Below are 57,288 nucleotides of genomic sequence, written 5' to 3'. Positions count from 1 at the left end.
TGCCTGGCGGTCAGTCGCCGGCTGTTGCTGAGTATCGGCATGGCCGCGCTGCTGTGTGTCATCGGCCTGGTGGGCTTGTGGGATCGCGGCATGCAAACCCTGGCGCTGATGATCATGGCCACCGGGCTGTCGGTGCTGGTGGGTATTCCCCTGGGCATCTTTATGGGCCGGGTGAACTGGGCCAGACGCCTGCTGACCCCGGCGTTGGATGTGATGCAAACCATGCCCAGCTTTGTGTACCTGATTCCGGTGGTGATGCTGTTCGGCCTGGGCAAGATTCCGGCGATTATTGCCACGGTGATCTACGCCGTGCCGCCGGTGATTCGCCTTACCGAGCTGGGTATCCGCATGGTCGATGAAGACGTGTTGGAGGCTTCTCGCGCCTTTGGTGCCAATCCGCGTCAGCAATTGTTCGGTGTGCAGCTGCCGCTGGCGCTGCCGAACATCATGGCCGGGATCAATCAGACCACCATGATGGCGCTGTCGATGGTGGTGGTCGCGTCGATGATCGGTGCCCGTGGTCTGGGGCAGGAAGTGCTGCTGGGGATCAACCAGCTGGAGGTCGGTCGCGGCTTGTTGGCGGGGATTTCCATCGTCGCCCTGGCGATTATTTTCGACCGCATCACCCAGGCTTACGGCCAGCGTCAGCAAGGAGTCCAGCAATGAGCAAGATTGAAATCCGTGGCATCTACAAGATTTTCGGCGCGCACGAAAAAGCCTGCCTGGAAGCGGTGCAGGGCGGCATGAGCAAGGATGAGCTGTTAGGCCGCAATGGCCACACCCTCGGCTTGCGCGATATCAGCCTGAGCATCGAGGCGGGCAGCATCTACGTGATCATGGGGCTGTCGGGGTCGGGCAAGTCCACCCTGATCCGCCACTTCAACCGCCTGATCGAACCCACGGCGGGGCAGATTCTGGTGGACGGCAAAGACGTCATGGCCCTTAACCCACGCGAGTTGCAGCAGTTCCGCCAGCGCACCATGAGCATGGTGTTCCAACGCTTCGGCCTGTTCCCCCACCGCAACGTGCTGGACAACGCCGCCTACGGTTTGCAGGTGCAGGGCATGCCCAAGGCCGAGCGCGAAGCCAAGGCGCGGCATTGGCTGGAGCAGGTGGGGTTGAGCGGTTTTGAAAAGCAGTTTCCGCGGCAACTGTCCGGCGGTATGCAGCAGCGCGTTGGCCTGGCCCGCGCCTTGGCTACCGATGCCGATATCCTGCTGATGGACGAAGCCTTCTCGGCGCTCGATCCGTTGATCCGCCGCGAGATGCAGGACCAATTGCTGGCGCTGCAAGCCAAGCTGAACAAGACCATCGTGTTTATCACCCACGACCTCGATGAGGCCCTGCGCCTGGGCAATCGCATCGCCATTCTGAAAGACGGCGAGCTGGTGCAGGAGGGCGCGCCGGAAGACATTCTGCTCAACCCGGCCAACGACTACGTGCAGGCGTTTCTGCAGGACGTGAATCGCGGCAAGGTGCTGACCGCCTCCCATGCCTTGAGCGAGCGCAAGGCATTGACCCTCACCACCCGTACCCAGCCTGCCCGGGCGCTGGAGCGTTTGCAGGAGCGCGCGTTTGATTACGCGCCGGTGCTGGATGGCCGCAACCTGCGTGGCGTGCTGACGCATGGCGCGGCACAGCGCGCGCTGGAAGCTGGAGCGCGGGATATTTCTGCTTACCTGGATGACGTGGCCTCGGTGCCGGCCAGCACCGGGCTCGACGAGGTGCTGGGGCAGCTGTTGCGTGAGCCGCAGCCAGTGGCGGTGACCGGTGATGACGGCGAGTTTGTTGGCTGGTTGTCGCGCAGGAAGGTGGTGCAGTTGGTTACGCCTGCGCTGGATTCGGCGGCCTGACTGCGTCCCCGTAGGAGCAGCTTCAGCCGCGATGCTCTTGGAATATCAAAAGTATCGCGGCTGAAGCCGCTCCTACAGGGGATATGCGTGCCCATAAAAAACCGCCCCGAAGGGCGGTTTTTTGGTGTCGCTGAAACGACCGCTTACGGCAGGGTGAACAGCACCTTCACCTTGTCGTTTACGGCTGCTTTGTCGACATAGCCAATCGCATCGGCTTCGGCACCGACCTTGGCGACCACGGCGGCGTCATCAGCCACGCTTGGCAGCGGTTGGCCCTTGCCGGTGAACACCAGGCCCGACCAGTAGGACTTCAGCTGCGACTCGTTTTTGCTCGCCACGGCGCTGTAGAACTTGTCCTTGGTGGGGTTCCAGTCTTTCTGGTCGACGCCCTTGAGGGACTTGTCCTTACCGAGAAAGATGTTGGCCACGTCGGATTGGGTCGGCGCGGCGCTGGCGCCGGCATTGACGATCACGGCCACTTCGGCCTGGGCGGTGGTGGCGATGGCCACCAGGGTGCAGGCACTGAGAGCGCTGATTACGAACTTCATGGGGGCTCTCCTTAGAATACGAAGTCAACACCGACGCTGATGATGTCACCGTCGTAGTTGCGCGAAGGAGTGCCAGCCAGGCCGTTAGTGGCCGAGTACACCGCGTGGTTGTAGCTTTCCTGGGCTTTTTCGACGAACACGCCGTTGTAGCCGTTGCCACTGGTGTCTACGCGTTTGTATTCGCTTTTGAGGATCACGGTCGGGGTCACGTTGTAGTTCAGGCCATAGGTCCAGGAGGTCTGGCGGCCGTCGTCTTCGTCCAGTTGGGCGTAGGTGACGTGGGCCAGGAAGTCGCCGAAGCGGCGGCCACCCATCAGGTAGAACGCGTCGGTGCTGCCCTGGTCATCGGCTTCGATGATGCGGCTGGTCCACTCGTTGGCGGTCAGCCAGGTACCGTTGTCGTACTGGTAGCCAATGGAGGTGAACTTGCCTTTCTGGTCATCCAGCTGGTTCAGCGGGATGGTGGTGGTGGTGCGGAACGGGGTGGTTACGCGAGCGGTGATATCGGTGTTGATATCAGCCTCGGTATAGCCCACGCGCACGGTACCGAAGTCATTGGTGGCGAGGCTGACGTTGGCGGCGAAAATCTTCTTGTAGTCGATGTCGTAGAGCTCATCGGCGGCGAAGATATTGCGGTTTACCGCTTGGCCACCAGCGACCTGGAAGGCCACCGAGCCAAAGGACAGCGGCAGGGTGTAGATGGCGTCAGCGCCTTCGTAGTTGCTTACCTGAACCTGGCTGTAAACCTCGTCCGGCAGACGCAGCCACGGGTAGGTGAAGCCCACGTCGAGGGTTTCCGAGTACATGTACACCGGGCTGCGCAGGCGGCCAGTACGCAGCATCAGGCCGTCGGTGGCCTGCCAGGACAGGTAGGCCCACTCCAGGTTGGCTTTCCAGTTGTCCTGCTCAGGCTTGGCAGTGGCCTGCACGGTAACGCCGACGGTGTCGGTGAGGCCGTACTGGAACTGGCCGCCGAGCTTGGACAGCTGGTCGCCGCGCCAGGAATCGTTGGTCTGGCCGTTCACGCCGTAGCTACGGCCGTCGTCTTCGCCGCCCAGGTGGGTGATGCCGGCGGTGCCGAAACCATTGAAGCGGTATTCGCCCTGGTCAAGGGCGAACGCCGACGAACTCGCTAGGCAGGCAGCGAGGGTGAGTACTCGAAGTTGGATCATTCTGGTGCTCTCGTGTTAAACGCGGAATTGGGCCGTAGCGGCGCGCAAATGGTCCCCGGTGCTGACCAGTTGTTCGCCAAGGCGTGCGGTCGCATCGGCCCCGTGTGTGGTTGCTTGCGTATCCTTCTGCAACACTTCTGTGTCTTTCTGAATCGAGTTGGACAGGCCGATCTGCTCCTGGGTGAACTGGGCGATCCCGGCATTCAACTCGTCAATCTGGCGAACGGCCTGGGCAATGGCTTCCAGGGTCTGGGTGGCGGTGACCGAGCGTTCGATGCTGGCTTGGGCCTTTTCCCCGTTCAGGGTCATTACGTTCAGCACGCCGTTGGCACTGCTTTGCAGGCGCTGAATGATGTTCTGGATTTCGGCGGTGGAGGCGGCGGTCTTTTGCGCCAGGTTGCGCACCTCATCGGCGACCACGGCAAAACCACGTCCTTGCTCGCCGGCCCGGGCGGCTTCGATGGCCGCGTTAAGGGCCAACAGATTGGTCTGTTCGGCAATGCTGCGGATCACGGTAAGCACCGAGCCGACTTGCTGGGTTTCTTCTTCCAGCTGCTCCATGGCCTGCACCGCTCCCATCACGCTGCTGCCCAGGTCGCTGATGCTGGAGGACAGGCTGCCTATGTTCTGCCGTGCGCTTTCGGCCTGCTTGGAGGCGGCACCGGCTTCCTGCGAAGCCTGTTGCGAGCGCTGCGCGACCTCCTGAATGCTACCGGTCATGGTGGCGATATCGCGGCTGATGGAGTCGGTGTGGCCCTGTTGCGAGCGGGCGTTTTCTTCGGCGCCCTGAGTCAGCCGGTACAGCTCCTTGGACATGCCCCCCAGCGGGCTGGCGGCATCGACAATCTGGCGGATGGTGCCCTGCAGTTTGTCGAGGAAGCCGTTGAACAGTTTGATCATCGCGCCGATTTCGTCGCTGGTTTCGACGTTTACCCGGCGGGTCAGGTCGCCGTCGCCGCTGGCGATGGCTTTCAACGAATCGATCACGCCGTGGATATTGCTCATCACGCTGCGGATCACCATCACCGAGCCGATGCTCACCAGCAGGATCAGGGCGATGCTCAGGCCATAACCGACGCGGGTGGTGGTGGCGTTGTCGGTGCGGGTTTGCGCCAGGCTGGTCTGGAAGTCGTCATAGGCGTGGCTGCGAAATTGTTCGCCGGCCTTTTGCGCCGCTTGCAGGTCGGTGGCCATGCGGTCGAGGTTGGGGCGCAGGTCTTCAAAGGCGGTGCCTTTGAGCAGTTGTTCGGTGGCCGAGAAGGCGTTGTCGGCGTAGCCCTTTACCGCGCTGGTCCAGGCGCGCAGTTCTTCGCCGCGTTGCGGCTGGTCCTTGGTCAGGGTTTGCAGGGCTTGCTGTTTGCTATTGATCTCATCGAGCACCTTGCGGGCATCGTTGAGGGTTTCCATTTCGCCAGCGGCAACGGCGCTGTTGAGCAGGCCGGGAATACGCGAGAACTGGAAGATCACCGCATCGGCGTTTTCCAGGGTCGGATAACTCTGTTTCTCCAGAGCCACCAGGCGGGTGTCGTTATTGCTCAGCTGCACCCCGGTGTAGATCACGAACAGCAATAGGCCGATGAGCGCCACGGCGGGCGGCAGCGAAAGCTTGAGGGTCAGCGACATATTTTTGAACATGGACAGATTTTTCCCGACTGCGCAGATGGCAAAAGTAAACGAATGATACGTTTTCTCTTTTATTGGTCACGAGTTGACCATTGTATCGACTGGTTCACAGTTTTTATCGGCCATTAATCGGGTAACTGTAATTTTCAACAGATCCGCTGGTCAGGTTGTCTGTAGGGCTTTTCAGTTTAATTTATAGGGGTGATGTCAAATGGCCGCCATCTCCTGTGAACGTCCATAAAAAAACGCCCCGAAGGGCGTTTTTTAAATTCCGCTAGCGCGGTGAATTACAGGCCGTTTTTGGCTTTGAATTCACGACGACGACGGTGCAGAACCGGCTCGGTGTAGCCGTTCGGTTGCTTGGCACCTTCGATCACCAGCTCCAGGGCAGCCTGGAATGCGATGTTGTTATCGAAGTCTGGAGCCAGTGGACGGTACAGCGGGTCGTTGGCGTTCTGACGGTCAACCACCGGGGCCATGCGTTTCAGGCTGGCCACGATCTGCTCTTCGCTGGCGATGCCATGACGCAGCCAGTTGGCCAGCAGCTGGCTGGAGATACGCAGGGTGGCGCGGTCTTCCATCAGGCCGACGTCGTTGATGTCCGGCACCTTCGAGCAGCCGACGCCCTGGTCGATCCAGCGCACTACATAACCCAGGATGCCCTGCGAGTTGTTGTCCAGTTCGTTCTGGATTTCGTCTGCAGACCAGTTGGTGTTGGCAGCCAGCGGGATGCTCAGAATGTCGTTGATCGAAGCACGGGCACGCTTGGCCAGTTCGGCCTGACGGGCGAACACGTCAACCTTGTGGTAGTGCAGGGCGTGCAGGGCTGCGGCGGTAGGCGACGGTACCCAGGCGGTGTTGGCCCCGGCCAGTGGGTGAGCGATTTTCTGCTCAAGCATGCCGGCCATCAGGTCGGGCATGGCCCACATGCCTTTACCGATCTGCGCGCGACCTTGCAGGCCGGTGGCCAGGCCGATATCGACGTTCCAGTTCTCGTAGGCAGCGATCCACTTCTCGGACTTCATGGCCGCTTTGCGCACAACGGCACCGGCTTCCATCGAGGTGTGAATTTCGTCGCCGGTACGGTCGAGGAAGCCGGTGTTGATAAACACCACGCGCTCGCTGGCGGCTTTGATGCACGCCTTGAGGTTGACGGTGGTGCGGCGCTCTTCGTCCATGATGCCGACTTTCAGGGTATTGCGCGGCAAGCCCAGAACGTCTTCAACGCGGCTGAAGATTTCGCTGGTGAAAGCGACTTCTTCCGGGCCGTGCATTTTCGGTTTAACGATATACACCGAGCCGGTACGGGTGTTCTTGCGGCTGGTGTTGCCGTTGAGGTTGTGCACCGCGATCAGGCTGGTGAACAACGCATCCTGAATGCCTTCGGGAATTTCGTTGCCTTGGGCATCGAGAATCGCCGGGTTGGTCATCAGGTGGCCAACGTTACGCACGAACAGCAGGCTGCGACCGTGCAGGGTCAACTCGCTGCCATCCACTTTGGTGTAGACGCGATCGGGGTTCATGGTACGGGTGAAGGTGGTGCCACCCTTGGCCACTTCTTCAGACAGGTCGCCCTTCATCAGGCCGAGCCAGTTGCGGTAGATCACGGTTTTGTCGTCCGCATCGACGGCAGCTACCGAGTCTTCGCAGTCCATGATGGTGGTCAGCGCTGCTTCCATCAGTACGTCTTTGACGCCGGCGGCATCGGTCTGGCCGATGGGGCTGGCGGCGTCGATCTGGATTTCGAAGTGCAGGCCGTTGTGCTTGAGCAGCACTGCAACCGGGGCGTTGGCCGGGCCCTGGAAGCCGATCAGTTGGGCGTCGTCGCGCAGGCCGGTGTTGCTGCCGCCTTTGAGGCCGACCACCAGTTTGCCGTCGATGATTTTGTACGCGGTGGAATCGACGTGGGAGCCAGCAGCCAGTGGCGCGGCTTCGTCGAGGAAGGCACGGGCGAAGGCGATAACCTTGTCACCACGAACCTTGTTGTAACCCTTGCCTTTCTCGGCACCGCCTTCCTCGCTGATCGCGTCGGTGCCATACAGGGCATCGTAGAGCGAACCCCAGCGGGCGTTGGAAGCGTTGAGGGCGAAACGGGCGTTCATCACCGGCACTACCAGCTGTGGGCCGGCCATGTGGGCGATTTCTTCGTCGACGTTTTGCGTAGTGGCTTGGAAATCTGCGACTTCTGGCAGCAGGTAACCAATTTCTTCCAGGAAGGCTTTGTAAGCCACGGCGTCATGCGCCTGGCCAGCACGTGCCTGGTGCCAGGCATCGATCTTGGCCTGGAAGTCGTCACGTTTGGCGAGTAGTGCTTGGTTCTTCGGTGCGAGGTCTTGGATGACGCTTTGCGCGCCTTCCCAGAACTGCTCGGCAGAAATCCCGGTACCGGGGATGGCTTCGTTGTTTACGAAGTCGAACAGGACTTTGGCGACCTGCAGGCCACCGACTTGAACGCGCTCAGTCATTACTTGCCTCTCTGCTCAGCTCTTAGCTGTACTCAATAGCTCACTGCGGATAGCCCTGTACGGACCCGGCGTTGGCCGTCTTGTAGTCCGTGGCGCGGCATACTACATCATGATCGGGTGAAAATCAGCGGGCGCGCGTCGAACCGCGACCGGGCTAGGGCCTGGCGGTCACAACGAGGGCGCGGATGTTCTCAAAAAATAGGGCTTTTGTTCCAGAAAAATCTGCGTTTCGTACACGATTTTGTAGTGTTACTACCTGCTTTTTGCCGCCTCGGTAGCGCCCCGCGGCTTTTGCCTATACTGCCGCAACCCCTGATGGAGTGCCGTACATGCCTGTAAATGCTGTTGTCGCCAGTGACCTGGAGGAGCTGGCGCAGTTGTTTGCCGGTTATCTGGATTTCTACCAGGTACCACGACCTGTTGAGGTGATTCGGGAATTTCTTGCCGCTCGTCTGCGCAATGGCGATTCGACCCTGTTATTGGCCCGCGACGCGTCTGGAACGGCCCAAGGCTTCATACAGCTGTACCCGTTTTTGTCCTCGTTGGCCCTGGCGCCAGCGTTTCTGCTCAGTGATTTGTATGTCAGCCCGAACGCGCGCCGCCAAGGCGTCGGTGAGCTGTTGATGAACGCTGCCCGTGCACATGCTGAAGCCACCGGTGCCTGTAGTTTGCAGCTGGAAACGGCGAAAACCAACGTGGCCGGCCAGGCCCTGTATGAAAGCCTGGGGTATGTGAAGGACGAGGTTTATCTGACGTATTGGTTGAGTCTGGCGTAGGGCGAATATCCGCCCGATCCCGCAACCCGCTAAATTTGAGGAGCCACCCCGATGAACCATTTGGTCCTTACCGTGATTGCCGAAGATCAACCTGGCCTGGTGGAAAAGATCGCCAGCTGCATTTCCAGCCACGGTGGCAACTGGCTGGAAAGCCGTATGTCCCGCATGGCCGGGCAGTTTGCCGGGATTCTCAAGGTTAGCGTGCCGGCCGAGGCCCATGCCGAACTGGTGGCGTCGCTGCAGGCGCTCAACGATCAGGGCATTCGCGTGCTGCTGGCGGAAAGCGGCATCGACCCGGTGTGCACCTGGAAGCCGATTCTGCTCGACCTGGTGGGCAATGACCGCCCCGGCATCGTGCGCGATATCACCCGGGTGCTCAGCGAGCTGGAGGTGAACGTGGAAAGCCTGATCACCGACGTGATGCCGGCGCCAATGAGCAGCGAACTGTTATTCCACGCCGAGGCGGTGCTGGCGGTGCCGCTCAGTCTGTCCCTCGACGTATTGCAGGCGCGCCTGGAAACCTTGGCCGACGACCTGATGGTAGAGCTGGCGTTGCGCGCCGACGATTAGGCCGGCGGCAGCTTGCTGCGCTGCAAACTGCGCCAGGCGTCCACGCTATAGATGAGCAGCGCCGCCCAGATAAAGGCGAAGGCGGTCAGGGTGCTGGTGCTCAGGTGTTCGCCAAATAGCAGGGTGGCCTGCAGCAGCACCAGTGTTGGTGCCACGTACTGCAGAAAGCCCAACGCGGCATAGGGCAGGTGCCGCGCGGCGGCGTTGAAACAGAGCAGCGGCACCAGCGTGACCGGCCCGGCGGCTGCCACCCAGAGCCATTGGCTGCTGTTCCAGAATTCCGGTTGCCGGCTCATCGAATCGGGGTTAAGCAGCAACCAGCCGATGGCAAACGGCACCAGCATCCAGGTTTCCACCACCAGCCCCGGTAACGCCGCCACCGGTGCCTGTTTGCGGATCAAGCCGTAGAAGGCGAACGACAACGCCAGCATCAGCGAAATCCACGGCACATGCCCGGCCAGCCACAGCTGCTGCGCCACGCCGATACTGGCCAGAATCACCGCCAGCCACTGCAGGCGGCGCAAGCGCTCGCCGAGCAGGAGCATGCCCAGCAGCACATTGATCAGCGGGTTGATGTAGTAGCCGAGGCTGGCATCGAGCATATGGCCGTTGTTTACCGCCCAGACATAGGTCAGCCAGTTGACCGCGATCAGCGCGCCGCTGGTCACCAACACGGCGAAGCGGCGCGGGTTGCTGCGCAGATCACTGAGCCAGCGCGGATGTTTCCAGACCAATAGCAGCAAGGCGCCGAACAGTGCCGACCAGAGTACGCGGTGAACGATGATTTCCAGCGCCGGCACGTTGGCGATGGCTTTGAAATACAGCGGGAACAGGCCCCAGATGGTGTACGCGGAAATACCGAGCAGATACCCGCGGCGCGGGTTGGCGGCTTGCATAGAAAACCTCGACTGACTGGTCGGCCATTCTAGGGCTGCCGGCCAGTGGGCTCCAGGCACACTTGCAGCTGATTTGGTCAGAACAGTCGCAGCGGTTCTTCCTGCAAGGCCGACAGTTGCTCGCGCAACACCAGAATCTGTTCGCCCCAGTAACGCTCGGTGCCGAACCAGGGAAAGCTCATGGGGAACGCCGGGTCATCCCAGCGCCGCGCCAGCCAGGCGCTGTAATGCATCAAGCGCAGGGTGCGCAGGGCTTCGATCAGGGGCAGCTGGCTGGGGTTGAAGTCGTGGAATTCCTGATAGCCGTCCACCAGTTCGGCCAGTTGCCCCAGGCGTTCCTGGCGGTCGCCGGCCAGCATCATCCACAGGTCCTGTACGGCCGGGCCCATGCGGCAGTCGTCGAGGTCGACGATATGGAACACCTCGTCGCGGCACATCATGTTGCCGGGGTGGCAATCGCCGTGCATGCGGATGGCTTTGTAGGGCGTGGTGGCGTACAGGTCTTCCACCCGTTTCAGCGCATCGCGGGCCACCGACTCGTAGGCAGGCAGCAGGCTTTTCGGGATAAAGCCGCCTTCCAACAGGGTGGCCAGCGACTCATGGCCGAAGCTCTGGATGGTCAGCTCGGCACGATGGGCAAAGGGTTTGCTGGCACCCACGGCATGCAGACGGCCGAGCAATTGGCCGAGGCGATAGAGCTGATCGAGATTGCCCGGCTCCGGCGCGCGGCCGCCACGGCGGGGAAACAGGGTGAAACGGAAGCCCTGGTGTTCAAACAGGGTTTTGTCGTTGTGCACCAGGGGGGCCACCACCGGCACTTCGCAGTCGGCGAGCTCGGCGGTAAAGGCGTGCTCTTCGAGAATCGCCGCATCGCTCCAGCGCGCCGGGCGGTAGAACTTGGCAATCAGCGGCTGGCTGTCTTCGATGCCCACCTGATACACGCGATTTTCGTAGCTGTTGAGCGCCATGACGCGGGCGTCGCTGAGAAACCCGATGCTTTCAACGGCGTCGAGAACCAGGTCGGGCGTAAGGTCGGCAAACGGGTGGCTCATGGCGCGTTCCTGGCAGGTGGGGCGCCAGTGTACGCCCAGAAGCCGCGCCTGCGGGGCACCACGCGGTATTCAGGGTGTTTCGCCGGGTTTCGGCGTACGTGCCAGGCAGTAAATGTCCACCCGCCGGGCACCGGCCTTTTTCAGCAGGCGCGCCAGGCTGTTGGCGGTGGCACCGGTGGTCAGCACATCGTCCACCAGCGCCAGGTGGCGGCCGGCGACCAGATTGGGGTCGCGCAGGGCAAAGGCCCGGCGCAGGTTGCGCTGGCGGGCGGCAGCGTCGAGATCCTGCTGGGCGCTGGTTTCCCGTTCGCGGTAGAGCAGGCGAGGGTTTACCGCGAGCTGCAACGGCGAGCCTAACCAGTCGGCAAGCATCCCGGCCTGGTTGAACCCGCGCTGGCGTAAACGCTGCTTGCCCAGTGGCACCGGCAGCAACAGCTCGTGGCGCGCCAGGCCCTGGGCGAAAGCGTTTTGCAGATGGTGTGACAAAAGCTCCCCCAGCAGACGTCCCAAAGGCCACTTGCCGTGGTGCTTGAAGCGGGTGATCAGGGTGTCGATGGGAAAGCCGTAGTGCCAGGGCGCCTGCACCTGATCGAAATGGGGAGGGGTGATCTGGCATTCGCCGCAGATCTGGCCCTCTACCGGCAAAGGCAGCGCGCAGATCCGGCAATGAGCCTCGAGCCAGGGCAGCTCGGCTTCACAGGGGCGGCAGATAGGTCTCGGGTTAGCCGTCGGCTGATCACACAATAAACACGATTGGTTAATATTTAACCAGTTGTAAACCTGTATCCATCGATCGGGTTGACAGCGCATTTCGCTTCCTTAACTATGCCGAACATCCATACCGCGCTTGTGGGCTTTACTTTTTTTCGCCCCGCGCACGACTCCAAGAAGGATTGCCAGATGAGCGCCACCACCTCTCCTAACCTGCGTCACGATTGGTCCCTTGCTGAGGTTAAGGCGCTTTTTCAACAGCCCTTCAACGACCTGTTGTTCCAGGCCCAGACCGTGCACCGCGCACATTTCGATGCCAACCGCGTGCAGGTCTCGACCCTGCTGTCGATCAAAACCGGTGCCTGCCCGGAAGACTGCAAGTACTGCCCGCAATCCGGCCACTACAACACCGGCCTGGATAAGCAAAAACTGATGGAAGTGCAGAAGGTTCTCGAAGCAGCGGCGGAAGCCAAGGCCATCGGTTCCACCCGTTTCTGCATGGGCGCGGCGTGGAAGCACCCGTCGGCCAAAGACATGCCTTACGTGCTGCAGATGGTCAAAGGCGTGAAGGCCCTGGGCCTGGAAACCTGCATGACCCTGGGCAAGCTGGACAAGGAACAGACCAGCGCGCTGGCCGAGGCCGGGCTGGACTACTACAACCACAACCTCGATACCTCGCCGGAGTTCTACGGCAGCATCATCACCACTCGCACTTACAGCGAGCGCCTGCAAACCCTGGCCTATGTGCGCGATGCGGGGATGAAGATCTGCTCCGGTGGCATTCTCGGTATGGGCGAGTCGCTGGATGACCGAGCCGGTCTGCTGATTCAGCTGGCCAACCTGCCGGAGCACCCGGAGTCGGTGCCCATCAATATGTTGGTGAAAGTGCAGGGTACGCCGCTGGCCAATGCCGAAGACGTCGACCCCTTCGACTTTATCCGCATGCTCGCTGTGGCGCGCATCCTTATGCCGCAATCCCATGTACGCCTGTCCGCTGGCCGCGAAGCCATGAACGAGCAGATGCAGGCTCTGGCCTTCTTTGCCGGTGCCAACTCGATTTTCTACGGCGAGAAACTGTTGACCACCGCCAACCCGCAGGCCGACAAAGACATGCTGTTGTTCAGCCGTTTGGGGATCAAACCGGAAGCGCGCGAAGAGCACGCCGACGAAGTGCATCAGGCCGCCATCGAGCAGGCGCTGATCGAGCAGAAGAGCAGCGAGCTGTTCTACGACGCCGCCTCAGCCTGATTGGCCTTTCCCACGCCGCCCGGCTTTGTGCGGGCGGCGCGTTCCATTGCCGAGCTTTGATCCGCCATGAGCTTCGATCTCTCCGCCCGCCTGGCCGCCCGTCGGGCCGACAACCTCTACCGCCATCGCCCGCTGCTGGAAACTCCGCAAGGGCCGCAAGTGGTGGTGGACGGCAAGCCGCTGTTGGCCTTCTGCAATAACGACTACCTGGGCCTGGCCAACCACCCCGAAGTGATCGCTGCCTGGCAAGCCGGTGCCGAGCGCTGGGGCGTGGGCGGCGGTGCCTCCCATCTGGTGATAGGCCACAGCACCCCGCACCATGAGCTGGAAGAAGCCCTGGCCGATCTGACTGGCCGGCCGCGCGCGCTGCTGTTTTCCACCGGCTATATGGCCAATCTCGGTGCTGTGACGGCGCTGGTGGGGCAGGGCGATACAGTGCTGGAAGATCGCCTTAACCACGCTTCATTGTTGGATGCCGGGCTGCTCAGCGGTGCGCGGTTTTCCCGTTATCTGCATAACGATGCCGATAGCTTGTGCCTGCGGATCGCCAAAGCCGAGGGCAGTACCTTGGTGGTGACTGACGGCGTGTTCAGCATGGACGGCGATCTGGCCGACCTGCCGGCCCTGGCCGCTACCTGCAAAACCACCGGCGCCTGGCTGATGGTCGACGACGCCCATGGTTTTGGCCCGCTGGGGGCTAATGGCGGCGGCATCGTCGAGCACTATGGCTTGAGCATGGACGATGTGCCGGTGTTGGTCGGTACCCTGGGCAAGGCCTTCGGCACGGCGGGTGCGTTTGTCGCCGGCAGCGAAGCGTTGATCGAAACCCTGGTGCAGTTCGCCCGGCCCTACATCTATACCACCAGCCAGCCGCCAGCCCTGGCCTGCGCCACCCTGCAGAGCCTCAAGCTGCTACGCAGCGAGCATTGGCGGCGTGAGCACCTGAACAGCCTGATCCGGCAGTTTCGCCGCGGTGCCGAGCAAATCGGCCTGGCGCTGATGGACAGCTTTACCCCGATTCAACCGATTCTGATCGGCGATGCCGGCCGAGCCTTGCGCCTGTCGCAGCTGCTGCGCGAGCGCGGTTTGCTGGTTACCGCCATTCGCCCGCCTACCGTTCCCGCGGGCAGTGCGCGCCTGCGGGTAACGCTATCGGCCGCCCACAGCGAGGCTCAGGTGCAGCAGTTGTTGAATGCCTTGGCCGATTGCTGGCCGTTGCTGGAGCCTGCCGATGCGTAATCGCCTGGTGTTATTGGCCGGCTGGGGCTTGGGCAGTGCCCCGCTCGAGCCGCTGGCCGCCGCCCTGCATGGTCTGGATGAGCGCCTTCGGGTGCAGGTCGAGCCGTTGCCAACCCTGGATTCCGCCGACCCCGCCGACTGGCTGGATGAGCTGGATGCCAATCTGCCGCAGGATTGCTGGTTGGGCGGCTGGTCGCTGGGCGGCATGCTTGCCGCTGAGCTGGCGGCGCGCCGGGGTGATCGCTGCTGCGGACTGCTGACCCTGGCCAGCAACAGCAATTTTGTCGCCAGCAGCCTGTGGCCGCAGGCCATGCCAGCCGACGATTTCGCCAGTTTTCTGCAGGGCTGCACGGAAAACCCGGACACCACCCTGAAACGCTTCAGCCTGCTCTGCGCCCAGGGTGCCCAGGAGTCGCGCAGCCTCGCCCGGCAGTTGGCCGCCGGCGCGCCGCGGGCCAGCGCCAGCAGTCTGTTGCAGGGCTTGCAGGTACTGGCGGCGCTGGATACTCGCGCGGCCATGCAGGCATTTTCCGGCCCGCAGCTGCACCTGTTTGCCGGGGCAGATGCCTTGGTGCCCGCTGAGGCGGCCGGTGCCCTGCTGGAGCTGCTGGGTGATGTCGAAATCGGCTTGATCGAACAGGCCAGCCACGCCTTTGTGCTGGAGCGCCCCCACGAGGTGGCGGCAGCGATTCAGGGCTTTTTGCATGAGTCCGGTGATGACTGAATTTTCCCAAGGAGCCCTGCCGGACAAGCGTCAGGTGGCCGCGTCCTTTTCCCGTGCCGCTGCCAGCTATGACAGCGTGGCAGAGCTGCAGCGCGCAGTCGGCAACCACTTGCTGGCGCAGCTGCCGGCGGCAATGATGCCCGCCGACTGGCTGGATATCGGCTGTGGCACCGGCTATTTCACCCGCGCCCTGGGCGAGGCATATCCGCCAGCGTCGGGCATGGCTCTGGATATAGCCGAAGGTATGCTCAATCACGCCCGGCCGTTGGGCGGTGCCACGCACTTTATTGCCGGTGACGCCGAGCGCCTGCCGTTGCGCGATGCCAGCCGCGATCTGTTGTACTCCAGCCTGGCGGTGCAATGGTGCGGCGACTTTACCGCAGTGCTCAGCGAGGCCCAGCGCGTGCTGCGCCCGGGCGGCGTGCTGGCGTTCAGCAGCCTGTGCGTCGGTACCCTGCAGGAGCTGCGCGACAGCTGGCAGGCGGTGGACGGCCATGTACATGTCAACCGCTTTCGCCAGTTCGACGATTACCAGCAGCTGTGCGCCGATAGCGGTTTGCGCGTGCTGAGTCTGCAGCTGCAGCCCCATGTGCTGCATTACCCCGACGTACGCAGCCTGACCCATGAACTCAAGGCGCTGGGCGCGCATAACCTCAATCCGGGGCGGCCAGGCGGTCTTACCGGCCGTGCGCGAATTCTGGCGTTGATCGCCGCCTACGAGCGTTTCCGCCAACCCCAGGGGCTGCCGGCGACCTACCAGGTGCTCTACGCCATCCTGCAGAAAGAAGGCTGATATGACTGCGGCATTTTTTATCGCCGGTACCGATACCGAAGTCGGCAAAACCACCATCGCCGCCGGCCTGCTCTGCGCTGCCCGGCGTCAGGGCCTCAGCACGGCGGCGTGCAAGCCGGTGGCCTCGGGCAGTGAACTGACCGCCGATGGGCTGCGCAACAGTGATGCCCTGGCATTGCTGGGGCAGTGTTCGTTGCCGTTGAGTTATGCCGAGGTCAACCCGCTGGCCTTTGCCCCGGCGATTGCCCCGCATGTGGCGGCCCGCGAGGCCGGCATCGAGCTGACTGCGGCGGCATTGCTGGCACCGGTTCGCCATGTGCTGGCGCAGGGGGCGGACTTCACCGTGGTTGAAGGCGCTGGCGGTTGGCGGGTGCCGCTGGGCGATGGCGGCTATCTGTCGGATTTGCCCGTGGCGCTCGGGCTGCCGGTGATTCTGGTGGTGGGTGTGCGTCTGGGCTGTATCAACCATGCCGTGTTGAGCGCTGAAGCCATTGCACGGGATGGTCTGCGCTTGGTCGGCTGGGTGGCCAATATCGTCGACCCAGGCACGTCGCGGCTGGAGGAAAACCTCGCCACCCTGGCCGTGGTTCTACCAGCCCCATGCCTCGGTCGGGTGCCGCGTCTGGCCGACGCCAGCCCGGAAAAGGTGGCAGATCATCTGCAGCTGATGCACCTGGCGCTATAAACAGTGGCAAACCGATAGCCTTTTGTTTGTACGTTTTTTGATCTGAATCTGCTTAAATTGGCGTCAGAAATTTCTCTTTTACGAGGTTGGCGATGGAAATCTCGGGTAGTGCATTCAGCTCCGGGTTAAGCAGCGTGCAATCCGGCCAGCGTCGGATTGATCAGGCGGCGTCCGATATCGCAAGCAATTCGGTTACCCGCAACTCCGATGCGACCGATACTGCTGACAATCTGGTGCAGCTGAGCGTCGGCAAAACCGAAGCTCAGGCGGGTGCCAAAGTGATCGAAACCAGTGACGAGGTGCTTGGCACCTTGATTGATATCCGCGCCTGACCCCCGTCACGCGTTGGCCCGGCTGAGCGGGCCCGGTTCACATCGGGCGCGCAGAGGTGCCCATGCAAATCGGCAGTACGGCGAGTTACCCCCTGTCTACGTCGGCCTCGGTACCGGCCAGTCTGAGCGCGCCTGCTGCTAACCCCGCCATTCCCTCCGTTACCGCTGTTGCTGAATCCTCTTCTTCCCCGGACACCACTGTGAGCTTCTCTGCGGACGGCACGCGCCTGGCCGCCGTCGAGCAGGGCGCTGCTGGTGCCACCAAGCAGAGCGCGAGCGACCCGGCGGACGCCAACGCCAAAACCGCTGGCAGCGACGGCGACGATAAAAGTCCCCAGCAAGAACAGCAGGAACGCCAGACGATCTCCGAGCTGGCCAGCCGTGACGCGGATGTCCGTGCGCATGAAGCGGCGCATGCGGCAGTCGGAGGCACCTACGCGGGTTCGCCGAGCTACACGTTGCAGCAGGGGCCGGATGGCAAGTCGTATGCGGTCGGCGGTGAGGTCGGCATCGACCTCAGCGCCGTGTCCGGCGACCCGGCCGCGACCATCAGCAAGATGGAAGTGGTCATGCGCGCCGCCCTGGCACCCATCGACCCTTCCTCCCAAGACTTGCGTGTGGCCGCCGAGGCGCAAGGCCTGGCGACTGCCGCGCGGGTCGAGCTCGCTGAGCAAACTCGCAGCGAGGCGACCGAGCAGGCGCAAGCCAAGCGCGAGCAGAAAGACCAAGACCAGCCTGCGACCGGCAGCAGCCCGCAAACTGCCGACACATCCGCTTCGCTACAGCTGTACCAGAGCATCGCTTCGCCCCTCGATAGCACGCCGTTGATAGTGGCGGTTGCCTAAACCCTTGTAGGGGGATGCTTGACAAGGTTTCAGCGTAAACGTATGTTTCAAACGCCTGTTTGATTGCTGGGCTGATTCCTGGCCGCCGGGCAATCGAGAAAGATCTCGCACAAGACCGCCAAGCCGGTCTCCATCTAGGACCCATCGTAGAGGTTACCGCTATGCCTGATTACAAGGCCCCCTTGCGTGATATTCGTTTCGTACGTGACGAGTTGCTCGGCTACGAAGCGCACTATCAGAGCCTGCCGGCTTGCGCAGATGCTACCCCGGACATGGTCGACGCCATTCTCGAGGAAGGCGCCAAGTTTTGTGAGCAAGTGCTGTCGCCGCTGAACCGCGTTGGCGACCTGGAAGGCTGCACCTGGAGCGAGTCCGGCGTTAAAACCCCGACTGGTTTCAAAGAAGCGTACAAACAATACGTAGAAGGCGGCTGGCCAAGCCTGTCGCACGACGTGGACCACGGTGGCCAAGGCCTGCCGGAATCCCTGGGCCTGGTGCTCAGCGAAATGGTCGGCAGCTCGAACTGGTCGTGGGGCATGTACCCAGGCCTGTCGCACGGTGCAATGAACACCATCTCCGAGCACGGCACCGCGGAACAACAGCACACCTACCTGACCAAGCTGGTATCCGGCGAATGGACCGGCACCATGTGCCTGACCGAACCGCACTGCGGTACCGACCTGGGCATGCTGCGTACCAAAGCTGAACCGCAAGCGGACGGCTCGTACAAAGTTTCCGGCACCAAGATCTTCATTTCCGCTGGCGAACACGACATGGCCGATAACATCGTCCACATCGTTCTGGCTCGCCTGCCGGACGCCCCTCAGGGCACCAAAGGCATTTCGCTGTTCATCGTGCCGAAGTTCAACGTTAACGAAGACGGCACCGTCGGTTCGCGTAACGCCGTGTCCTGTGGCTCGCTCGAGCACAAGATGGGTATCCACGGTAACGCCACCTGCGTGATGAACTTCGACGGTGCCACTGGCTACCTGATCGGCCCAGCGAACAAAGGCCTGAACTGCATGTTCACCTTTATGAACACCGCTCGCCTGGGTACCGCGCTGCAAGGCCTGGCCCACGCTGAAGTCGGCTTCCAGGGCGGTCTGAAGTACGCTCGTGAGCGTCTGCAGATGCGTTCCCTGACTGGCCCGAAAGCGCCGGACAAAGCCGCTGACCCGATCATCGTGCACCCAGACGTACGTCGCATGCTGCTGACCATGAAAGCGTTCGCCGAAGGCAACCGCGCAATGGTCTACTTCACCGCTCAACAAGTTGACCTGGTGAAATACAGCCAAGACGAAGAAGTGAAGAAAAAAGCCGACGCTCTGCTGGCCTTCCTCACGCCGATCGCCAAAGCCTTTATGACCGAAGTCGGCTTCGAAGCCGCCAACCACGGCGTACAGATCTACGGTGGCCACGGCTTTATCGCCGAGTGGGGCATGGAGCAGAACGTTCGCGACAGCCGCATCTCCATGCTGTACGAAGGCACCACCGGTATTCAGGCGCTCGACCTGCTGGGTCGTAAAGTCCTGCAAACCCAAGGCGAAGCCCTGAAAGGCTTCACCAAGATCGTGCACAAGTTCATCCAGGCCAACGAAGGTAACGAGGCTGTCGCCGAGTTCACCGCTCCGCTGGCCAAGCTGAACAAAGAGTGGGGCGAGCTGACCATGAAAATTGGTATGGCCGCGATGAAAGACCGCGAAGAAGTGGGCGCTGCTTCGGTCGACTACCTGATGTACTCCGGCTACACCTGCCTGGCGTACTTCTGGGCCGACATGGCTCGCCTGGCTGCCGAGAAACTGGCTGCCGGCACCAACGAAGAAGCCTTCTACAAGGCCAAGCTGCAAACCGCGCGCTTCTACTTCCAGCGTATTCTGCCGCGCACCCGTGCACACGTAGAAGCCATGCTGTCCGGCGCCAACAACCTGATGGAACTGGCAGAAGAAGACTTCTCCCTGGGCTACTAAGGCGTAGCTGCTCCACCGGTTGAAAATAACCGCTCGCCCTAAAGGCGGGCGGTTTTTTTATGCCCGGGTATCGCTGTTTCGTAGGAGCGGCTTTTGTCGCGATGCGTTTTTGAGCAGAACAAAAGCATCGCGGCTAAAGCCGCTCCTACAGAAAGCTGTTTCGCTCTTAATTAGAGGAAATTGCGACAGGAAACGGTGCCGAACTCGCCAGAAATAGGCAAAATGCCCGCCGTTCGCCGCCTTCTCCTGGCGGCCTGTGGAACACGCCCCCGTGCATCGCTTGAAAGCCGTTCGTCTCAGCCATTTCCTCCCCTCCTTGCTGTTGCTGGTAGCAGGGATGGCGGCTGCCAGCCTGGCGCTGCTCAATGAGTTCTTCACCTCCCTGTTCAATGTGCTGCCGACCTTACTGTTGATCCTCGGTGGCGCCTTCTGCCTGATCTATTCCCGCCAGCGCGAGTTGTTCCTGATGGTGGTGGTGTATGGCGCATATTTTGTGCTCGACACCCAGGTCGACTTCTTCCGCGCCAATGGCAAAGCCCGTTCCGACACCGCGCTGGTGTTCCACCTGTGCAGTCTGTTGCTTCCGCTGCTGTATGGCATCTATGCCGCCTGGGTCGAGCGCACTCACCTGGTCCGCGACCTGGTGGCCCGCTCGGCGGTGTTGCTGGCAGTCGGCGCAGTGGTTATCGGCCTGGCGCAGCGCTACCCCGAAGGCATGCTCGAATGGCTGGCGCAGATCCGCTGGCCGTCGCTGCACGCCGACTGGATGAGCATGGTGCAACTGGCCTACCCGCTGTTCCTGCTGGCTTTTATCGGCCTGATCGCTCAGTACATTTATAAGCCGCGGCCGCTGCATGCGGCGCAGTTGGTCGGTTTGCTCGGCCTGTGCTGGATGCTGCCCAAGACCTTTCTGCTGCCCCATGGCCTGAACGTGATGAGCAGCCAGGTAATGCTTATTCTCGCCGTGGCGGTTGCCCACGAGGCTTACCAGATGGCCTTCCGCGACGAGCTCACCGGCCTGCCCGGTCGCCGTGCGCTCAATGAACGGCTGCCGCGTCTGGGTCGCAACTATGTGATCGCCATGGCCGACGTCGACCACTTCAAGAAATTCAACGACACCCACGGTCACGACGTCGGTGACCAGGTGCTGCGCGTGGTCGCCAGCCAGCTGCGCAGGATCGGCGGTGGTGGCAAGGCCTATCGATACGGTGGCGAGGAATTCACCCTGGTGTTCTCTGGCAAGACCCTGGAAGAGTGCAAGCCGCACCTGGAAGCGGTGCGCCAGCTGGTCGAGAGCTACGTGATCCAACTGCGCGACAAGGGCAGCCGCCCGCAGAACGATAACAAGGGCAAACAGCGCCGTGGCGCAGCGGCGGCCACCAGCGTGTCGGTAACCGTGAGCATCGGCGTGGCAGAAAAAGAAAGCGATCAGCGCACCCCGGAAGAGGTGATCAAGGCCGCCGACCGCGCGCTCTACGCGGCCAAGGCCGCCGGGCGCAACTGCGTGATCCAGCATGGCCAGAACCGTCGCGGCGCGGTGCGTGTGGCCGCCAGCAAAGCGCCTACGGCCTGATCGCCGGCATTAGTCTGGTGCGCTTATAGGCGCGCATTCAGCGGGCGCAAGGTCATTGTCCCAAGCAGCGGGGCGGCAGTAGTTTGTCGGCCTCGATGACGCTTACCGCGTCCCTGCCAAGGAGAATCTCCATGCCCGAATACAAGGCTCCGCTGCGCGACATGCGCTTTCTGGTCGACGAAGTTTTCGACTTCCACGCTGGCTATGCAGCCATGGGCGCAGTCGATGCTTCGCCGGACATGGTCAACGCCATCCTCGAAGAAGGTTCGAAGTTCTGCGAGCAGGTTATCGCTCCGCTGAACCGCTCCGGTGACGAAGAGGAATGCCACTTCGACAACGGCGTGGTTACCACTCCCAAAGGCTTCAAGGAAGCCTTTCAGCAGTTCGCCGATGGCGGCTGGATGAGCCTGTCGGTCGACCCGAACTACGGCGGCCAGGGCCTGCCGCACTCGCTGGGCCTGCTGTTCAGCGAAATGATCGGCTCCAGCAACTACGCCTGGGGCATGTACCCGGGCCTGACCCAAGGCGCTATGGCGGCCATTTACGCCCACGGTACCGAGGAACAGAAGCAGGCCTACCTGACGCGCATGACCGCCGCCAGCTGGACCGGCACCATGTGCCTCACCGAAGCCCACTGCGGCACGGACCTGGGCCTGATCAAAACCCGCGCCGTGCCACAGGCCGATGGCAGCTACGCCCTCTCCGGCAGCAAGATTTTCATCTCCTCCGGTGAGCACGACATGAGCGACAACATCGTCCACCTGGTACTGGCCAAGCTGCCGGATGCCCCAGCCGGCACCAAAGGTATCTCGCTGTTTATCGTGCCCAAGTTCCTCCCGGGCGCGGACGGTGAAGCCGGCGAGCGCAACGCTGTGAGCTGCGGCTCCATCGAGCACAAGATGGGCATCAAGGGCTCGGCCACCTGCGTGATCAACTTCGATAATGCCAAGGGCTTCCTCATCGGTGAACTGAACAAGGGCCTGAACTGCATGTTCACCATGATGAACCATGCACGCTTGGGCACCGGTATGCAGGGCCTGTGCCTGGGTGAAACCAGCTACCAGGGCGCGTTGAAATACGCCACCGAGCGTCTGCAAATGCGCTCGCTGACCGGTGCCAAAGCCCCGGAAAAATCGGCCGACCCGATCATCGTCCACCCGGACGTGCGGCGCATGCTGCTGACCATGAAAGCCTTCAACGAAGGTAACCGCGCGCTCTCCTACTTCTGCGCCCAGTTGCTCGACCAGTTGCATGCCGACACCGCCGAGCAGCGCCAGGAAGCCGAAGACCTGCTGGCCTTCCTGACCCCGATCTGCAAAGCCTTTATGACCGAGACGGGCCTTGAGGTGACCAACCACGGTATGCAGGTGTTTGGTGGCCACGGCTTTATCCGCGAATGGGGCATGGAGCAGCTGGTACGCGACTGCCGTATCGCCCTGCTGTACGAAGGCACCAACGGCATTCAGGCCCTCGATCTGCTGGGCCGTAAAGTGCTCGGCAGCCAGGGCAAACTGCTGCGCGGCTTTACCAAGCTGGTGCATAAGTTCTGCGAAGCCAACGCCGCTCATCCGCAGTTGCAAGGGCCATTCGCGCAACTGGCCGGCCTGAATAAAGAGTGGGGCGAGCTGACCACCAAGGTCGGCATGGCTGCCATGAAAAACCCGGACGAAGTGGGTGCTGCTGCCACCGACTACCTGATGTTCTCTGGCTATGTGGTGCTCGCTTACTTCTGGTTGCGCATGGCTGTCGTCGCCCAGCAGAAACTCGACGCTGGCAGCGGCGATGCTGCGTTCTACCAAGCCAAGCTGGCCACCGCCGACTTCTACTTCAAACGCCTGCTGCCGCGCACCCTGGTGCACCGTGCAGGGGTTGAAGCCGGCAGCGAAAGCCTGATGCAACTGAGCGCCGAGCAGTTCGCCGGCTAAGTGCCCAGGCTGAACAGGGCCCGCCCGTGTGGCGGGCTTTTTATTTGGTCACGGAAGCTCAACAGCATCGCGGCTGAAGCCGCTCCTACGGAGCGTGCAAGCCTGTAGGAGCGGCTTCAGCCGCGATGCTCCAGCGAAAATCGAGATCGGTCCGCGAGTCTGACTGGCCAGTCCGACCATGACCCTATGTGTCTGAAAAGTTGTTCGGTTAAACTCCGACACATGCCCCATACCGGCCGCTGGGCCGCATCGTTGGATCGTTCGAGGATCGCCACATGGCCGACTACAAAGCTCCCCTGCGCGATATGCGCTTTGTCCTCAATGAAGTATTTGAGGTTTCCAAACTCTGGCAGCAGCTGCCTGCGCTGGCAGAAGTCGTCGATGCGGACACGGCCGAGGCGATCCTCGAAGAAGCCGGCAAGGTCACTGCAAAAACCATCGCCCCGCTGAACCGCAGCGGTGATGAAGAAGGCTGCCGCTGGAACAACACCGTGGTGAGTACCCCGGCTGGTTTCCCCGAGGCCTACAAGATTTACGGCGAAGGCGGCTGGGTAGGCGTGGGCGGCGACCCCACCTACGGCGGTATGGGCATGCCCAAGGTGCTCGGCGCGCAGGTTGAGGAAATGCTCAACGCCGCCAACCTGTCGTTCGGCCTGTACCCGATGCTGACCGCCGGTGCCTGCCTGTCGATCAATGCCCACGCCAGCGCCGAGCTGAAAGAAACCTACCTGCCGAATATGTATGCCGGCGTCTGGGCAGGCTCCATGTGCCTGACCGAGCCGCACTCGGGTACCGACCTGGGCATCATTCGCACCAAGGCCGAGCCGCAGGCTGACGGCTCGTTCAAAGTCACCGGCACCAAGATCTTTATCACCGGTGGCGAGCACGACCTGACCGACAACATCATCCACCTGGTACTGGCCAAACTGCCGGACGCCCCAGCGGGCTCCAAAGGCATTTCGCTGTTCCTGGTGCCCAAGTTCATGGTCAATGCCGATGGCAGCTTGGGCGAGCGCAACACTGTTACTTGCGGCTCCATCGAACACAAGATGGGCATCCAGGGTTCGGCTACCTGCGTAATGAACTTCGACGGTGCCACCGGCTATATCATCGACGGCCCGAACAAAGGCCTGGCGGCGATGTTCACCATGATGAACTACGAACGTCTGGGCGTAGGCATCCAGGGCCTGGCCGCTGGCGAACGCTCCTACCAGAGCGCCGTTGAATACGCCCGTGATCGTCTGCAAAGCCGTGCGCCAACCGGCCCGGTGGCCAAAGACAAAGTCGCCGACCCGATCATCGTGCACCCGGACGTACGCCGCATGCTGCTGACCATGAAGGCCAGCAACGAAGGTGGTCGTGCGTTCTCCAGCTACGTGGCGATGCAGCTCGACACCGCCAAGTTCAGCGAAGACCCCACCACCCGCAAGCGTGCGGAAGAGCTGGTGGCGTTGCTGACCCCGATCGCCAAAGCGTTCCTTACCGACCTCGGTCTGGAAACCACCGTGCACGGCCAGCAGATCTTCGGCGGCCACGGCTTTATCCGTGAGTGGGGCCAGGAGCAATTGGTGCGCGACGTGCGCATCACTCAGATCTACGAAGGCACCAACGGCATTCAGGCTCTCGACCTGGTTGGCCGTAAAATCGTCGGCAGCGGTGGCGCGTTCTACAAGCACTTCGCCGATGAAATCAAAGCCTTCACCGGCAGCGCCGATGCCTCGCTGGCCGAGTTCATCGAACCGTTGAAAGCGGCCGTCGCCAACCTCGATGACCTGACCGCCTGGCTGCTGGAAAGCGCCAAGGGCAACCCGAATGAAATCGGCGCGGCCTCGGTGGAATACCTGCACGTGTTCGGTTACACGGCCTATGCCTATATGTGGGCACTGATGGCGCGTGCCGCACTGGGCAAGGAAGGTCAGGACGAGTTCTACGCCAGCAAACTGGGCACCGCGCGTTTCTACTTCGCCCGTCTGCTGCCGCGTATCCACTCGCTGACCGCTTCGGTCAAAGCCGGTAGCGAGTCGCTGTTCCTACTGGATGCCGCGCAGTTCTGATGTCAGCTCAACGCTGACAAAAAAGCCCCGCACATGCGGGGCTTTTTGTTGTTGGTTGGTTTGCAGGCCGGGCCAATCGCGGCTGAAGCCGCTCCTACGGATTGTGCGATTTCGTAGGAGCGGCTTCAGCCGCGATTGGTTTTACTCCTGAGTCAATTGATCCGCTGCCGCCGGCGCATCGATATACCGATTGCGGGTGCCTTGCAGCGTTTCAATCTGGTCGTTGCGGGCCTTTTCCTCGGCATCTGGCGGATCAATCTGGTTCCACTTTTTGTACATCTGCAGCTGGCCGACAATCGGCAGGCCGTATTCGCTACGCATATAAAAAATCGCCCGGGCGACGTTGCCCTTCGCCGAGTCGGGCGGTTCGATCAACTGGAAGCTGGCTTTGAGCTGACAGCCGATATCGCTGAACTTGCTCGATACCCCTTCACCCAGTTCGCCGAACTGCGCGTTGCGCCGCGCCAGTTCCACCAGGCTGAGGGCCGGGTACATGTTGTGCAGGTCGCTCAACATAAAGGGATATTGCGGGTTGGCGGTGGTGCATTGCTCGTCGGTGACGCAGCGCAACGCCGACTTGATCTGCTTGACGGTGTACACCAGGCTGGCCGTCACCTGGCCGCGCTCGCCAGTAAACGGCTTGGCGCAATAGAGCGTGGTACCGCCTTTGGCGTACAGCTGTTTCCAGAAGAATTGATCGACGGCGATCTTGGCGTCGGAGAGCTGATTTTGCCCGCCAGCGAAGGCGGTGGAACAAGCGCAAAACATCAGACCAGCGAAGGCAACTGCTACTGCGCGCATGAGACTGAACCCCAGGGAACTGCTGTGTCGACGTTGTTATGGTTTTGTTGGTTTGTAGGACAAAGCGAGTCTAACAAGAGCCAGTTCACAAAATAAAGCCGACATAAGGGATGGTTTAAATCTGTGTAAGCGAAGGCTTACAAAGCGTGCTGCTAATTGCCGCTATCGCCTGTAACAGAGCCTCGCTAATCTCCTGCCCATGGACGTTGCGCAGGAAGCGCCTAGGAACGAACAGGGATACGCTGGATTTCCATCAGGACGATGGATGATTACGGATGTCAGGACACAGTCTGCAAAGCCCCGCTTCGGCGGGGTTTTCTTTTTTCCGGCAGACAAAAAAACACCGACTTTGCGTCGGTGTTTTTGTTTGTGCAGGTTCTGCTACGCCGCCTCGAGCGCCGCCTGACTGTCACGGCGATTCTTGTGCACCGTGGCAGCCACCACCAGCACCAGCAGGATCACCGCCAGCACCGCCGAGGAGCCGATAGTGCCGAAGTCCAGGCCGCCTTTCTCGTGCGGCTTGGTCAGCACGTCGCCAAGGGTAGCGCCGAACGGACGGGTGAGCACAAAGGCCAGCCAGAACAGCAGCACCGAGGAGATACGGGTGTAGAAGTGCAGCAGTACCACCACCGCGATGGTGCTGCCGATCAACAGCGCGCCACCGGCGAAACCCAAGCCTGAATCGTCCGCCAGGTAGTCACCCAGCGCGGTACCCAGGGTGTTGGAGAACAGTATCGCGATCCAGTAGAACAGCTCGCCCTTGAAGGTGCGCACGTGGTCAACCGACAGCGAGCCTTCGCTCCAGCGCCAGACGGCCAGAGTAACCAGCAGGATGCTGATCAATAGCGCCGAGCCGGTGGCATAACCCAGGCCCAGGGTGCGGTCCATAAAGTCCGACATGGTGGTGCCGGCGGTGCTGGTGGAGAGAATCACGATCCAGTACAGCATCGGGTTGTAGGTTTTGGCTTTGAGCTGGGTAACCAGAGTGATCAGGAACACGCTGATCAAAATCAGCGAGCTGATGGCGTAGCCCACGTTGAGGGTCATCGACAGCAAGTCACCGGCGGTTTCGCCGAGAGTGGTTGCGCATATTTTCATGACCCAGAAGGCCAGGGTGATCTGTGGAAGTTTATTCATCTGCATGCATTCCTGAGCCGGCGGATTGAGGTTCCAGTGGCCTCCGGTGCGCGCTGGCACGACTACAGAAAGCAGGAGACGTTACTGGATGTGTCGGCGGCAGGATGGGGGCGCGGGAGTGAAAAAAAGGTCAACGCGGCATGAAAAAAACATCAGGCGGAGAAAAAGCGTGAAATCGCCGGGTCTGGCCATTGCGGGCAGACCCGGCAGGCAGGTTCAAGCCTTGCTGTGCAGGGCGACCCATTGCGCATAGGTGTCGATGAACTTCTGCAGGAAGGGTTTGATGCCATCGCCGAGCTTGCCGTCCTCAGCGAAGAAGCTACCGGCACCGCCCAGGTAGGCTTCTGGCTGCTGCAGCATATGCACGTCGAGAAACACCATCGACTGGCGCAGATGATGGTTGGCACCAAAGCCGCCCACTGCGCCTGGCGAAGCACTGACCACCGCACCGGCCTTGCCGCTGAACACGCTTTGACCGTAAGGCCGCGAGCCGACATCAATGGCGTTTTTCAGCGGTGCCGGCACCGAGCGGTTGTACTCCGGGGTGATAAACAGCAGCGCTTCGGCGGCTTTCACTTTGTCCCGGAAGGCAGTGTAAGCGGCGGGTGCCGGGCTGACGTCGATGTCTTCGTTGTACAGCGGCAGGTCGCCGATTTCGACAATCTCCAACTGCAACGATGGCGGTGCCAATTCGGCCAGGGCCAGGGCCAACTTGCGGTTGATCGAGGCTTTACGCAGGCTGCCAACCAATACCGCGACGCGATAAACCTTGCTCATGGTGACTCCTCAGGCGGGATGGAAAAGGGTGAGCTAGGAACTATAGCTGGCCTTTGCGGCTGCACCGCCCGGCCTAGAGCCTACGCAAACGCGGCGAACAGGTCGGCGACAAACGCCTTCTGCGCCTCGCTCGGTTGGCGACCGCGATGACTGCCCAGATAGAAATTCACGCTGAACCCCAGCTGCTTGGGCAACAGCGCCCGCAGTCGTCCGGCCGCCACCCAGGGCGCGGCGATATGGGTCGGTAGATAGCCGAGGTGGGCACCGGACAAGACAAAGGCCAGGGTGCCTTCCACCTGCTCACTGCGGGCGCTGCTGACCTGCGCCTGCCAGGGATCGTCGGCTTGGTCGAAGCGGTAGGGGTATTTCACCCCGTCCTGCGTGCGCAACTGTTCCAGCGTCACTGTCTGGTGCGCGAACAGCGGGTGGCCCTCGGCGCAGTACAGCGCCTGTTCCTCGGCGAACAACAGCTGATGATCGATGGCCGCCTGCACCCCGGAAAAATAGCCGATGGCCAGGTGCATCTGGTCCTGCAACAAACGCCGTTCCAGCTCAGCCGGGGCGGCGCTACGCAGTTCGATCTGCACGGCCTGATTGCGCTGGCGGAAACGGCGAATGGCCTCGCTGACCTTGCCCAGCACCTGTGGGTCCAGGGCTTCGGACAAGCCGATGCACAGATCACCGAGCAGCTTATCGGCCATACCCTGGGCTTCGTTCTTGAACACATCCAGCGCAGTGAACAACTTGCGGGTGGCCAGCAGCACCTCTTCGCCTTTGGGCGTCAGGCGAAAGCCGGCTTTGCCACGCTCGCACAGGCGAAATCCCAGGCGCGTTTCCAGCTTGGCCATCTGCGTGCTGATGGTCGATTGACCAATCCCCAGCTCGCCTTGCGCGGCGCTGAAGCCGCCGTTTTCGACCACGGTAATAAACAGCCGCAGCAGTTGCAGATCAAGGTCGCGTACCTGGCTGAGCATGGCGATTCCAAACATTGATAAGGTGCGATGCCAGGGTATATCACTTTGCATTTATTCGAAGCAAAGCGCGGCGCAGTATCAACGCCATCCAGAGCTTCCCGCCACCGCTGAGTGGCGACATTCGAGAAGCGCGGTCACCGTCATCTGCCCAGGAGATCACCACCATGCGAATTGCCGCGTGCGCTTTACTGCTGGCCGCCACTTTGCCGCTGCACCTGCAGGCCGTTGCCGAAGAAAAAGCCCTGAATATCTACAACTGGTCGGAGTACATCGGCCCTGAAGCGTTGAAGAACTTTCAGGCCGAGACCGGCATTCAGATCAAATACGATGTGTTCGACAGCCCCGAAGCGCTGGATAGCAAACTGCTCACCGGCGGCAGCGGCTACGACCTGGTGTTTCCTTCCTCCAGCGGCCTGGCGCGTGCGATCAAGGCCAAGGCGGTGCAGCCGATCGCAGCCGGTGGCCTGAAGCTGTACAGCAACCTCGACGCCGACCTGCTGAGCAAGCTCGCCACCTCCGATCCCGGCAACCGCTACGGCGTGCCATATACCTGGGGCACTATCGGCCTGGGGCTGAACAAGGACGCGGTGAGCAAGCGCCTGGGCAACGACGTGCCCCTCAATAGCCTCGATTTGCTGTTCAAACCGCAATACGCCAGCAAGCTGAAAGACTGCGGAATTGGCGTGCTCGACTCGCCGCAGGAAGTCATCAGCCTGGCCCTCAACTACCTCGGTCATGACCCTTACAGCACCCAGGTGGCGGATCTCAAAGAGGTGCAGCAACTGCTCGCCGCCCTGCAGCCGAACGTGCGCTATGTGGCCTCCGGCCGGCAGATCGATGACCTGGCCAAAGGCGAGGTGTGCATGGCCCTCAGCTACAGCGGCGATGCCGCCACTGCCGCCGCTCGAGCCGTGGAGGCCAAGCAGCCGTTCGAAGTGGTGTACCGCATTCCCCGCGAGGGCACCCTGGTGTGGTTCGACACCATGGCCATTCCGGTCGACGCCCCGCACCCGCAGGCGGCGCTGGCCTTTATCAACTACATGCTGCGTCCCGAGGCGATAGCCGAGGTCACCAACAGCGTGTTCTTCGCCAACGCCAACAGCGCCGCCACCGCTTTGGTCGATCCGGCGGTGGCCAGCGACCCGGATATCTACCCGCCCGCCGACGTACGTACCCACCTGTTCAGCGAACAGATGCAAAGCCTGCCGGCGCAACGTGAACGCACACGCCTGTGGACTGCCTTTCGCAGCCACTACTGATAAGGAGAACCTGCATGGATCAGGCAAGCCGCAATGACCAAGCCATCACCCGTGAAAGCCTCTACGGCACCGCCGCCGAGTCCACCTACGGTGGCATCATCAGCTTTATGCGCCGCCGCTACAGCCGCGACCTGCGCGGTGTCGACGTGGTGGTCAGCGGCGTGCCTTTCGACACCGCCACCACCAACCGCCCCGGCACCCGTTTCGGCCCGCGGGCGATTCGTGCGGCGTCCACGCAAATGGCCTGGGCGCGCCCTTCGGCCTGGGAGTTCGACCCCTTCGACGAACTGGCCGTGATCGATTACGGCGACTGTGATTTCGACCATGGTCAACCGCAGCTCACCCCCGGCACCATCGAGGCCCACGCCGACCAGATCCTCGCCGCCGGCTGCGCCATGCTCACCCTGGGCGGCGACCACTTCATCAGTTATCCGCTGCTCAAAGCCCACGCGAAACAGCACGGCAGCCTGTCGCTGATCCACTTCGACGCCCACAGCGATACCTGGCCGGATGAAGAGGTGCAACGCATCGACCACGGCACCATGTTCTACCACGCTGCCCGTGAGGGCCTGGTCGCCCCGGCGCGCTCGGTACAGATCGGCCTGCGCACCACCAATGATGACGTCATGGGCTTTCAGGTGCTGGATGCCCGCCATGTACACCGCCACACCCCGGAGCAGATCGCCGAACAGATACGCGCCCGCGTCGGTGACAACCCGGTGTACCTGACGTTTGATATCGATTGTCTGGACCCGGCGTTTGCCCCGGGCACCGGCACCCCGGTATGCGGCGGCCTGAGCAGTCATCAGGCGCTGGAAATCCTCCGCGGCCTGCGCGGCATCAATCTGGTGGGCATGGATGTGGTGGAGGTGGCACCGCCCTACGACCACGCCGAAGTCACCGCCCTGGCCGGTGCCACCATCGCCATGGAGATGCTCTGCCTGTACGCGGCGAAACATACGCACAAAGCTTGAGCCTCCAGTTAGGTTGAACCGCAGAGGCGGGAAGCGGGTCGGTTATGAGGTATGTTTTCAACTGAAAGGAACTGACTTCATGGACCTGATCCGCATCCTGATCGCCATCCTCCTGCCGCCGCTGGGGGTGTTTCTGCAAGTGGGATTTGGTGGTGCCTTCTGGCTGAATATTCTGCTGACCCTGTGCGGCTATATCCCGGGCATCGTTCACGCCGTGTACATCATCGCCAAGCGTTGAACCGTATTCACCTATCAGCCCCACGCCGTCGTCCCAGCGCAGGCTGGGACCCCGAATGCTGCGACGGGCTCGGTATTTAGGTTCGCTTCGCAAACCTGTGTCCCAGCCTGCGCTGGGACGACGGTGGAAAATCTTCGCCGAACAAAAAGCCCCGCAATGGCGGGGCTTTTTGTTCGGCGGGTGATTACTGCTGCAGCGTTAGCTGAATATCGCCACCCAAATCATCCGCCAACAACCCCAGCGAGAAACCTGAGATCGAGGCAATCGTGCCGCGCCACAGCAACCCTTCAGTGGCCGGCATCTGCCCGGACGGCGTGCTCAGCTTGGCGTCCTTCAAATGCAGGTACTGCACCGGCGGCGGAACCTCATCATTCGACGTCGGCAACCGCGCCTTGCCCAACTCCGCATAGTGCGCCCGCAAGCGGTCCGCCTCAGCCAGCGGCCACGAGCTGGCAAACGACTCGCCAAACAAGCGGAAATACTGCTCCACGCTGATCAAAATGCCCGAAATCACACCGGCCGGGGTCGACAAGGTAATACCCACCTGCAACTCGGTTCCGTTGGTTAGCTGCACCAGATCCTGCAAAAACCAGTCGGTGGTCCGACCGTGCCAGGTCATGTCCTTCATCACCGGGTCCACCAGATCCCCGGCCACTTGTTGATGCCAACTGGGTTTTGCGCTGTCCTGAGTCATCTTCGCTCCTGCTGCCAGCAAAGGCAGTTTCAGTCGTTACGGGTGTCTTGTTATCAGCCCAGTGTAGGCAATGCGCCACACAGAAGGCCAATATGCCGTCAGACCATTACATCAATGGCATTGCCCAGATTGGGTGGGTTGCTGCCTAGCGAAGACATATCCGGAATCGCCTGAATCAGCTGTAGCGCGCTTTCCGACTGGATATCCAGGGCTTTGTTGAGCGTCAGGATCGACACATCGGAAGCGGTCTTCGCCATCTTCGCATTCGAAACAGCAGCGGCAATATTGGAAAGCTCCATGCCGTACCTCCGTAGGAAACAGTTACCTAAGGTCGACTGGCCGGTCGGTACCTAAGTTCAAAGTAGGTACGCACGCCAGGCGAGGTTGAACAACGCCTATCGGCAGCCAGGCGGCACTCTGGAGGGGCCGTTGGTCTGTAGGCCCCAAAGACGGGAATACGCGCCGGGCGGCTGTAGGATTCGTAGACAGGGCGCTGGCGCTTTAGTAGCGTTCAGCCTTGCCCAGGAACCGTCGCCCAGCGCGATACCACGTGAAAGGACTCTCTATGCTCGTCCGCGCATTGCCGGCTATTCCCCGTTTGTTTGTATGCCCCGTTGTTGTGTTCGGGCCTCTTGATTCTGGCAAACAGGGCGGGCAGTAACATGGCGATAAAGCGTGGTTGTGCCCTGTTTCTGTTGGCGTTGGCAGCGCTGTTCCTGTTCGGCTTCTTCTCCTCGGTGGCGCGCACGCTGTGGTTTGTCGCCCATGCCGAGGTGCACAGCGCCACGGTCAGTGACTACCGCAACGCCCAGCGCGACCCGCAGCGCCCGCCGCTGTATGTACCGCTGCTGGCCTACCAACGCGACGGTCAGCAAGTGGTTGCCAGCGCCCATGATTCGTCCCGCGAAAAGCCCTATGCAGTGGGCGAGCAACTGAGCATCTACGTCGACCCCAATGCCCCCGAACGCGCCATGATTCGTTCGCTGTCGAGCCTGCTGAGTACGCCGCTCTTTGCGCTGCTGATGGCCTATATCTTTGCCTGGGGCAGTGGCGTGATCCACCGCAGCCTGCCGGCAATGCCCGAACAGCAGAGCGGCGGCAAAGTGGATGCGTTCTACGCTCGCTACGGCCACTACCTGAAACCGACCACGCTGATCCTGATTCTGCTGTTCCTGCCATTGCTGGCCTTTGTCAGCGTATTTACCTTTCTCGCCCCGCGCCTGATTCCCTCGTTACGTCGCAGCAAGCGTGACAGCGAGGCTCTGGTGAAAGCGCTCGAAACCAACGGCTTCTTCAAGCTGGAGCACCAGCCGCTGCCGTTGCCAGCGTTCAAAAAACATATCCAGCAGTACTACGCCTTGCACCTGGCGGACTACCGCGTGTGTAACAGCGGCACAGGTACCTTCGCCGAGCGGGTGCAAAGCATGGCGGCCTGGTTCGGCCGACGCGGCATCGACCTCAACGTGCGTGTTGGCAAGCAGCCCGGCGAACTGCACTACGGCGAAAACGGCGTGCTGCGTCTGCATGGTCTCGACGATGAGGGTGGCCAGGACGTCGATGTGCGTCAGATCGATCTGGCGCTGGCCCGGCTGTTCAATCGCTGGCTGATCCAACTAGGGCGCCCCGAGCGCCTTTACGTGCCATTCCCTTATGGCGAAATGGTCATGCTCAGCGAAGCCCTGCACCGCGTGCTGCTCGAATCCCCAGTATTTCCACGCGAACGCGTGCCCCTGAGCGTTGGCAGCGAAGGCGAAAACAACATCGCCCGCCTCGCCAAAGCCCAGGAGCACCCACTGGCCTGGCGCTACCACCGCCTGTTCAAACTGAACGGCGACACCCTCGGCGGCCTCACTGGCGAAAACTTCGCCACACAACTCCAGCAACAACTAAGCGCCGGCGGCATTCACGTGGGTGCTGCGCTGGGCGAGACGCCGCAGGGACGAATCTACGCGCTGAACGGCATCGACACCGTCGCGACCGAGCCCCAACTGCTGCTCTACGTCCTGACGGCTGAAGCCTACGCGCGTGCAGACACGATCCCGGACCTGGCCCGCCACCACGGCAAACCCGCCAGCCAAGGCCTGCTGCTGCCCACACCACGACAAGTGAGTGCCGACAATCGCCTGGTCTACAGCGAAAACGGCAGCGCCATCGACCTGCTGGACCTCAACACCCAAACCATCTCCCGCATCGCCGAGCCAGACGAGTGTCGCTCCTATATGGACATGACCCTCGACGAAAGCGGCCGCTGGCTCCTGTACTGGTACATCAACGAAGACCTCGACTTCCCGATGATGACCCTCCACGACCTGCACACCCACCGCAGCACCGAAGTGGATTACCGCCCGCTGATTGACTACCGCTTCGACACGTTGCGCTGGCAGCAGGCACCTACCTTGTTCAGCATGAATAACCAACTTACCGAGAGCCAGGATGACTGGCGGCTTGATCCTGCTAGTGGGGAGTTGGAGGCAGTGGCTATAGAAGAGGCGAGTGTCTGAGGAGGGCTGCACCGCCGCTGCCCTAACTTTTGCTGCGCCATACGGGGTCAGGTTTGGAGCGTCCACTTTGCTGATGACGCGACAGCGGTCAGGTTCCAATAGGGGGCCATAACTCCTAAGTTCGGACGCGCATAAAACTCGCAAAGCGTACCCCGCAAGAAGCTGCGTAAGAGTTGACAAGCGCTGTCAGCTCGGTATTCTCGCGGAGCCTAAATTTGGCGCCATACGCCGGATACATCATGAGTCAGACCCCAGACTACCGTACAAGTCTTCGCCTTACCCATACGCAGCATGAAGCGCTAACAAACCTGTGTCATGCGGACGGGGGCAAAGTGACCATGAGTACCTGGATCACTCGAGCAATCGATGAAAAAATCCAGCGTGATACACAGCTGGCTCAAACCCGGCCATCGCATGATGCTCGGTTGGGACGTCGATTTTACGAGTTCTTTGCCGGTGGGGGGATGGCGCGTGCAGGTTTAGGAGAAGGCTGGGACTGCCTTTTCGCGAATGACTTCGACCCCATGAAGGGGCGCGCATATCGCGATAACTGGGAGGGAGGCTTGGATTTGCTGGTGGAGGATATTAATAAAATCACCACCCAGCAGCTGCCAGATCAAGCCGACCTGGTGTGGGCCTCCTTTCCGTGCCAAGACCTTTCACTAGCAGGTATCTACAAAGGAATTGGACGTCAACAGGACGAGCGGCAGACCCGTTCCGGGACATTTTGGCCGTTCTGGCAGCTCATGCGTGATCTGGCGGCAGAAGAACGTGCGCCTAAAGTGATCGTGCTGGAAAACGTCTATGGCGTCCTGACCTCCAACAATGGCGAGGACTTCGCCGCCATCGGCTCAGTGCTCTCGGATGCCGGCTACCGATTTGGCGCAATGGTGATAGATGCGCGTCATTTTGTGCCGCAGTCGCGTCCCCGTGTCTTTATTGTCGGGGTACGGCCTGAGGTAGAGCTTCCAGCAACCTTGATCTCCCCTGTTCCCGTCCAGCCTTGGCACCCGGAACGTATGTTGAAAGCCTACGCCGCGCTGCCGGAGCAGGCCCAGCAGGCTTGGCTGTGGTGGAATTTGCCAGTCCCTAAAGAACGGGTTACGACCTTTATTGATCTGGTCGAAGAATCCCCTGAGGGGGTGAAGTGGGACAGCGCGGAGAAAACGAAACAGCTTCTCGCCATGATGAGTCCTACCAATCTCGAAAAAGTACACGCAGCGCAAAAAACGGGCAGGCGCATGGTAGGTGGCCTGTACAAGCGTACGCGCCTCGATGAGCAGGGCAACAAGGTGCAGCGCGCCGAAGTTCGCTTCGACGACATTGCCGGTTGTTTACGCACCCCGGCTGGTGGGTCGAGCCGGCAAGTTATTCTGATTGTCGAAGGGCAGAAGATTCGCTCACGCTTGGTGTCTCCGCGCGAAGCGGCGCGCCTAATGGGGCTTGAAGATACCTACAAGCTCCCAAGTAACTATAACGATGCATACCACGTGGTCGGAGACGGCGTGGCTGTTCCTGTAGTGCGTCACCTGGCAGAGTTTATTTTTGAGGCGATTCTGTCCGACACCGGTGGACTTGTTTCCGTGCAAAAACACGAGCTCGCGTGATGAGTGTTCAACCACCGGCGTTTCAGGTATCAGTCGGTGTCGCTCCCTTCGTCAGGCTGAGCCTCCGCAAGCCCTAGCAAGGTTTTGTGGTATTTCTGCAGGCGGAGAAAGTGAGCTTCCATAGCTCGTGCTATCTGAGGCGAGTTCTTGACGGCAAGAAAATGGCCGACCATCTGCGCGTAATGGTCTGCCTGGCGAGGCAATCTCTGCGTCGGATCCCTGCGCTTTTTAAGTTCATCATCTGGCATAACTTGAACCCTTTGATAGGGCTCTGGGGGACTGCCATAGTTTTTGCTTTGAGGAACGGTGCCGTTTATAAGCGGGGACGTCCGACTGAACTCATGAAACAGTTGCGCTTCAAGATCGTTGATGGCGTCCTTTGAGGCTTCGGGATACGTCCAAACGTATGCAATTTCCCACACATCGATCTGTCTATTGGCAATGATGTCTGAGCGCGCAGATGTCAGGTGCCTTGCCACTCGCTTGCGAATTCCGTCTTTCGATTGACCAACGTAAATTGGAATTTCGTCTAGGTCGCAAAGTGCATAGACACCGGTACCCGTGGTCAGCGTTCCAACCGCTTTTTTCCTGAAAGCAAAGTCCGTCATCTCTATCCTGGATTAACTGTGTTTGGTCGGGCGCGAAGTTCATCAGCATGCACATGCCGGTAAAGGTGAAGCATCACCTAAACGCTCGGTTGGGCTGAAGCCCACTTCTAAACCGTCAGTCCTGCGAAGGTTTTTCGGATCTTACCTAAAGTGATGGCAGATTGCCCGGGCATGTCGGTGGCCCATTGTCCGTTGGCAGCAAGCTAGGTATTGGGCTGGGCTGAGGCCATCGTCGAAGACGCGCTCCTCGACAATGAGTAGGCGGCAATTTGGCTTACGATCCAATTTTCAGCCGCTTTTGAAAAACAAAAGACACAAAAAAGCCGCGCAATGCGCGGCTTTGAATGTGGTGGGCCCACACGGACTTGAACCGTGGACCAAAGGATTATGAGTCCTCGTAAATCGATAACCCAAAACACCCCAAAACGTTGATGATATATGGCCTGTAGGCTAGTATTTACGGGGTTATTGGTTCCGGCTTCGTTGATCTTTATTCCACTAGATATTGGCCGGATGCTTACAAAGTGCTTACAAAGATTGGGTGTTATGGGGCAGATAAAACGGATTGGGCTGACGGTAAAACGAATCAATGATTTGGTGCCGCCGACCGCTGTAGGCGCTCAGGACTTCCATTGGAGCGCATCGCAAGCCGGGTTGGCTGTTCGCGTGACAGCTGGCAAAAAGGCGTTCATCTGGCAAGGCCGCTACTTGGGCAAGGTCGTTCGCATCACGATTGGTGATTGGCCCGGGAAAAGCATTGCGGATGCGGAAGTCGTGGCTCGCCGCTTTCAGGCCGAGCTGGACGCAGGCCGAGATCCACGTCAGCTGAAGAAGGACAACGAAGCTGCCGCTGCCGCCGCTTCTGAGTTGGCTCGGCAGCAGGTGGTCACGCTGCGTCAGGCTTGGGCGGACTACCTGAAGGACCGTCAGCCTCACTGGGGCGAAACGCACTATCAGGATCATGTGAAGCTAGCTCAGCCGGGCGGGGAAAAACGCAAGCGAGGTGACGGCAAAACAGTGCCCGGGCCGCTGCACGCGCTGATGCAATTACCTTTGTCTGCCCTCAGCGGAGAGGCTGTTGAGCGCTGGGCGGCGAAGGAGGGCGCTACGCGACCTACGCGCGCCAGGCTGGCTATGCGCTGTCTGAAGGCATTTCTGCGTTGGGCCGCAGATGAGCCAGAGTATCGGGCCCTGGTGGCCGGCGATCAGGCGATCACGAAGCGCGCGCGTGAAAGGCTGGGCCGCGCGGAGGCGAAACGGGGCTGTTTGTTGAAGGAGCAACTGCCAGCTTGGTTCGCGGCCGTGCGCGGTCTGGATAATCTCGTTATCAGTGCGTATCTGCAGACGCTGCTGCTCGTTGGTTCGCGCCCTAGCGAGCTTATGGATCTCAAATGGGGCGATATCGAGTGGAAGTGGTCGAGTCTGACGATACGCGATAAAGACGCCAGTAAAGGTGGCCGAGATGGCACGCGAACTATTCCGTTGACCCCCTACGTCGCCCAGTTATTGCGCGCTTTGCCGAAGCGTAATCAGTGGGTTTTTTCTAGTCCTACTAGCGCCACGGGCCGCATCTCCGAAGCCAACCATGCGCTCGACCGCGTCTGTCGCGTTGCGGGCGTGCAAGTCACGCCGCATGACTTGCGTCGCTCGTTTGTGAGTCTGTCTGAGTGGCTGGAGCTGCCATCTGGCGTGGTTGCCCAGATTGGAGGTCACAAGCCTAGCGCTACGCAGGAAAGGCATTACAAGGTCCGGCCATTGGATTTGCTGCGTTTACATCATGAGCGGTTCGAGTCGTGGATGCTGGAGGAGGCAGGACTGTCAGTCCTGATCAATGATGGGCAGCGTTTGAGGAGAGTGCAATGAATGGCGAGCAGAAAACCAAGCTGGTGACATACAAAACAAGTCGTGCCGAGTGCGAGTTGGAATTACCCGTTGATGCCAAAGGAGAGTTACTCCCAGGTCTTGAGTCATTCGAAACAATCGGGGGATTGTCCAACCTGTTGGACTCTGTTGTCGAGCAAGTGCTTGCTGGCGAGGTCGTCGGCTTGGCAGACAGTAAAGCCTTGAGCTTGCTTATGTGTTTTTTGCTTGATCACTTGGTAGGACCTCAGCTGCTGACAGTGCTTCGGGCACATCGGCGTTCGCAAACTCATGATAGTGGCCGGGTCCTCTGGGCCCTTGAGTTGTTGGTCCAACTAGCTAGCGCAGATCCTGGCGACGGAAATATTTCCAGCCTTGAGCGGCAAGGTCGGCGCGCTAAGAAAATTTTGTCGGAGTAACCATAGCGGACACCTATCCGAGGATGGGTGTCCGCTAGCTTGTGGACCTGGATGGTTGGGTGCGGATAATGACGAACCCGAGGGCCAGCCGATCTGGCTCGCCAACGGGGGTGCACATGAATACTTTCCAAACTTTGGACGCGATCGACCGGCCAACTCTGACCACGGCCGAGGCGGCACATTTTTTAAATCGCAAGCAGCAGACCTTGCGCAACTGGGCCATTCGCAATGATGGACCGGTTAAGTGCGTGCGTATCGGTGGCCGACTCGCGTGGCCAACTGCTGAAGTTCGCTCACTCCTTGATGTAGCTCGACCAGGCAAATCAGCGGCATAAAAAAGCCGGACGTGGGCGCGTCCGGCGGTGCCAAGCACTTCCGTCAAAAAGTGCTAGGCGCGCAAATTGTCGCGCTTTATCCGGCCTTCGACAAATATCGAGGCTGTTTCGATGATTCTTCATGATGAGAAAAAGGGCCCTAGCGGGCCAGCTGAGCTTCACTGCGCGCCAGCGAGCAAGGTTTCCCGCTTCAACGCATTGGGCGACAAGCCTGGACAGCGAAGTGGTTTCGCGGTTTGGCTCCCCGACGGCGAGTTACTGCTGACGGCGGCGCATCCACATAGCACTCTCATTATTCATGCTGCCGGCCATGGTCGCCGGCAGGGTGGGTGAGGCATGCCGCGTTCACGGAATATCAAGCCGGCCTTCTTCAAAAACGAAAAGTTAGCTGATTTGGACGCATTTGATCGCCTGCTTTTTGTCGGTCTCTGGTGTCTTGCTGATCGAGAGGGGCGACTCGAAAACCGCCCTAAACGAATCAAGATCGAGCTGTTTCCCTGCGATGGCTATGACGTCGAATCGGGGATTGTGGCGTTGGAACAAGCGGGCTTTATCGAGCGATACGGCGTCGGGAGCTGTGCTGTGATTCACGTGGTGAACTTCTCGAAGCACCAGAGGCCGCACGGTACCGAGAAGGATAGTGAGCTACCAGACAGGAACGGTGAATTAACCGTTAACGAACGCAAAAAGAACGGTTATGCCACGGGGGCGCAACACAAGGTAAACGCTTCTCCAACTGTCAGGCCACTCCCTGATTCCTGATTCCTGAAACCTGAAACCTGAAACCTGAAACCTGATTCAGCCCTCGCCCCTCCGCTCTTGCTTTGCCAGGACGATTTAAAAAATCGTGGACTTTGATCTTGGCCCGAGTGGGGCCCCGCTTGCGGGGTCGAGGGCCGTGCGGTTGCCAGCAGATGGTTTTTCATTCGTAAGCGAGGTGCGCGATGGGTGAGACGCGATATATCGACTTCAGCGATGCGGCTATTAAGCGGGTAGCGAACGACGAAAGCGTGCGGGTGCTGCGTGATGAATTTTATCCAGAGCTTCGCTTGCGATTCCGCGATAACCACCGACAGGCGGCATGGGACGTGCGCCACGATGGAAAGTGGAAGAAGGCTGGTAACTGGCCGCGCTGGAGTTGGAGCGCGATGCTCGCCGCGTTGCCGGGAGTTCTGGCTTCGCGGGCTAGTAATGGGGTGTCTGCGCGAGTCGGCACCTTGGTAACGGTAGGTGATCTGCTGGCGTGGTACCTGGAGCGGCATTTGAATACGGCCACGCTTTCCAAGGCGCGCAAGGCTGCTTGTCGAACGATGTTCAGAGGTTGGCTCCAGCCGCGCTTGGGCGCGGTTTCTATTGTTGCGCTGAATCGGGCTCAACTGGACCGTCTGTTGATTCAGCCTATGCAAGCTGAGCTTGCACCAGCGACGGTGTGCAAGGCGTATCGAATGCTGTTGGCGGCTATCCACGCGGCGCAACGACTTGGGCTGCTGGTGCGCAATCCGCTGGAAGGGGTGAAGTTTCCTGAGTTCGGGCTCGGGCCGATCCGGCCGAAGGAGGCGCGGTTATTTCCGAAGGACGCAGGAGCTGTAGTCGCTCGGCTGGCTGAGCGTATCGAGGCTGATCCGCGTGACTGCCTGCTGGCATTGTTGATGCTGCTGCATGGCACACGAGTAGGTGAGACTCGGCAGGCGCGCTGGGCTGACTTCGATTTAGAAAACGGGTGGTGGGTGATTCCCGCAGAGCGAACTAAGACGCGGGCGCGGCATGAGCTGCCATTGACGGTTAGTGCAATCGCGCTGCTTCGTTGGTACCGGGAGGTTCGGCCCGAGAAGCTCAGTGTTTTCCTATTTCCCAGTGGGCATGGGCGTCCGCTCTCGGAGGCGGCGGCTGGTTGGGTCATACGTGGGCTGAGCGGTGGGGCGTGGTCCAGTCATGACCTGCGAAAGGTGGCGCGAGCGGGTTGGGCTGAGCTGGGGGTCGACTATCTGATAGCTGAGCAGTTGCTTAATCACGCAATGCCTGGGCTGGCTGCCACCTATGTTCAAACGGACCTGTCGCGGTTGAAACGCGAGGCGCTTGAGCTATGGCATGGAAAAGGAAACGGCAGGGCGCAGGGCTTGTCTGTGGGCTCTCGTTTTCCGCAGGTGAGTCCGGGTCAATGATCGCGTGAAGTGAGGCGAGGAGCAGATTGTGTGGGGGCTTGGGCGCGGCGCTGTGTGCTGAATGTCATCTAGTGTCGCTGGTGTGTGCTTTGGGGTGATTTCTGGGGAGTTTTAGGGGTTGATTGGTTCAGGTGCTTGGCTGCGTGGGCCGGTGGTGATGTTTTTTGTGCGTAGGCGCGGCGGGTGTGGCGGAGGCGGGTTGATGGGTCCGTACTAGGCTTGTTTCGGTTGGGAGGTATAGCGCTCTATTTCGCGCACTTGCGGCTAAGGCTCAACCTGCTTGTCGGTGAGTAAATGTTTGGTGTTGAGTCCAAGAGCTTCCGCTGTTGCCTATCGTGTTCATGATTGTCTAATCAAATCAATTGCTAGCGTCGATAAATGTAAGAAATCCGCTCAGTGCAGAATTTTGCTCGGAAGGGGGGCGCAGCGGTTCGCGAGCGCCAGTGATCGGCCAGAAGTGGTCGTTTAGAGCAGGGAAATAATTTGTCCCCTGTTCCTCTCCAGCCATTGACCGCCTTCGTGCACCAGGGGGGCGCGAAAACCGAATAGCAGCGCTAACGCAATCGCCGAAACAGCCCCATCGCATTTAACTCGCAGCAGCACCGTGGTAGTCGCGAAATCAGCAACGCTCAGCCGGTTTACAGGGCAATGCTGCCGTTGCACGGGCGGGGCTGGGTGGTTTTCATCGTTTCAGGCCTTTTCTTTTTCAATCGCGCCAGTGTGGCGGCATAGGCTTCCTGCACATCTGCTCGCTGCTCTTGGTTGAAATCGAACCCGGCCTCCAGTGAGGGGATATGGCCTTGGTTACCCAATTGTCCGATGGCCTTCAACGCCTTTTTCAGCAGCACAGCATCGCCACCGATTATCTGTTTTTCGAAGCGCAGTACATCGATGATCGGCTCGACCAGCGACGTGTTTGCCTTCAGCAACTCAGCCGGAAATAGCTTGCCGTTTAGCTGTCGCTAGCAGCAGAGGCGTTGGCCGCAAGGCCAGCGCCTGTTTGGGATGATTCCCGAAGGCTTTGCCGCGCATCTTTGTCGCATAATACGGCCAAGCTTTTCATATTCGTGCTGGCGCCACTGTGAGCGTCGCATTACAGGGATTTTAAAAAAATGTCGCAAGCCTCTAATAATCTGGCCGCTTACATCTGGTCTTTGGCCGATCTCCTGCGTGGCGAATTTAAGCAGAGCCAGTACGGCCGCATCATCCTGCCGTTCACCCTTTTGCGGCGTCTTGAGTGCGTATTGGAGGCCAGCAAGGCGGCGGTGCTGACCGAGCATGCACGCGTGCAGCAGCTAAATATTTCCGAAGAGGCCCAAGAGAAACTGCTGCTGCGTGCCACTGGCGGTCTGTCGTTTTTCAATACCTCGAAAATGGATATGTCCACGCTTGGCGAAGCTGGCATCAAGGCCAACCTGGAGTCCTATCTGCAGGGTTTCTCCAAGGATGCTCGGGAGATTTTCGATCACTTTAAATTCACCGAATTCCTCGGTCTGCTCAATGATACCAATCTGCTCTACAAGGTTGTGCAGCGGGTGCGCAAAACCGACTTAAGTCCTGCCGCTGTGTCCAACCACGATATGGGGCTGGTGTTTGAGGAGTTGATCCGCCGCTTTGCGGAAAGCTCAAATGACACCGCCGGGGAACACTTTACCCCTCGCGACATCGTCCGTCTCACCACCTCCCTGGTATTTATGGAGGATGACGACGCCCTGACCAAGCCTGGCATCATCCGCACCATTTACGACCCCACGGCCGGCACCGGCGGCTTTCTCTCCTCCGGCATGGAGTACGTGCACGAGCTCAACCCGCAGGCCGTGATGCGCGCCTATGGTCAGGAGCTCAACCCCGAGAGTTACGCCATCTGCAAAGCCGACATGCTGATCAAGGGTCAGGACGTCAGCAACATCAAACTCGGCAACACCCTGTCGAACGACCAGCTGTACGCCACCGAGTTTGACTACATGCTCTCCAACCCGCCGTTTGGTGTGGATTGGAAGAAGATCGAGCAAGAGATCAGCATCGAGCACACTGAAAAAGGCTTCAACGGCCGTTTTGGCGCGGGTTTGCCACGCGTCAGCGATGGCTCCTTGTTGTTCCTGCTGCACCTGATTAGCAAGCTGCGCGACGGCTCCCAGGGTGGCGGGCGGATTGGCATCATCCTCAATGGTTCGCCGTTGTTTACCGGCGGGGCCGGTTCTGGCGAGTCGGAGATCCGCCGCTACATTCTTGAAGCTGACTTGCTCGAGGCCATCGTCGCGCTGCCCACCGACATGTTCTACAACACCGGCATCTCCACCTATGTGTGGGTGCTGTCGAACAAAAAAACCGCCGAGCGCAAGGGCAAGGTCCAGCTGATTAATGGCGTGAACCTGTGTGGAAAAATGCGTAAATCCCTTGGTTCCAAACGCAATGAAATGGCCGAGGACGATATCGCTACTGTCATTCGCGCCTTCGGCAGTTTTGCCGCCATCGATGCCTACGAGCTGGACAAACAAGCAGCACAGAAAAGCAACCGCGGCCGCCAAGCAGCCAACCCCAAAGCCGAGGTGGCCAAGACCTTTGCCAGCAAGATCTTCAACACATATGAGTTTGGCTATCGGCGCATCAGCATCGAGCGGCCGTTGCGCCTGTCTTGGCAGTTCAGTGATGAGCGCGTGGCCGAGCTGCGTTTCGCTCCCAGTGCCCTCAACAGCGCCATGCGCTGGGTCTACCAAGAGTTCAGCGCCCTGGAAGGTGAGACCTGGGACGACGGCGATTGTTGTAAGCGCTACGGCGAGCTGAGCGGCCATGAAGACGCCATCCGCCGTTACTGCAAGCTGCACTTCGCCGAACTGAAAGAGAAGCACCTCAAGGATCTACTTAGCCGCACCACCTGGATGGATCAAAAGCGTCTGTTGCTCAAGGCGCAGCAACTGCAGGCCAGCATCGGCACCGACCAGCATGACGACTTCAATATCTTTGACGACGCCCTCAAAGCCGCCTGCAAGCAACAAGACATTGCCCTGGACGCCAAAGACAAGAAACAGCTCACCGATGTCATGAGCTGGAAGAACCCAGCCGCCGCCAAGGTCATCAAGAAAATCCACAAAACCCCAGCCAACCCGCTGTATGGCTTATTTGCCGTTGATGGCGAAGTGTTGGAATACCAAACGGACAGCGAGCTGCGCGACAACGAAAACGTCGCCCTCGACCCCTCGCAATCGGTTAACGCCATTAACGAAGCCTACTTCCTTAAAGAAGTGCAGCCCCACGTACCCGATGCCTGGATAGATGCCGGCAAGAAGGATGCGAAGGACCAGCAAGTCGGCATCGTCGGTTATGAAATCCCCTTTAACCGGCATTTCTACCAGTACCAACCGCCACGGAATTTGCTTGAGATTGATGCCGATCTGGATGCCGTATCAGCCGAGATTATGGCCTTGCTGCAAGAGGTGCATTCGTAATGGCGGGGCGGTATAAGCCGTATTCTGAATATAAGGATTCTGTGGTTGAGTGGCTGCGTGAAATCCCAGTGCACTGGGATGTTAGCAAGCTACGTTATATGTTTTCTTTTGGTAAGGGATTAACTATTACCAAAGAAAACCTGCTAGACGAAGGGGTGCCTTGCGTGAACTATGGTGAGGTTCATTCAAAATATGGTTTTGAGCTGGACCCTTCTATTCACCCACTTAAGTGCGTTAGTGAAAATTATTTAATTTCATCGTCAGGCGCTCTGTTGTTAATGGGGGATTTGGTTTTTGCAGACACATCAGAAGATATTGATGGGTCGGGGAACTTCACCCAGCTAACTACCGATAAAGTTGTCTTTGCTGGATATCACACCATTATTGCCCGCCCAATAGATAGGCAGTGTAGCCGTTTCTATGCATATCTCTTTGATTCACGTGAGTTCAGAACTCAAATTAGGAACGCGGTTAAAGGTGTAAAGGTTTTTAGCGTTACTCAGGCTATTTTGCGAGGCATCAATATTTGGCTTCCTACGCTTGATGAGCGAAAAACAATTGCCAATTTCCTCGATCACGAAACCGCCAAAATCGACACCCTGATCGAAAAGCAACAACAGCTGATCCAGCTGCTAAAAGAAAAACGTCAGGCCGTGATTAGCCATGCCGTCACCAAAGGCCTCTCTTCATTAAACGGCGGGCCCGGCGCCAAGATGCGCGACTCGGGTGTTGAGTGGCTGGGGGAAGTGCCGGAAGGATGGGAAATAAAAAAGCTCAAGTATTTGTGCACTCTACAGACTGGCGATAAAAACACCGAGGATGCAGTGAGTGAGGGTGAGTACCCATTTTTTGTTCGATCACAAACTGTAGAGCGATTAAGCAGCTTTACCGCTGATTGCGAAGCTGTTCTAACAGCGGGTGATGGCGTTGGGGTCGGTAAAGTCTTTCATTATATTAACGGTAAGTTCGATTTTCATCAGCGCGTTTATATGATGAATAAATTCAATTTTGTTAACGGGAAATTTTTCTTTCATTATCTTTCTAATATGTTTCACAAGGTGGCGCTGGACGGCGGTGCAAAATCGACTGTCGATTCATTGAGAATGCCTGTATTTACGAACTTCATCATCACCGTTCCGCCGATGCAAGAGCAGGCGTCAATTGTTAAGTTTGTCGAGTCTAACAATGATCTCTTCGATGATTTAACGCTTAAGGCAAGCAATGCTATTGAGTTAATGCAAGAGCGCCGCACCGCCCTAATCTCCGCCGCCGTTACCGGCAAGATCGACGTAAGAGACTGGGCCGCGCCGCAAGCCAGTCCAACCCACAAGGAAGTAGCCCCATGAATGCATTGGCTGGCGGTAAGGCCAACGAGCTGACCTTTCAAAACGACATGCTTAAACACTTGCTGGCTAACGGCTGGCTGCTGGGCAAGGCAGAGCACTACAACCGTGAACTGGCCCTGTACCCGGAAGACTTGCTGGGTTTTGTGCAAGAAACCCAGGATGAGCAATGGCAGAAATTTTGTGCGCTGTACCCCAGCAACCCCGAGCAGCACTTTCTGGAGCGGGTCGCCAGCCAGCTGAATAAAACCGACCCGAATGCCGCCAGTAAAGACATGCGCACCTTCGGCACCTTGGGGGTGCTCCGCCATGAACTGCGCCACCGTGGCACCCGTTTTAGCCTGTGCCAGTTCAAGCCCGAACATGATCTGAACCCGGATACCTTGGCGCGCTACGCCAAGAACCGCTGCCGGGTGGTGCCGGAGTTGGTGTACTCACCCTGGGCGACTCAAGAGCATCTGGAACAGACCGGCAGCAAGGCCCAAGCCTGGCGGATTGACCTGGTGTTGTTTGTAAACGGTTTGCCAGTGGCCACGCTGGAGCTGAAGTCCGAATTCAAGCAGGCCGTGCACAACGCCATTAAGCAATACAAAACCACGCGCTTTGCCATCGACCCAGTGACCAAAAAGTCCGAACCGCTGCTGACCTTTAAGCGCGGGGCGCTGGTGCATTTTGCCGTCAGCCAGTACGAGGTCTATATGGCCACGCGGCTGGAGGGCGCGGCGACTTACTTCTTGCCGTTTAACAAAGGCACCACGGCCGGCGGTGCCGGTAACGATGTGCCGACCGACCTTAACCAGTACGCCACCGATTACCTGTGGAACGAGGTGTTGCTGCCGAACAACTTGCTGTCGATTCTCGGCCACTTTGTGCACCTGCAAATCGAAGAGAAGGAAGATTGGGAAGGCCGTAAGTACAAAAAAGAAAGCCTGATTTTCCCGCGTTATCACCAGTGGGATGTGGTGAATAAGCTGGTTAACGCGGCCCGCACTGAAGGCCCAGGGCATAAGTACCTGATCCAGCACAGCGCAGGGTCGGGTAAGTCCAACTCGATTGCCTGGGTCGCCCACCAGCTGTCGTCGATCTACAGCGCGCAGGGTGGCAAACAGTTCAACTCGGTGATCGTTGTCACGGACCGCACCGTGCTGGATGACCAGCTGCAAGACACCATCAATCAGTTTGAACACGTCGATGGCGCGGTGGGGCGGATCAATAACAAGGAGGGTGACGGCTCTAAATCCGAGAAACTCGCGGTGGCGCTGGAAAACTCCCAGCCGATTATTATCGTCACCATCCAGACCTTCCCCTATGTGCTGCGCGCCATCGAGAACAGCCTCAGCCTGAAAACCCGCAGCTACGCGATCATTGCCGACGAAGCGCACTCCTCGCAAAGCGGCTCGACCGCGCGGCAGCTAAAAGAAGTGCTGATGATCGAGGCCAAGGCCGATGGTGAGGACGAACTCAGCTCTGAGGACATTCTCGATGCCGCTGTGGCCTCACGCAAAGCCTCAAAAAACCTAAGCTACTTTGCCTTTACCGCCACGCCAAAAACCAAGACGCTGGAGCTGTTTGGCCGCTTGCCCAAGCCAAGTGAACAACCCTCGAAAACCAATAAGCCCGAGGCCTACCATGTGTACAGCATGCGTCAGGCCATCGAAGAGGGCTTTATTCTCGATGTGCTGAAGAACTACACCAACTACAAAGTGGCCTACAACCTGGCGCAAAAAATCGATAAGGCCGACCAGGAAGTCGAGAGCAAAAAGGCCAAGGTCAAGCTCAACCAGTGGGTGCGTCTGCACGAGTACAACATCGCGCAGAAGGTGCAGGTAATCGTTGAGCACTTTCGCAGCAACGTCATGGGTCTGCTGGGCGGGCAAGCCAAGGCCATGGTAGTCACAAGCTCACGCAAAGAAGCGGTGCGCTACAAGCTGTGTTTCGACAAATACATCGTCGACAAGGGTTACCAGAAGATCCATGCCATGGTGGCGTTCTCCAGCGAGGTGGAATTCACCGAGAAAGACCCGAACTCAGTCGCGCTGCTGGGCATTAAATACACCGAGAGCAACATGAACCCCAACCTCAAAGGCCGCGACATGCGCAAAGCCTTTGATAGCGACGATTATCAAGTGATGATCGTGGCTAATAAGTTTCAGACCGGCTTCGACCAGCCCAAGCTGTGCGCCATGTACGTGGACAAAAAGCTCGGCGGTGTCGAGTGCGTGCAGACCCTGTCACGCTTGAACCGCACGTACCCAGGCAAGGCGGACGTCGGCACCTTTATCCTGGATTTTTTCAACGAGCCGCAGGACATCCTTGACTCGTTCCAGCCGTATTTTCAGACGGCAGAGCTGGCGGATGTTTCCAACCCTGACTTGATCTTCGATCTGTTTGAGAAACTCAACGCGGCTGGCATCTATAAGACGAGCGAGGTTGAGCAGTTCTGCTCGGCCTTCTTCGTTAAGAACAAAAGCAATGCAGCGATTGCCAATATTTGCAAACCGGCGGTGGAGCGTTGGACCAAGCGTTACAAGCTGGCGGTTGATGCCTACGCGCACTCAAAAGAAATATTTGAACGGATTAAAAAGACCCAGGACGCGGTGTTGATCGCCAACGCTGAAAACGATCTGAAGGAATGCAAGCAAGCCAAGGATGCCCTGGATATCTTCAAAAAGGATCTGGGTACCTTCGTGCGTTTCTATGAGTTCATGTCGCAGATCGTCGATTACGACGACAAGCAGCTGGAAAAGCTCAGCCTGTACGCGCGCAATCTAAGTCCAATGCTGCGTGAAACTGCGGTGGATGAAGATGATATTGACCTAGACAGTATCGTGCTCAGCCATTACCGCGTTTCGAAAATACGCCAGCAAGACCTCAAGCTAAAAGAAGACTCGCCCGACTATAAGCTTGTGCCGGGAGAGGGGCTTGGCTCCGCCGTGGCGAAGGACAAAAAAGAAGAGTTGCTCTCGCAGATATTGGCGCGGCTCAACGAGCTATTTGTGACCGACCAACTGACAGACAAAGACATGGTGAATTACGCCTACACCATCCGCGACAAGGTCAGTGAAAATCAATTGGTCATGCAGCAACTGGCCAATAACACCGCCGAGCAAGCACTGCTGGGTAGCTTCGCCAACGCGGTCGATGACGCGATCATGGACAGTGGCGATGCCCACCAGAACCAGATGATGCAGCTACTATCTGATCCAGGTAAGGCCAGTAAGTTTGCGCGGGTGGTGTTTGATTTGCTCAGATTGGCGAGGTAGCGGGCCTGCTGATTAATAGCCAGTTGAATATGCAGCGCGTAACTATTGGGCGCTGCTTTATTCCTTCACCACTAGCCATGCTCCGCATCGAATGACCAGCCAAGCCGTTCACCTTTGGCGAACGAAAACAGCTGCTTTTTGACAACAAAGGCAGTTGATCATTTTGGCCGTTTTCGGCCTCGCTTCACATTCGTTACTCTGACCTAAAAACGCCCAAAACGCCCAACTGCCCCATACTTGAAGGCTTCAAGTATGGGGGGGCGGGGACGTACTTGAAGGATCGCCTGACGGCTGCTTCAAGTATGCCCCCGCATATTTGTTGTCAAAGTCCGAGCAAAAGCGCGCGCAGCATTTGTCATCAAAGTGAAGTAGCCAGCGCCGGGGGCGCTGAAGGAGCAATCAGGCGATGCCAAACGATGGCATCGCGGGCGGGGGTAAGGCGTTGCCAACTCAAAAGTGCTGGCCCGCAAAAGGAAAGTTAGCTATGTGTAATTTTTTTAAGTATTTGATTTATAAAATTTAACGTGGTGAATATAACCGAGAAAACCAGTGCCAGTTGAGGCACTGGCGCTGCCACAACTGACGCTCAGAATACCCGTGATGGCGCTTTGCGGAGTCACTGTGGGCACTGTCAGTGACGGTAATGACTCTGCCTCCTGAGCGTAAATTTCATACCCCAGTCGTATCGCCTGCCTCGCTGTCACACGCGTGGTGTGTCGCAGCATGACTATGCGATATGGCCCGAGTGTCGCAGTTTCGCCCTGTCATACCCTTGGCGTGTCGCAATTCCCTGTTCGATACAAGCGCCATATTGCATCTGCCAAATATAGCGGGTGTCTCCGGCATGTGCGGGATTGCCCCCCATACGTGACCACCCGTCTGTATTTGACCTGGCCAGTCATGTGCATTGCATCCGACCACCGATTGCATCGGTTTTGACCTGCGCGCTTCGTAACCATGATTGGCAGAGAACTGTACATTCTTGCCGGGGGCAGTGACCGGCAGAAATCGGCCAATAGCAGTCGTTTGACTGTTTCAATCGAAGGCGCGTAAAACGCCTGGATTATCTGGTGAGTGCGTTCTGCTCATCCCGCGTTTGTGCCATCTACTTATCAAGGACTGATGCAGTGTTAGACGAACCCAATTTCGAATCCCTTCCCACCGCTGACGATTTCTACTACGACGGCGACTGTGAAGAAAAATGGGTCAGAGAACACTACCTCGGTAAAGACATCGAATTTGCCCGCAAGCGCTATTACACGCACTGCTCGCTGTCCGTTCTTCATGACTGGAGTCATGTGGGTCCTCTGGCCTTACGCTTTTACATACTGGGTGCGTGCAGGTACTTGCAGGAAGAGGGAGCTAGGGATGACATTGATGTTTATAACGGGCTAGCGCATCTCCTCCTAAGAAAGCTCGTAGAGCACCCAAAGGAGTTGGCGTTCATCTCAGCTTACGTCGCAGATTTTTCTCGGTGGGCGCTGGAGAATCACGAGAAATTCAGAGCTACCGAACACGAGCACATCTATGGGGACGTCATCCAGAGATACCGGGAGCTGCAAAAGCTTGCGGGGGACTTGAAGGGGTGAACCACCCCCTGTTTTTTTCAGACACGCTATGACTGCTTCTGGCCGGGAGTTGCCGGTAGCAACAGTCTGGAATGTCGCGTTTCTGGAGACCTGCGCGTCTCTCAATCTATTTCTCTGTGTGGTCAACATGCTGCCCGTGATGCCACTGGATGGCGCGACGTGCATTCAGGCCCTGAGCAGTGAGCGCGTGTGGAATTACTACAAGCACATTCAGCCCTGCCTCTATGTCACCGGCGCCGGGTTGTTGTTCACGGGTTTGTTAAGCAAGTACATCGTTTGGGCTACACAGAGTCTTCTGAATGCCCTGCCTAGTGGAGTGATTAATGGCTAGTTACGGACTGTTTCTAATTCTGGCAACCCTGACCGTGCTCAGCCCCGGTCCTGGGGTGGTGCTGACGATTTCCAACTCGCTGCGTCACGGCTGGACCGGTTCGCTGCCCGGCATCTTCGGTATCGCGTTGGGCGCTTTTGTCGTCGCGGGTATTTCCGCCAGTAGCGTAGGCTTGATCCTGGCCGCCTCGGCCACTGCGTTCACCATTCTCAAATACATCGGCGCACTGTACTTGTTGTACTTGGGGATCAGGATGTGGCGTACAAAGAGTTTTATCCCCGAACTCAAAGTCACTTCGTCGCGTCCGTGGCGTCGGTTCGTCGAGGCGTTGTCGATCCAGTTGCTGAACCCTAAGGCCGGTTTCTTCTTTCTCGCAGTATTCCCTCAGTTCATCAAACCCGAGGGTAACTACTACAGCCAGTTCTTCTTGCTGGTGTCGTCCTATAGCTTGCTCGTCGTACTGGTTCATACCGGATATGCCCTCATGGCCAACGGCGCAAGAGGCTGGCTCTCCACGAACAAGGGCGCCAGGATTGTCGGTAAACTGTCGGGTATCACCTTCTTTTGCTTTGGCGTGCTGATGGCTTCAGCCAGCAAATAAACAGACTTGAATGATTTAACCCAGGAGGCTTCATGGCCAGGAAGGCAATCAATTTTTTACTATTGGACGAAGACCGCGAGCGACTGAAGAAAATCGCCCGTTCCGGACTTCTGCCGTATAGAAGCGTCACTCGGGCTTCGATTCTGCTGTTACTGGAAAGCGGACTCTCCCCCAAGGAAGTCAGCTTCCGGCTGAACATCTCGGCACCGGTAGTGTTCAAGTGGCGTAGCCGTTACTTGGCGTTCGGTATCGATGGGTTGGAGGATCTTCCTCGCAGCGGATTGCCGAAGGTATCGCCGATGGTCGTGGGTGGATAACGCGCTTCGGTATCGCTCAGACGGGCTCTTGAGGCGCAATCATTCGGGTCTTTGGTGAGCCGTTTGAGTTGTGCTTGTTGAGGCTGATGCCGATTTGACCCACTTGCCGACGCAGGACTGCCCCACCTCCACCTCCACATCAGCACAAACCCTGCCCAGGTAATGTTTTTCAAGGATCGGACTGGGTCAGTTTTCGGCCAGAAGAGGACGTTTAGAGTATGGAAATAAATCCATTCCCTTTTCTCACCTATACCTCATACCCAAACTGTTTGAAGTAACGCCTGATCAACAACTTCTTTTTCTTGCAGCGTGAAAAATAGTTGTAGTTAAGGGCGCGAGTGATGAAACTCGGCTCTACTTCAGCCCCAAGCTCTAGCAGCGCAATGATTGTTTCCAAATGCCTGTGTTCAACGGCGTGGATCAACGCAAAGGGTGGAATTGGAGAGCCCAGGCTCCTCAGCATACGGACGTCTTCATGCCGGTTCTCGACTGAGAGCCAATGCAGCACGTTTTCTTCGATCCAGTTGGTCTCATAGAGCAACTGTGGATTTCCAGCGACGATTGAACTGACCTTAGTCGGCTCATATAGAACGGCGTCTAACAGCAATACAAACCCGTGGGTGGGACCCTGTAAAAGCGCGTTGTAACGAGGAGGTATAAACCTGTTTCTCATAAGAGTGGCGGTTTTGCACCGCAATCAGGAAGCTGACCGTTGAGCCCAACGGCTAGTACAACTTTGGCAGCGCGGCGAAGCCAAGCGCAATCGCGGAAACTACGGGTAAAGGCTGAAACTGTCTAGTAGCTGCTTTGAACCGACCATGAAGCGCGGATCAAGAGCGTTCTCGTACGACAGGCCGCTTCTGGCCGGTACCTGCCTGTAACTACTGGCGGCTACGGGCTTCAATCTTTAGCAGTTCAGACCCCTTTTTGCGTCGAGTGCTTACAAACTGCTTACAAAGATGCCAAAAACAAAAAAGGCCAACCGCAATGGCTGGCCTAACTCTTTGATTTTATTGGTGGGCCCACACGGACTTGAACCGTGGACCAAAGGATTATGAGTCCTCTGCTCTAACCAACTGAGCTATAGGCCCTCAGAAAGTGCGCGGATTATACCGGCGCGGTTTGCGGAGTGCCAATCGCGTGGCGGGGGGTTAGGAAAGTCCCTGCGAAGTTCTCAGGGGGAACCGCACGGCTAAGGATAAAACCTTGGATCTGTTCGCAGCCTTCCTCGACCAGGAAGCGCTGTTGTTCGGGCGTTTCGACACCTTCCGCGATCACGGTGAGCTGCATGCTGCGCCCCAGGGCAATGATGGCGCGGGTGATGGCGGCGTCGTGGGGGTCTTCGGGCAGACCGCGGACGAAGGATTGGTCGATTTTCAGGGTGTCGAGCGGCAGGCGTTTGAGGTAGCTCAGGGAGGAGTAGCCAGTGCCGAAGTCGTCGATGGCCAGCAGCACGCCGAGTTTTTTCAGGTCGTGGAGGATGGTCAGGGCTTCTTCCGTCTGGTTCATGATGAAGTTTTCGGTGATTTCCAGCTGCAGCATATTTGGCTGCAGGTTGTGTTCGGCCAGCAGGTTGGCGATGCGTTTGACCAGGCGTGGCTGGCGCAGTTGGGCACCGGCGAGGTTGACCGATAGCGGGCCGAACGGTTGGTGCTGTTGTTGCCATTCGCCCATTTGTTTGCAGGCTTGGGCCAGCACCCAGTCGCCGATCGGCAGGATCAGGCCGTTGTCTTCTGCCAGGGCGATAAAACGTTCTGGTGGAACGTTGCCGAACATGGGGCTGTGCCAGCGCAGTAACGCTTCGGCGCCGACGATCTGGTGGCTTTGCAGGCACTGCTTGGGCTGGTAGTGCAGGCTCAGCTCGTTACGCTCGATGGCTCGGCGCAGTTCGTTTTCCAGGGCGATGCGGTCGGTGGCTTGTTGGGTCAGGTCGCTGGTGTACAGCTCGGCGCGGTTGCGGCCTTTGGCTTTGGAGCGGTACATGGCGGCGTCGGCATTTTTGATCAGGGTGGCGACGTCGATGCCGTCCTGGGGGAACAGGCTGGCACCGATGCTGGCGGTGATAAAAAACTCTTGGCCGTCAGCCTGGAATGGTGCGCTCAGGCAAATGAGCAGTTTGTTGGCCACCCGTTCGGCATCTTCGGCCTGGTGCAGGCCGGGCAGCAGGATGATGAATTCGTCACCGCCCAGACGTGCGACGGTGTCGATGTCGCGCAGTTGGCTGCGCAGGCGCTGGGCGGTGGCTTGCAGCAACAGGTCGCCGACCGGGTGGCCGAGGCTATCGTTGATGTGTTTGAAGCGATCGAGGTCGAGGAACAGCACGGCACCGAGGCTGCTATTGGATTGCCCGTCGGCGAGCATGGCGTGCAGGCGGTTTTCGAACAGCAGGCGGTTGGGCAGGCCGGTCAGGGAGTCGTGGTGGGCCTGGTGGTCGAGTTTGTCCTGGGCCCGTTTGAGCGAGGTGATGTCGGCGAACACGCCGACAAAATGGGTGATTCGGCCGTCGCTGTTGCGCACGGCGCTGATGGTCAGCCATTGCGGGTACAGCTCGCCATTTTTGCGTTTATTGCAGATCTCGCCTTGCCAGTGGCTGGTGGCATCGAGCTGGTGCCACATGGCGGCGTAGAAGGCGCTGTCGTGTTGGCCGGAGGCGAGTAGGTGCGGCGAGCGGCCCAAGGCTTCGGCCTCGCTGTAGCCGGTGATCTCGGTGAAGGCGCGGTTGACGGCGGTGATGCGTTGTTCGGTGTCGGTGATCAGCACGCCTTCGGCGGTGCTTTCGAAGACGGTGGCGGCGAGCTGGAGTTTTTCCTGGGTGCGGGTCCGTTCGGTGACGTCGCGGGCGATGGTCAGTACGCAGCGTTCAGCGTTGATTTGCATGCCCTGCATGGCTATTTCACATAGCCTCAGTTCGCCGCTTTTGGCGCGAATGACGGCGGTGTAGTCGCGTACCGTGCCGGTGTCTTTCAGGCGTTGCATGACGGCGCTGCGATCCGCCGGGTTATGCCACAGGCCAAGGCCGATGGTGGACTGGTTGGCGACGTCGTCAGTGCTGTAGCCGGTCAGGCCGGTGAAGCCTTCGTTCACTTCCAGGATCCGGCCGTCCTGCATGCGGGTGAGCAACAAGCCGTCGGGCGAGGCGTGAAAGGCTTTGGCGAATTTCTCTTCGGAAAACTGCAGCTGTTCCTGGGTTTTTTTCACCTGGCTGATATCGCGCACGACGACGACTAGCGCCGGGGTGTCCGCCAGTTGGAATTGCTGGGCGGAAATCAAGCCGGTGAAGAGTTCGCCGTTCTGTCGGCGGAACAGCATCTCTAGATTGTGCAGGCTTTCGCGCTGTAAACGCTGAAGCACTTGCGGGCCGGAACCGGGCACGCCCCAGAGGTTCAATTCGGTGCCGTTTTTGCCGAGCGCGTCGGCGGCGCGGAGGCCGGTGTGCTCTTCGAAGGACGGGTTCACTTCCAGTAGGCAGCCATCTTCCCGGCGGGCAATCAGGAGGATGTCCGGGCATTGCTGGAATACCGAAGCGAACTTTTGTTCGGACAGGCGCAGTGCCTGCTCGGTCTGTTTGGTTTCGGTGACTTCGATCATCACCCCGCGCAGCACCGTGGTGCCGCGGTGTTCGATCAGGGTGACGATATCGTGTACCCAGATAAGGCGGCCGTCGGCGGCGTACATGCGGTAGTCGACAGTGTGGTCGCGGCCGGCGTCGGTCTCCTGGCGGCAGTAGGTTAGGGTGCGCTCGCGGTCGTCCGGGTGCAGGGCCTTGGCCCAGAAGTCAGGGTCATGCCAGGCGCTCAGGGGGTAGCCAAAGAGTTTTTCCGCGTGGGGTGACACGTAGGAGTAGCTGAAGTCGTCGCGGTTGGCTTCCCAGGTCACGGCGGACAGACACTCCACCAGGCTGCGAAAGTGCTGCTCGCTGCTGCGCAGGGCTTGTTCGAGGTTGCTACGGCGGTTGATCTCGCTACTCAGGCGGCGGTTGACGGCGACCACGGCGATCAATACCAGCAGCAGAACCAGCAAGCTTGGCACTGCCACCATCAGGGTTTTGCGCCACACGCCGCGTTGGTCCAGTACGCCGCCGATCCAGCGTTCCTGCATGGCTTCGATTTCTTCGCTGGTGATGTCGGCGAATAGTTTGTCGAGGATGCCTACCAGCACGGCCTGGTCTTTGGGTACCGCCATCGACAGTTGATAGCGGTACGGTGTATCGCCGGTGATAGTGATGCCTTCGAGCTTGAGTTGGCGCAGGCCCCAGACGCTGGACGCGAGGTCGCCGACCAGTGCATCGGCCTGGCCGGTGCCCACTGCCTGTAGCGCTGCGGCGACGGTTGGCACAGGCAGCAGATTGAGGTCGGGGTGTTGGCTGCGCAGGATTTCATGGGGGGCGTAGTTTTCCACCACCGCCACTTTCAGGCCGTAGAGATCTTTCAACTCCCGGGGTTGCGGGCCACCGTTGCGCGCCAGGATGACGATGGGGAAGTCCAGGTAAGGACGGGTGAAGCTGAGGTAACTCTGGCGCTCCGGGGTGGACATCGCCCCGGGTAGCAGGTTGATGCTGCCGGATCTGGCCTGCTGCAACACCTCGCTCCAACTGCTGGGCTCGAAGACTTCCATCTTCACCCCCAGGCGCTTTTCCACCAGGGCGACATAGTCGGCGGCCAGGCCCATGTAGCGGCCTTGTTCATCGCGGTATTCGAAAGGTGGCCAGGTGGCGTCGACACCCATGCGCAGGGTGGGGTGGGCGGTGAGCCAGGCTTGTTCTTCCTCAGTCAGCGTCAAGGCGTGGACGGGGGCTGCCCAGTAGGCCAAACACAGCAGAAGAGTGGCAAGCAGTCGCGGCATGACGCGGCCTCGAGACAGCGTTGTAGGGATGTGCCGAGTGTAGCCTTATGGCGCGTTGCCAGCATCCAGAAAGCAAAACCCCCGGTCGAGGCCGGGGGTTTTGTTTGTGCTTTTGTTAAGCACTACTCGTTGAGCAAAAAATCACTCGTCGAGGAACGA

At 59.2% G+C, this 57,288-nt stretch carries 48 protein-coding genes and 2 tRNA genes (2 of these 50 running past the window's edge); 31 read left to right on the top strand and 19 right to left on the bottom strand.

The annotated features are described in order from the left end of the window. Both ACVW0Y_RS13970 and ACVW0Y_RS13965 read left to right on the top strand, forming a co-directional pair. A protein-coding gene (locus ACVW0Y_RS13970) for an ABC transporter permease (protein ID WP_457438927.1) crosses the window boundary here: on the top strand, positions 1–666 show its 3' portion. The gene continues 189 nt to the left of window position 1, outside the view; only the last 666 of its 855 coding nucleotides appear in the window; its start codon lies beyond the left edge, outside the window; the stop codon is at positions 664–666. Beyond that, entirely contained in the window at positions 663–1,853 is a 1,191-nt protein-coding gene (locus ACVW0Y_RS13965; RefSeq protein ID WP_457438926.1) for a quaternary amine ABC transporter ATP-binding protein, read from the top strand. The genes ACVW0Y_RS13970 and ACVW0Y_RS13965 overlap by 4 nt, the downstream gene beginning before the upstream one ends. Positions 1,854–1,996: 143 nt before the next feature. On the opposite strand, the gene ACVW0Y_RS13960 is transcribed toward ACVW0Y_RS13965, so the two are convergent. From ACVW0Y_RS13960 to ACVW0Y_RS13945, 4 genes are all read right to left on the bottom strand, one after another. After that, a complete protein-coding gene (locus ACVW0Y_RS13960) occupies positions 1,997–2,401 on the bottom strand; it encodes a phosphate ABC transporter substrate-binding protein (protein WP_457438925.1) in 405 nt (134 codons plus the stop codon). A gap of 11 nt (positions 2,402–2,412) precedes the next feature. Then, on the bottom strand, positions 2,413–3,573 hold the full coding sequence (locus tag ACVW0Y_RS13955) for a hypothetical protein (RefSeq protein ID WP_457438924.1): 1,161 nt from the start codon (positions 3,571–3,573) through the stop codon (positions 2,413–2,415). A 15-nt stretch (positions 3,574–3,588) separates the two neighbouring features. After that, the gene (locus ACVW0Y_RS13950) at positions 3,589–5,208 is read right to left on the bottom strand and encodes a methyl-accepting chemotaxis protein (protein WP_457438923.1); all 1,620 of its coding nucleotides are present in this window, start codon (positions 5,206–5,208) and stop codon (positions 3,589–3,591) included. Positions 5,209–5,483: 275 nt separating this feature from the next. Next, entirely contained in the window at positions 5,484–7,661 is a 2,178-nt protein-coding gene (locus ACVW0Y_RS13945; RefSeq protein ID WP_457438922.1) for a malate synthase G, read from the bottom strand. 329 nt (positions 7,662–7,990) lie between these two features. On the opposite strand from ACVW0Y_RS13945, the gene ACVW0Y_RS13940 reads away from it, so the two are divergent. Both ACVW0Y_RS13940 and ACVW0Y_RS13935 read left to right on the top strand, forming a co-directional pair. Continuing rightward, positions 7,991–8,437: an N-acetyltransferase family protein gene (locus tag ACVW0Y_RS13940; protein WP_457438921.1), complete on the top strand. Its 447-nt coding sequence runs from the start codon at positions 7,991–7,993 to the stop codon at positions 8,435–8,437. 51 nt (positions 8,438–8,488) lie between these two features. Continuing rightward, on the top strand, positions 8,489–9,007 hold the full coding sequence (locus tag ACVW0Y_RS13935) for a glycine cleavage system protein R (RefSeq protein WP_457438920.1): 519 nt from the start codon (positions 8,489–8,491) through the stop codon (positions 9,005–9,007). On the opposite strand, the gene rarD is transcribed toward ACVW0Y_RS13935, so the two are convergent. The 3 genes from rarD to ACVW0Y_RS13920 all read right to left on the bottom strand — a co-directional run bounded on the left by rarD (position 9,004) and on the right by ACVW0Y_RS13920 (position 11,765). Then, positions 9,004–9,903: an EamA family transporter RarD gene (gene rarD, locus ACVW0Y_RS13930; protein ID WP_457438919.1), complete on the bottom strand. Its 900-nt coding sequence runs from the start codon at positions 9,901–9,903 to the stop codon at positions 9,004–9,006. The genes ACVW0Y_RS13935 and rarD overlap by 4 nt on opposite strands. A 77-nt stretch (positions 9,904–9,980) precedes the next feature. Beyond that, positions 9,981–10,955, bottom strand: a complete 975-nt coding sequence (locus ACVW0Y_RS13925) for a serine/threonine protein kinase (protein ID WP_457438918.1) — start codon at positions 10,953–10,955, stop codon at positions 9,981–9,983. A 69-nt stretch (positions 10,956–11,024) separates the two neighbouring features. Beyond that, the gene (locus ACVW0Y_RS13920; protein WP_457438917.1) at positions 11,025–11,765 is read right to left on the bottom strand and encodes a phosphoribosyltransferase family protein; all 741 of its coding nucleotides are present in this window, start codon (positions 11,763–11,765) and stop codon (positions 11,025–11,027) included. A 90-nt stretch (positions 11,766–11,855) separates the two neighbouring features. Between ACVW0Y_RS13920 and bioB the strand changes: the two genes are divergently transcribed. The 11 genes from bioB to ACVW0Y_RS13865 all read left to right on the top strand — a co-directional run bounded on the left by bioB (position 11,856) and on the right by ACVW0Y_RS13865 (position 25,051). Then, complete coding sequence (bioB, locus tag ACVW0Y_RS13915) at positions 11,856–12,914, top strand: biotin synthase BioB (protein WP_457438916.1); 1,059 nt, start codon at positions 11,856–11,858, stop codon at positions 12,912–12,914. Between the two features lie 66 nt (positions 12,915–12,980). Next, positions 12,981–14,153 (top strand): 8-amino-7-oxononanoate synthase, encoded by a 1,173-nt coding sequence (gene bioF, locus ACVW0Y_RS13910; RefSeq protein ID WP_457438915.1) that lies wholly within the window; start codon positions 12,981–12,983, stop codon positions 14,151–14,153. Beyond that, complete coding sequence (locus ACVW0Y_RS13905) at positions 14,146–14,877, top strand: alpha/beta fold hydrolase (protein WP_457438914.1); 732 nt, start codon at positions 14,146–14,148, stop codon at positions 14,875–14,877. Before bioF ends, ACVW0Y_RS13905 begins: the two co-directional genes overlap by 8 nt. Then, a complete protein-coding gene (gene bioC, locus ACVW0Y_RS13900) occupies positions 14,870–15,670 on the top strand; it encodes a malonyl-ACP O-methyltransferase BioC (RefSeq protein ID WP_457438913.1) in 801 nt (266 codons plus the stop codon). Before ACVW0Y_RS13905 ends, bioC begins: the two co-directional genes overlap by 8 nt. Position 15,671: 1 nt before the next feature. After that, the gene (gene bioD, locus ACVW0Y_RS13895) at positions 15,672–16,355 is read left to right on the top strand and encodes a dethiobiotin synthase (protein ID WP_457438912.1); all 684 of its coding nucleotides are present in this window, start codon (positions 15,672–15,674) and stop codon (positions 16,353–16,355) included. A 92-nt stretch (positions 16,356–16,447) separates the two neighbouring features. Further along, positions 16,448–16,687: a hypothetical protein gene (locus tag ACVW0Y_RS13890; RefSeq protein WP_457438911.1), complete on the top strand. Its 240-nt coding sequence runs from the start codon at positions 16,448–16,450 to the stop codon at positions 16,685–16,687. 62 nt (positions 16,688–16,749) lie between these two features. Continuing rightward, complete coding sequence (locus ACVW0Y_RS13885; protein WP_457438910.1) at positions 16,750–17,532, top strand: putative metalloprotease CJM1_0395 family protein; 783 nt, start codon at positions 16,750–16,752, stop codon at positions 17,530–17,532. 161 nt (positions 17,533–17,693) lie between these two features. Continuing rightward, on the top strand, positions 17,694–19,499 hold the full coding sequence (locus ACVW0Y_RS13880; protein ID WP_457438909.1) for a phenylacyl-CoA dehydrogenase: 1,806 nt from the start codon (positions 17,694–17,696) through the stop codon (positions 19,497–19,499). Between the two features lie 271 nt (positions 19,500–19,770). Then, positions 19,771–21,072 (top strand): diguanylate cyclase, encoded by a 1,302-nt coding sequence (locus ACVW0Y_RS13875; RefSeq protein ID WP_457438908.1) that lies wholly within the window; start codon positions 19,771–19,773, stop codon positions 21,070–21,072. Positions 21,073–21,203: 131 nt separating this feature from the next. Then, complete coding sequence (locus tag ACVW0Y_RS13870) at positions 21,204–22,997, top strand: acyl-CoA dehydrogenase C-terminal domain-containing protein (protein ID WP_457438907.1); 1,794 nt, start codon at positions 21,204–21,206, stop codon at positions 22,995–22,997. A 275-nt stretch (positions 22,998–23,272) separates the two neighbouring features. Continuing rightward, complete coding sequence (locus tag ACVW0Y_RS13865; protein ID WP_457438906.1) at positions 23,273–25,051, top strand: acyl-CoA dehydrogenase C-terminal domain-containing protein; 1,779 nt, start codon at positions 23,273–23,275, stop codon at positions 25,049–25,051. A gap of 141 nt (positions 25,052–25,192) precedes the next feature. On the opposite strand, the gene ACVW0Y_RS13860 is transcribed toward ACVW0Y_RS13865, so the two are convergent. The 4 genes from ACVW0Y_RS13860 to ACVW0Y_RS13845 form a co-directional block, all read right to left on the bottom strand. Next, on the bottom strand, positions 25,193–25,852 hold the full coding sequence (locus tag ACVW0Y_RS13860) for an endonuclease (RefSeq protein WP_457438905.1): 660 nt from the start codon (positions 25,850–25,852) through the stop codon (positions 25,193–25,195). Positions 25,853–26,233: 381 nt separating this feature from the next. Then, positions 26,234–26,989, bottom strand: a complete 756-nt coding sequence (locus tag ACVW0Y_RS13855) for a COG4705 family protein (protein WP_457438904.1) — start codon at positions 26,987–26,989, stop codon at positions 26,234–26,236. Positions 26,990–27,205: 216 nt separating this feature from the next. Then, the gene (locus ACVW0Y_RS13850) at positions 27,206–27,766 is read right to left on the bottom strand and encodes an NADPH-dependent FMN reductase (RefSeq protein ID WP_457438903.1); all 561 of its coding nucleotides are present in this window, start codon (positions 27,764–27,766) and stop codon (positions 27,206–27,208) included. An 80-nt stretch (positions 27,767–27,846) separates the two neighbouring features. Continuing rightward, entirely contained in the window at positions 27,847–28,740 is an 894-nt protein-coding gene (locus ACVW0Y_RS13845) for a LysR family transcriptional regulator (protein WP_457438902.1), read from the bottom strand. Positions 28,741–28,904: 164 nt separating this feature from the next. Here ACVW0Y_RS13845 and ACVW0Y_RS13840 point away from each other — a divergent pair, with 164 nt between their 5' ends. From ACVW0Y_RS13840 to ACVW0Y_RS13830, 3 genes are all read left to right on the top strand, one after another. After that, positions 28,905–29,999 (top strand): extracellular solute-binding protein, encoded by a 1,095-nt coding sequence (locus tag ACVW0Y_RS13840; RefSeq protein ID WP_457438901.1) that lies wholly within the window; start codon positions 28,905–28,907, stop codon positions 29,997–29,999. Between the two features lie 14 nt (positions 30,000–30,013). Then, the gene (speB, locus tag ACVW0Y_RS13835) at positions 30,014–30,973 is read left to right on the top strand and encodes an agmatinase (protein ID WP_457438900.1); all 960 of its coding nucleotides are present in this window, start codon (positions 30,014–30,016) and stop codon (positions 30,971–30,973) included. Between the two features lie 79 nt (positions 30,974–31,052). After that, entirely contained in the window at positions 31,053–31,211 is a 159-nt protein-coding gene (locus tag ACVW0Y_RS13830; protein WP_074939855.1) for a YqaE/Pmp3 family membrane protein, read from the top strand. 184 nt (positions 31,212–31,395) lie between these two features. On the opposite strand, the gene ACVW0Y_RS13825 is transcribed toward ACVW0Y_RS13830, so the two are convergent. Together ACVW0Y_RS13825 and ACVW0Y_RS13820 are read right to left on the bottom strand one after the other, a co-directional pair. After that, positions 31,396–31,905 (bottom strand): hypothetical protein, encoded by a 510-nt coding sequence (locus tag ACVW0Y_RS13825; protein ID WP_457438899.1) that lies wholly within the window; start codon positions 31,903–31,905, stop codon positions 31,396–31,398. Between the two features lie 98 nt (positions 31,906–32,003). Next, positions 32,004–32,204 (bottom strand): YjfB family protein, encoded by a 201-nt coding sequence (locus tag ACVW0Y_RS13820; RefSeq protein WP_457438898.1) that lies wholly within the window; start codon positions 32,202–32,204, stop codon positions 32,004–32,006. A 363-nt stretch (positions 32,205–32,567) separates the two neighbouring features. Here ACVW0Y_RS13820 and ACVW0Y_RS13815 point away from each other — a divergent pair, with 363 nt between their 5' ends. Both ACVW0Y_RS13815 and ACVW0Y_RS13810 read left to right on the top strand, forming a co-directional pair. Further along, complete coding sequence (locus tag ACVW0Y_RS13815; RefSeq protein ID WP_457438897.1) at positions 32,568–34,406, top strand: DUF3592 domain-containing protein; 1,839 nt, start codon at positions 32,568–32,570, stop codon at positions 34,404–34,406. A gap of 338 nt (positions 34,407–34,744) precedes the next feature. After that, entirely contained in the window at positions 34,745–36,013 is a 1,269-nt protein-coding gene (locus tag ACVW0Y_RS13810; RefSeq protein WP_457438896.1) for a DNA cytosine methyltransferase, read from the top strand. Between the two features lie 29 nt (positions 36,014–36,042). On the opposite strand, the gene ACVW0Y_RS13805 is transcribed toward ACVW0Y_RS13810, so the two are convergent. Next, the gene (locus ACVW0Y_RS13805) at positions 36,043–36,621 is read right to left on the bottom strand and encodes a GIY-YIG nuclease family protein (RefSeq protein ID WP_457438895.1); all 579 of its coding nucleotides are present in this window, start codon (positions 36,619–36,621) and stop codon (positions 36,043–36,045) included. A 347-nt stretch (positions 36,622–36,968) separates the two neighbouring features. Further along, a tRNA-Leu gene (locus tag ACVW0Y_RS13800) sits at positions 36,969–37,043 on the bottom strand. A 124-nt stretch (positions 37,044–37,167) separates the two neighbouring features. Here ACVW0Y_RS13800 and ACVW0Y_RS13795 point away from each other — a divergent pair. The 4 genes from ACVW0Y_RS13795 to ACVW0Y_RS13780 all read left to right on the top strand — a co-directional run bounded on the left by ACVW0Y_RS13795 (position 37,168) and on the right by ACVW0Y_RS13780 (position 41,397). Further along, complete coding sequence (locus ACVW0Y_RS13795) at positions 37,168–38,484, top strand: tyrosine-type recombinase/integrase (RefSeq protein ID WP_457438894.1); 1,317 nt, start codon at positions 37,168–37,170, stop codon at positions 38,482–38,484. Next, on the top strand, positions 38,481–38,900 hold the full coding sequence (locus ACVW0Y_RS13790; RefSeq protein ID WP_457438893.1) for a hypothetical protein: 420 nt from the start codon (positions 38,481–38,483) through the stop codon (positions 38,898–38,900). Before ACVW0Y_RS13795 ends, ACVW0Y_RS13790 begins: the two co-directional genes overlap by 4 nt. A 671-nt stretch (positions 38,901–39,571) precedes the next feature. After that, positions 39,572–39,997, top strand: coding sequence for a hypothetical protein (locus tag ACVW0Y_RS13785; RefSeq protein WP_457438892.1), 426 nt, complete (start codon positions 39,572–39,574; stop codon positions 39,995–39,997). Positions 39,998–40,179: 182 nt separating this feature from the next. Next, on the top strand, positions 40,180–41,397 hold the full coding sequence (locus ACVW0Y_RS13780) for a tyrosine-type recombinase/integrase (RefSeq protein ID WP_457438891.1): 1,218 nt from the start codon (positions 40,180–40,182) through the stop codon (positions 41,395–41,397). 638 nt (positions 41,398–42,035) lie between these two features. On the opposite strand, the gene ACVW0Y_RS13775 is transcribed toward ACVW0Y_RS13780, so the two are convergent. Further along, on the bottom strand, positions 42,036–42,326 hold the full coding sequence (locus ACVW0Y_RS13775; protein WP_457438890.1) for a hypothetical protein: 291 nt from the start codon (positions 42,324–42,326) through the stop codon (positions 42,036–42,038). Positions 42,327–42,509: 183 nt separating this feature from the next. Between ACVW0Y_RS13775 and ACVW0Y_RS13770 the strand changes: the two genes are divergently transcribed. The 7 genes from ACVW0Y_RS13770 to ACVW0Y_RS13740 all read left to right on the top strand — a co-directional run bounded on the left by ACVW0Y_RS13770 (position 42,510) and on the right by ACVW0Y_RS13740 (position 52,287). After that, positions 42,510–44,843 (top strand): type I restriction-modification system subunit M, encoded by a 2,334-nt coding sequence (locus ACVW0Y_RS13770; protein WP_457438889.1) that lies wholly within the window; start codon positions 42,510–42,512, stop codon positions 44,841–44,843. A gap of 41 nt (positions 44,844–44,884) precedes the next feature. After that, a complete protein-coding gene (locus tag ACVW0Y_RS13765; protein WP_457438888.1) occupies positions 44,885–46,189 on the top strand; it encodes a restriction endonuclease subunit S in 1,305 nt (434 codons plus the stop codon). After that, a complete protein-coding gene (locus tag ACVW0Y_RS13760; protein WP_457438887.1) occupies positions 46,186–49,449 on the top strand; it encodes a type I restriction endonuclease subunit R in 3,264 nt (1,087 codons plus the stop codon). Before ACVW0Y_RS13765 ends, ACVW0Y_RS13760 begins: the two co-directional genes overlap by 4 nt. Positions 49,450–50,576: 1,127 nt before the next feature. Further along, positions 50,577–51,038: a hypothetical protein gene (locus ACVW0Y_RS13755; RefSeq protein ID WP_457438886.1), complete on the top strand. Its 462-nt coding sequence runs from the start codon at positions 50,577–50,579 to the stop codon at positions 51,036–51,038. 28 nt (positions 51,039–51,066) lie between these two features. After that, positions 51,067–51,369, top strand: a complete 303-nt coding sequence (locus ACVW0Y_RS13750; RefSeq protein ID WP_457438885.1) for a site-2 protease family protein — start codon at positions 51,067–51,069, stop codon at positions 51,367–51,369. Beyond that, positions 51,362–51,970 (top strand): LysE family translocator, encoded by a 609-nt coding sequence (locus tag ACVW0Y_RS13745; protein WP_457438884.1) that lies wholly within the window; start codon positions 51,362–51,364, stop codon positions 51,968–51,970. The genes ACVW0Y_RS13750 and ACVW0Y_RS13745 overlap by 8 nt, the downstream gene beginning before the upstream one ends. A gap of 32 nt (positions 51,971–52,002) precedes the next feature. Beyond that, entirely contained in the window at positions 52,003–52,287 is a 285-nt protein-coding gene (locus ACVW0Y_RS13740) for a helix-turn-helix domain-containing protein (protein ID WP_457438883.1), read from the top strand. A 1,014-nt stretch (positions 52,288–53,301) separates the two neighbouring features. Here ACVW0Y_RS13740 and ACVW0Y_RS13735 read toward each other — a convergent pair. The 3 genes from ACVW0Y_RS13735 to rpoD all read right to left on the bottom strand — a co-directional run. Beyond that, positions 53,302–53,378 (bottom strand) — tRNA-Ile (locus ACVW0Y_RS13735). A 16-nt stretch (positions 53,379–53,394) separates the two neighbouring features. Next, positions 53,395–57,129 carry a bifunctional diguanylate cyclase/phosphodiesterase gene (locus tag ACVW0Y_RS13730; RefSeq protein ID WP_457438882.1) on the bottom strand — a complete coding sequence of 1,245 codons (3,735 nt, stop codon included), beginning with the start codon at positions 57,127–57,129 and terminating at the stop codon, positions 53,395–53,397. Positions 57,130–57,270: 141 nt separating this feature from the next. Then, positions 57,271–57,288, bottom strand: the 3' end of a protein-coding gene (gene rpoD, locus ACVW0Y_RS13725; RefSeq protein WP_457438881.1) for an RNA polymerase sigma factor RpoD. 1,833 nt of this gene lie beyond the right edge of the window; only the last 18 of its 1,851 coding nucleotides appear in the window; its start codon lies beyond the right edge, outside the window; it ends in the stop codon at positions 57,271–57,273.

The sequence above is a fragment of the Pseudomonas sp. TE3786 genome (assembly GCF_054057335.1).
This window is presented reverse-complemented; position numbering and strand designations above follow the sequence as displayed.

Coding starts and splice junctions, on each gene's coding strand:
- ACVW0Y_RS13730 (WP_457438882.1), bottom strand. CDS start 57,129: ATGCCGCGACTGCTTGCCACTCTTCTGCTGTGTTTGGCCTACTGGGCA.
- ACVW0Y_RS13870 (WP_457438907.1), top strand. CDS start 21,204: ATGCCCGAATACAAGGCTCCGCTGCGCGACATGCGCTTTCTGGTCGAC.
- ACVW0Y_RS13840 (WP_457438901.1), top strand. CDS start 28,905: ATGCGAATTGCCGCGTGCGCTTTACTGCTGGCCGCCACTTTGCCGCTG.
- ACVW0Y_RS13745 (WP_457438884.1), top strand. CDS start 51,362: ATGGCTAGTTACGGACTGTTTCTAATTCTGGCAACCCTGACCGTGCTC.
- ACVW0Y_RS13965 (WP_457438926.1), top strand. CDS start 663: ATGAGCAAGATTGAAATCCGTGGCATCTACAAGATTTTCGGCGCGCAC.
- bioF (WP_457438915.1), top strand. CDS start 12,981: ATGAGCTTCGATCTCTCCGCCCGCCTGGCCGCCCGTCGGGCCGACAAC.
- ACVW0Y_RS13940 (WP_457438921.1), top strand. CDS start 7,991: ATGCCTGTAAATGCTGTTGTCGCCAGTGACCTGGAGGAGCTGGCGCAG.
- ACVW0Y_RS13740 (WP_457438883.1), top strand. CDS start 52,003: ATGGCCAGGAAGGCAATCAATTTTTTACTATTGGACGAAGACCGCGAG.
- ACVW0Y_RS13860 (WP_457438905.1), bottom strand. CDS start 25,852: ATGCGCGCAGTAGCAGTTGCCTTCGCTGGTCTGATGTTTTGCGCTTGT.
- ACVW0Y_RS13815 (WP_457438897.1), top strand. CDS start 32,568: ATGGCGATAAAGCGTGGTTGTGCCCTGTTTCTGTTGGCGTTGGCAGCG.
- ACVW0Y_RS13960 (WP_457438925.1), bottom strand. CDS start 2,401: ATGAAGTTCGTAATCAGCGCTCTCAGTGCCTGCACCCTGGTGGCCATC.
- ACVW0Y_RS13845 (WP_457438902.1), bottom strand. CDS start 28,740: ATGCTCAGCCAGGTACGCGACCTTGATCTGCAACTGCTGCGGCTGTTT.
- ACVW0Y_RS13885 (WP_457438910.1), top strand. CDS start 16,750: ATGCAAATCGGCAGTACGGCGAGTTACCCCCTGTCTACGTCGGCCTCG.
- ACVW0Y_RS13780 (WP_457438891.1), top strand. CDS start 40,180: ATGGGTGAGACGCGATATATCGACTTCAGCGATGCGGCTATTAAGCGG.
- ACVW0Y_RS13855 (WP_457438904.1), bottom strand. CDS start 26,989: ATGAATAAACTTCCACAGATCACCCTGGCCTTCTGGGTCATGAAAATA.
- bioD (WP_457438912.1), top strand. CDS start 15,672: ATGACTGCGGCATTTTTTATCGCCGGTACCGATACCGAAGTCGGCAAA.
- ACVW0Y_RS13750 (WP_457438885.1), top strand. CDS start 51,067: ATGACTGCTTCTGGCCGGGAGTTGCCGGTAGCAACAGTCTGGAATGTC.
- ACVW0Y_RS13820 (WP_457438898.1), bottom strand. CDS start 32,204: ATGGAGCTTTCCAATATTGCCGCTGCTGTTTCGAATGCGAAGATGGCG.
- ACVW0Y_RS13920 (WP_457438917.1), bottom strand. CDS start 11,765: ATGCGCTGTCAACCCGATCGATGGATACAGGTTTACAACTGGTTAAAT.
- ACVW0Y_RS13785 (WP_457438892.1), top strand. CDS start 39,572: ATGCCGCGTTCACGGAATATCAAGCCGGCCTTCTTCAAAAACGAAAAG.
- ACVW0Y_RS13790 (WP_457438893.1), top strand. CDS start 38,481: ATGAATGGCGAGCAGAAAACCAAGCTGGTGACATACAAAACAAGTCGT.
- rarD (WP_457438919.1), bottom strand. CDS start 9,903: ATGCAAGCCGCCAACCCGCGCCGCGGGTATCTGCTCGGTATTTCCGCG.
- ACVW0Y_RS13935 (WP_457438920.1), top strand. CDS start 8,489: ATGAACCATTTGGTCCTTACCGTGATTGCCGAAGATCAACCTGGCCTG.
- ACVW0Y_RS13945 (WP_457438922.1), bottom strand. CDS start 7,661: ATGACTGAGCGCGTTCAAGTCGGTGGCCTGCAGGTCGCCAAAGTCCTG.
- ACVW0Y_RS13890 (WP_457438911.1), top strand. CDS start 16,448: ATGGAAATCTCGGGTAGTGCATTCAGCTCCGGGTTAAGCAGCGTGCAA.
- ACVW0Y_RS13810 (WP_457438896.1), top strand. CDS start 34,745: ATGAGTACCTGGATCACTCGAGCAATCGATGAAAAAATCCAGCGTGAT.
- bioB (WP_457438916.1), top strand. CDS start 11,856: ATGAGCGCCACCACCTCTCCTAACCTGCGTCACGATTGGTCCCTTGCT.
- ACVW0Y_RS13795 (WP_457438894.1), top strand. CDS start 37,168: ATGGGGCAGATAAAACGGATTGGGCTGACGGTAAAACGAATCAATGAT.
- ACVW0Y_RS13905 (WP_457438914.1), top strand. CDS start 14,146: ATGCGTAATCGCCTGGTGTTATTGGCCGGCTGGGGCTTGGGCAGTGCC.
- ACVW0Y_RS13770 (WP_457438889.1), top strand. CDS start 42,510: ATGTCGCAAGCCTCTAATAATCTGGCCGCTTACATCTGGTCTTTGGCC.
- bioC (WP_457438913.1), top strand. CDS start 14,870: ATGACTGAATTTTCCCAAGGAGCCCTGCCGGACAAGCGTCAGGTGGCC.
- speB (WP_457438900.1), top strand. CDS start 30,014: ATGGATCAGGCAAGCCGCAATGACCAAGCCATCACCCGTGAAAGCCTC.
- ACVW0Y_RS13955 (WP_457438924.1), bottom strand. CDS start 3,573: ATGATCCAACTTCGAGTACTCACCCTCGCTGCCTGCCTAGCGAGTTCG.
- ACVW0Y_RS13925 (WP_457438918.1), bottom strand. CDS start 10,955: ATGAGCCACCCGTTTGCCGACCTTACGCCCGACCTGGTTCTCGACGCC.
- ACVW0Y_RS13880 (WP_457438909.1), top strand. CDS start 17,694: ATGCCTGATTACAAGGCCCCCTTGCGTGATATTCGTTTCGTACGTGAC.
- ACVW0Y_RS13850 (WP_457438903.1), bottom strand. CDS start 27,766: ATGAGCAAGGTTTATCGCGTCGCGGTATTGGTTGGCAGCCTGCGTAAA.
- ACVW0Y_RS13865 (WP_457438906.1), top strand. CDS start 23,273: ATGGCCGACTACAAAGCTCCCCTGCGCGATATGCGCTTTGTCCTCAAT.
- ACVW0Y_RS13825 (WP_457438899.1), bottom strand. CDS start 31,905: ATGACTCAGGACAGCGCAAAACCCAGTTGGCATCAACAAGTGGCCGGG.
- ACVW0Y_RS13760 (WP_457438887.1), top strand. CDS start 46,186: ATGAATGCATTGGCTGGCGGTAAGGCCAACGAGCTGACCTTTCAAAAC.
- ACVW0Y_RS13830 (WP_074939855.1), top strand. CDS start 31,053: ATGGACCTGATCCGCATCCTGATCGCCATCCTCCTGCCGCCGCTGGGG.
- ACVW0Y_RS13950 (WP_457438923.1), bottom strand. CDS start 5,208: ATGTTCAAAAATATGTCGCTGACCCTCAAGCTTTCGCTGCCGCCCGCC.
- ACVW0Y_RS13805 (WP_457438895.1), bottom strand. CDS start 36,621: ATGACGGACTTTGCTTTCAGGAAAAAAGCGGTTGGAACGCTGACCACG.